General features: G+C 37.0%; 63 protein-coding genes (1 of these 63 cut by a window edge). 24 read left to right on the top strand and 39 right to left on the bottom strand.

Annotated features, from left to right (window positions below; translation table 11 throughout):
- The 4 genes in view from thiF to CYP51_RS02685 are tightly spaced (at most 1 nt apart) and all read left to right on the top strand, a layout consistent with a single transcriptional unit that may run on beyond the window.
- Nucleotides 1–637, top strand: the 3' portion of a protein-coding gene (gene thiF / locus CYP51_RS02700) for a sulfur carrier protein ThiS adenylyltransferase ThiF (RefSeq protein ID WP_103624275.1). The gene continues 215 nt to the left of window position 1, outside the view; 637 of the gene's 852 nt are visible here — the last part of the coding sequence; its start codon lies beyond the left edge, outside the window; its stop codon occupies nt 635–637.
- A gap of 1 nt (nt 638) precedes the next feature.
- Nucleotides 639–1,403, top strand: a complete 765-nt coding sequence (locus CYP51_RS02695) for a thiazole synthase (protein ID WP_103624274.1) — start codon at nt 639–641, stop codon at nt 1,401–1,403.
- Complete coding sequence (thiH, locus tag CYP51_RS02690) at nt 1,403–2,557, top strand: 2-iminoacetate synthase ThiH (protein WP_103624273.1); 1,155 nt, start codon at nt 1,403–1,405, stop codon at nt 2,555–2,557. The genes CYP51_RS02695 and thiH overlap by 1 nt, the downstream gene beginning before the upstream one ends.
- Entirely contained in the window at nt 2,544–3,158 is a 615-nt protein-coding gene (locus tag CYP51_RS02685) for a thiamine phosphate synthase (RefSeq protein WP_258032771.1), read from the top strand. The genes thiH and CYP51_RS02685 overlap by 14 nt, the downstream gene beginning before the upstream one ends.
- A gap of 36 nt (nt 3,159–3,194) precedes the next feature.
- Here the strand turns inward: CYP51_RS02685 and CYP51_RS02680 are convergent, their stop codons facing one another.
- The 11 genes from CYP51_RS02680 to CYP51_RS02630 all read right to left on the bottom strand — a co-directional run bounded on the left by CYP51_RS02680 (nt 3,195) and on the right by CYP51_RS02630 (nt 14,663).
- The gene (locus CYP51_RS02680; protein ID WP_103624271.1) at nt 3,195–3,764 is read right to left on the bottom strand and encodes a nitrogen fixation protein NifR; all 570 of its coding nucleotides are present in this window, start codon (nt 3,762–3,764) and stop codon (nt 3,195–3,197) included.
- Entirely contained in the window at nt 3,765–4,304 is a 540-nt protein-coding gene (gene mog, locus CYP51_RS02675; protein ID WP_072594196.1) for a molybdopterin adenylyltransferase, read from the bottom strand.
- 10 nt (nt 4,305–4,314) lie between these two features.
- Nucleotides 4,315–5,991: an ATP-dependent metallopeptidase FtsH/Yme1/Tma family protein gene (locus tag CYP51_RS02670; RefSeq protein WP_440588228.1), complete on the bottom strand. Its 1,677-nt coding sequence runs from the start codon at nt 5,989–5,991 to the stop codon at nt 4,315–4,317.
- Nucleotides 5,954–7,195: a tRNA (N(6)-L-threonylcarbamoyladenosine(37)-C(2))-methylthiotransferase MtaB gene (mtaB, locus tag CYP51_RS02665; protein WP_054196592.1), complete on the bottom strand. Its 1,242-nt coding sequence runs from the start codon at nt 7,193–7,195 to the stop codon at nt 5,954–5,956. The genes CYP51_RS02670 and mtaB overlap by 38 nt, the downstream gene beginning before the upstream one ends.
- The gene (locus tag CYP51_RS02660) at nt 7,192–8,781 is read right to left on the bottom strand and encodes a mechanosensitive ion channel domain-containing protein (protein WP_103624270.1); all 1,590 of its coding nucleotides are present in this window, start codon (nt 8,779–8,781) and stop codon (nt 7,192–7,194) included. Before CYP51_RS02660 ends, mtaB begins: the two co-directional genes overlap by 4 nt.
- On the bottom strand, nt 8,778–9,815 hold the full coding sequence (gene aroB, locus CYP51_RS02655; RefSeq protein ID WP_103624269.1) for a 3-dehydroquinate synthase: 1,038 nt from the start codon (nt 9,813–9,815) through the stop codon (nt 8,778–8,780). Before aroB ends, CYP51_RS02660 begins: the two co-directional genes overlap by 4 nt.
- A 2-nt stretch (nt 9,816–9,817) precedes the next feature.
- Complete coding sequence (locus CYP51_RS02650) at nt 9,818–11,236, bottom strand: COG3400 family protein (protein WP_103624268.1); 1,419 nt, start codon at nt 11,234–11,236, stop codon at nt 9,818–9,820.
- Between the two features lie 93 nt (nt 11,237–11,329).
- Entirely contained in the window at nt 11,330–11,890 is a 561-nt protein-coding gene (locus CYP51_RS02645) for an ABC-type transport auxiliary lipoprotein family protein (protein ID WP_054196588.1), read from the bottom strand.
- The gene (locus tag CYP51_RS02640) at nt 11,887–12,819 is read right to left on the bottom strand and encodes an MlaD family protein (RefSeq protein WP_103624267.1); all 933 of its coding nucleotides are present in this window, start codon (nt 12,817–12,819) and stop codon (nt 11,887–11,889) included. The genes CYP51_RS02645 and CYP51_RS02640 overlap by 4 nt, the downstream gene beginning before the upstream one ends.
- A complete protein-coding gene (locus tag CYP51_RS02635; protein ID WP_103624266.1) occupies nt 12,820–13,560 on the bottom strand; it encodes an ABC transporter ATP-binding protein in 741 nt (246 codons plus the stop codon).
- Nucleotides 13,557–14,663: an MlaE family ABC transporter permease gene (locus CYP51_RS02630; RefSeq protein WP_103624265.1), complete on the bottom strand. Its 1,107-nt coding sequence runs from the start codon at nt 14,661–14,663 to the stop codon at nt 13,557–13,559. Before CYP51_RS02630 ends, CYP51_RS02635 begins: the two co-directional genes overlap by 4 nt.
- 77 nt (nt 14,664–14,740) lie before the next feature.
- Here CYP51_RS02630 and tgt point away from each other — a divergent pair, with 77 nt between their 5' ends.
- On the top strand, nt 14,741–15,871 hold the full coding sequence (gene tgt, locus CYP51_RS02625; protein WP_103624264.1) for a tRNA guanosine(34) transglycosylase Tgt: 1,131 nt from the start codon (nt 14,741–14,743) through the stop codon (nt 15,869–15,871).
- Nucleotides 15,861–16,559: a CorA family divalent cation transporter gene (locus CYP51_RS02620; RefSeq protein ID WP_103624263.1), complete on the top strand. Its 699-nt coding sequence runs from the start codon at nt 15,861–15,863 to the stop codon at nt 16,557–16,559. Before tgt ends, CYP51_RS02620 begins: the two co-directional genes overlap by 11 nt.
- Before the next feature lie 200 nt (nt 16,560–16,759).
- Here the strand turns inward: CYP51_RS02620 and rplS are convergent, their stop codons facing one another.
- From rplS to CYP51_RS02535, 17 genes are all read right to left on the bottom strand, one after another.
- On the bottom strand, nt 16,760–17,116 hold the full coding sequence (gene rplS, locus CYP51_RS02615; RefSeq protein ID WP_021090978.1) for a 50S ribosomal protein L19: 357 nt from the start codon (nt 17,114–17,116) through the stop codon (nt 16,760–16,762).
- Between the two features lie 8 nt (nt 17,117–17,124).
- Nucleotides 17,125–17,817 (bottom strand): tRNA (guanosine(37)-N1)-methyltransferase TrmD, encoded by a 693-nt coding sequence (gene trmD / locus CYP51_RS02610; RefSeq protein WP_103624262.1) that lies wholly within the window; start codon nt 17,815–17,817, stop codon nt 17,125–17,127.
- The gene (rimM, locus tag CYP51_RS02605; protein WP_103624261.1) at nt 17,814–18,344 is read right to left on the bottom strand and encodes a ribosome maturation factor RimM; all 531 of its coding nucleotides are present in this window, start codon (nt 18,342–18,344) and stop codon (nt 17,814–17,816) included. The genes trmD and rimM overlap by 4 nt, the downstream gene beginning before the upstream one ends.
- Nucleotides 18,337–18,579, bottom strand: coding sequence for a KH domain-containing protein (locus tag CYP51_RS02600; protein WP_072594183.1), 243 nt, complete (start codon nt 18,577–18,579; stop codon nt 18,337–18,339). The genes rimM and CYP51_RS02600 overlap by 8 nt, the downstream gene beginning before the upstream one ends.
- A complete protein-coding gene (gene rpsP / locus CYP51_RS02595) occupies nt 18,579–18,806 on the bottom strand; it encodes a 30S ribosomal protein S16 (protein WP_009293992.1) in 228 nt (75 codons plus the stop codon). Before rpsP ends, CYP51_RS02600 begins: the two co-directional genes overlap by 1 nt.
- A gap of 72 nt (nt 18,807–18,878) precedes the next feature.
- A complete protein-coding gene (gene ffh / locus CYP51_RS02590; protein ID WP_103560341.1) occupies nt 18,879–20,219 on the bottom strand; it encodes a signal recognition particle protein in 1,341 nt (446 codons plus the stop codon).
- A gap of 62 nt (nt 20,220–20,281) precedes the next feature.
- On the bottom strand, nt 20,282–21,040 hold the full coding sequence (locus tag CYP51_RS02585) for an RluA family pseudouridine synthase (protein ID WP_103624260.1): 759 nt from the start codon (nt 21,038–21,040) through the stop codon (nt 20,282–20,284).
- Complete coding sequence (gene waaA / locus CYP51_RS02580; RefSeq protein WP_103624259.1) at nt 21,037–22,173, bottom strand: lipid IV(A) 3-deoxy-D-manno-octulosonic acid transferase; 1,137 nt, start codon at nt 22,171–22,173, stop codon at nt 21,037–21,039. Before waaA ends, CYP51_RS02585 begins: the two co-directional genes overlap by 4 nt.
- A gap of 8 nt (nt 22,174–22,181) precedes the next feature.
- Nucleotides 22,182–22,889: a zinc ribbon domain-containing protein gene (locus tag CYP51_RS02575; RefSeq protein ID WP_103624258.1), complete on the bottom strand. Its 708-nt coding sequence runs from the start codon at nt 22,887–22,889 to the stop codon at nt 22,182–22,184.
- Between the two features lie 17 nt (nt 22,890–22,906).
- Nucleotides 22,907–23,629, bottom strand: coding sequence for a Nif3-like dinuclear metal center hexameric protein (locus CYP51_RS02570; RefSeq protein WP_103624257.1), 723 nt, complete (start codon nt 23,627–23,629; stop codon nt 22,907–22,909).
- Between the two features lie 6 nt (nt 23,630–23,635).
- A complete protein-coding gene (gene glyQ / locus CYP51_RS02565; RefSeq protein WP_103624256.1) occupies nt 23,636–24,496 on the bottom strand; it encodes a glycine--tRNA ligase subunit alpha in 861 nt (286 codons plus the stop codon).
- Nucleotides 24,497–24,514: 18 nt separating this feature from the next.
- Nucleotides 24,515–26,053 (bottom strand): AbgT family transporter, encoded by a 1,539-nt coding sequence (locus CYP51_RS02560; RefSeq protein WP_103624255.1) that lies wholly within the window; start codon nt 26,051–26,053, stop codon nt 24,515–24,517.
- 5 nt (nt 26,054–26,058) lie between these two features.
- On the bottom strand, nt 26,059–26,478 hold the full coding sequence (locus CYP51_RS02555) for a GyrI-like domain-containing protein (RefSeq protein ID WP_103624254.1): 420 nt from the start codon (nt 26,476–26,478) through the stop codon (nt 26,059–26,061).
- 3 nt (nt 26,479–26,481) lie between these two features.
- A complete protein-coding gene (locus CYP51_RS02550) occupies nt 26,482–26,955 on the bottom strand; it encodes a DUF3972 domain-containing protein (protein WP_084108020.1) in 474 nt (157 codons plus the stop codon).
- Between the two features lie 12 nt (nt 26,956–26,967).
- Entirely contained in the window at nt 26,968–27,462 is a 495-nt protein-coding gene (purE, locus tag CYP51_RS02545) for a 5-(carboxyamino)imidazole ribonucleotide mutase (RefSeq protein WP_021084425.1), read from the bottom strand.
- Nucleotides 27,459–28,718, bottom strand: coding sequence for a peptidase U32 family protein (locus CYP51_RS02540; RefSeq protein ID WP_103624253.1), 1,260 nt, complete (start codon nt 28,716–28,718; stop codon nt 27,459–27,461). The genes purE and CYP51_RS02540 overlap by 4 nt, the downstream gene beginning before the upstream one ends.
- A complete protein-coding gene (locus tag CYP51_RS02535; RefSeq protein ID WP_103624252.1) occupies nt 28,718–29,476 on the bottom strand; it encodes a chemotaxis protein in 759 nt (252 codons plus the stop codon). Before CYP51_RS02535 ends, CYP51_RS02540 begins: the two co-directional genes overlap by 1 nt.
- Nucleotides 29,477–29,611: 135 nt before the next feature.
- Between CYP51_RS02535 and CYP51_RS02530 the strand changes: the two genes are divergently transcribed.
- The 3 genes from CYP51_RS02530 to CYP51_RS02520 all read left to right on the top strand — a co-directional run bounded on the left by CYP51_RS02530 (nt 29,612) and on the right by CYP51_RS02520 (nt 33,880).
- On the top strand, nt 29,612–30,391 hold the full coding sequence (locus CYP51_RS02530) for a histidinol-phosphatase (protein WP_103624251.1): 780 nt from the start codon (nt 29,612–29,614) through the stop codon (nt 30,389–30,391).
- Between the two features lie 88 nt (nt 30,392–30,479).
- A complete protein-coding gene (gene glnA / locus CYP51_RS02525; RefSeq protein WP_103624250.1) occupies nt 30,480–31,910 on the top strand; it encodes a type I glutamate--ammonia ligase in 1,431 nt (476 codons plus the stop codon).
- Between the two features lie 332 nt (nt 31,911–32,242).
- Nucleotides 32,243–33,880 (top strand): DNA polymerase III subunit gamma/tau, encoded by a 1,638-nt coding sequence (locus CYP51_RS02520; protein WP_103624249.1) that lies wholly within the window; start codon nt 32,243–32,245, stop codon nt 33,878–33,880.
- Here CYP51_RS02520 and ccoS read toward each other — a convergent pair.
- Nucleotides 33,877–34,107: a cbb3-type cytochrome oxidase assembly protein CcoS gene (gene ccoS / locus CYP51_RS02515; protein WP_103624248.1), complete on the bottom strand. Its 231-nt coding sequence runs from the start codon at nt 34,105–34,107 to the stop codon at nt 33,877–33,879. The two genes, CYP51_RS02520 and ccoS, sit on opposite strands and share 4 nt — an antisense overlap.
- Entirely contained in the window at nt 34,107–36,488 is a 2,382-nt protein-coding gene (locus CYP51_RS02510) for a heavy metal translocating P-type ATPase (protein ID WP_103624247.1), read from the bottom strand. The genes ccoS and CYP51_RS02510 overlap by 1 nt, the downstream gene beginning before the upstream one ends.
- A 290-nt stretch (nt 36,489–36,778) precedes the next feature.
- Here CYP51_RS02510 and rho point away from each other — a divergent pair, with 290 nt between their 5' ends.
- Nucleotides 36,779–38,119, top strand: coding sequence for a transcription termination factor Rho (rho, locus tag CYP51_RS02505; RefSeq protein ID WP_103624246.1), 1,341 nt, complete (start codon nt 36,779–36,781; stop codon nt 38,117–38,119).
- Between the two features lie 145 nt (nt 38,120–38,264).
- Here the strand turns inward: rho and CYP51_RS02500 are convergent, their stop codons facing one another.
- Nucleotides 38,265–38,477 (bottom strand): transcriptional regulator, encoded by a 213-nt coding sequence (locus CYP51_RS02500; RefSeq protein WP_009294027.1) that lies wholly within the window; start codon nt 38,475–38,477, stop codon nt 38,265–38,267.
- A gap of 159 nt (nt 38,478–38,636) precedes the next feature.
- Between CYP51_RS02500 and CYP51_RS02495 the strand changes: the two genes are divergently transcribed.
- Nucleotides 38,637–39,239 carry an outer membrane beta-barrel protein gene (locus CYP51_RS02495; protein ID WP_103624245.1) on the top strand — a complete coding sequence of 201 codons (603 nt, stop codon included), beginning with the start codon at nt 38,637–38,639 and terminating at the stop codon, nt 39,237–39,239.
- A 54-nt stretch (nt 39,240–39,293) separates the two neighbouring features.
- Here CYP51_RS02495 and CYP51_RS02490 read toward each other — a convergent pair whose 3' ends face one another.
- Both CYP51_RS02490 and nusA read right to left on the bottom strand, forming a co-directional pair.
- Nucleotides 39,294–39,773, bottom strand: a complete 480-nt coding sequence (locus CYP51_RS02490; RefSeq protein ID WP_103624244.1) for a GNAT family N-acetyltransferase — start codon at nt 39,771–39,773, stop codon at nt 39,294–39,296.
- Nucleotides 39,773–40,873: a transcription termination factor NusA gene (gene nusA / locus CYP51_RS02485; protein WP_103624243.1), complete on the bottom strand. Its 1,101-nt coding sequence runs from the start codon at nt 40,871–40,873 to the stop codon at nt 39,773–39,775. Before nusA ends, CYP51_RS02490 begins: the two co-directional genes overlap by 1 nt.
- 172 nt (nt 40,874–41,045) lie before the next feature.
- On the opposite strand from nusA, the gene CYP51_RS02480 reads away from it, so the two are divergent.
- The 9 genes from CYP51_RS02480 (at nt 41,046) to CYP51_RS09705 (ending at nt 46,758) form a co-directional block, all read left to right on the top strand.
- Nucleotides 41,046–41,288: an HP0268 family nuclease gene (locus tag CYP51_RS02480; RefSeq protein ID WP_002941786.1), complete on the top strand. Its 243-nt coding sequence runs from the start codon at nt 41,046–41,048 to the stop codon at nt 41,286–41,288.
- Complete coding sequence (gene miaB / locus CYP51_RS02475) at nt 41,288–42,589, top strand: tRNA (N6-isopentenyl adenosine(37)-C2)-methylthiotransferase MiaB (RefSeq protein ID WP_103624242.1); 1,302 nt, start codon at nt 41,288–41,290, stop codon at nt 42,587–42,589. The genes CYP51_RS02480 and miaB overlap by 1 nt, the downstream gene beginning before the upstream one ends.
- Entirely contained in the window at nt 42,570–43,349 is a 780-nt protein-coding gene (locus CYP51_RS02470; protein WP_103624241.1) for a lysophospholipid acyltransferase family protein, read from the top strand. The genes miaB and CYP51_RS02470 overlap by 20 nt, the downstream gene beginning before the upstream one ends.
- Complete coding sequence (locus tag CYP51_RS02465) at nt 43,339–43,785, top strand: hypothetical protein (protein WP_103624240.1); 447 nt, start codon at nt 43,339–43,341, stop codon at nt 43,783–43,785. The genes CYP51_RS02470 and CYP51_RS02465 overlap by 11 nt, the downstream gene beginning before the upstream one ends.
- 60 nt (nt 43,786–43,845) lie before the next feature.
- Nucleotides 43,846–44,850, top strand: a complete 1,005-nt coding sequence (locus tag CYP51_RS02460; protein ID WP_103624239.1) for a hypothetical protein — start codon at nt 43,846–43,848, stop codon at nt 44,848–44,850.
- A complete protein-coding gene (locus tag CYP51_RS02455; protein WP_103624238.1) occupies nt 44,847–45,368 on the top strand; it encodes a hypothetical protein in 522 nt (173 codons plus the stop codon). Before CYP51_RS02460 ends, CYP51_RS02455 begins: the two co-directional genes overlap by 4 nt.
- Complete coding sequence (locus CYP51_RS02450; RefSeq protein ID WP_103624237.1) at nt 45,361–45,897, top strand: hypothetical protein; 537 nt, start codon at nt 45,361–45,363, stop codon at nt 45,895–45,897. The genes CYP51_RS02455 and CYP51_RS02450 overlap by 8 nt, the downstream gene beginning before the upstream one ends.
- Nucleotides 45,898–46,320: 423 nt before the next feature.
- Nucleotides 46,321–46,626 carry a 2-hydroxyacyl-CoA dehydratase gene (locus CYP51_RS02440; RefSeq protein ID WP_141089682.1) on the top strand — a complete coding sequence of 102 codons (306 nt, stop codon included), beginning with the start codon at nt 46,321–46,323 and terminating at the stop codon, nt 46,624–46,626.
- Nucleotides 46,627–46,635: 9 nt separating this feature from the next.
- The gene (locus CYP51_RS09705; protein WP_141083682.1) at nt 46,636–46,758 is read left to right on the top strand and encodes a 2-hydroxyacyl-CoA dehydratase family protein; all 123 of its coding nucleotides are present in this window, start codon (nt 46,636–46,638) and stop codon (nt 46,756–46,758) included.
- Nucleotides 46,759–47,360: 602 nt separating this feature from the next.
- Here CYP51_RS09705 and CYP51_RS02435 read toward each other — a convergent pair.
- The 4 genes from CYP51_RS02435 to CYP51_RS02420 are packed head-to-tail and all read right to left on the bottom strand — an operon-like array spanning nt 47,361 to nt 50,312.
- Nucleotides 47,361–47,984 (bottom strand): tetratricopeptide repeat protein, encoded by a 624-nt coding sequence (locus tag CYP51_RS02435; protein WP_103624235.1) that lies wholly within the window; start codon nt 47,982–47,984, stop codon nt 47,361–47,363.
- The gene (locus tag CYP51_RS02430; RefSeq protein WP_103624234.1) at nt 47,985–48,638 is read right to left on the bottom strand and encodes a tetratricopeptide repeat protein; all 654 of its coding nucleotides are present in this window, start codon (nt 48,636–48,638) and stop codon (nt 47,985–47,987) included.
- Nucleotides 48,639–48,648: 10 nt separating this feature from the next.
- Complete coding sequence (locus CYP51_RS02425) at nt 48,649–49,989, bottom strand: dihydrolipoyl dehydrogenase family protein (RefSeq protein ID WP_103624233.1); 1,341 nt, start codon at nt 49,987–49,989, stop codon at nt 48,649–48,651.
- Between the two features lie 2 nt (nt 49,990–49,991).
- Nucleotides 49,992–50,312 (bottom strand): type II secretion system protein, encoded by a 321-nt coding sequence (locus tag CYP51_RS02420; RefSeq protein ID WP_103624232.1) that lies wholly within the window; start codon nt 50,310–50,312, stop codon nt 49,992–49,994.
- A 77-nt stretch (nt 50,313–50,389) separates the two neighbouring features.
- On the opposite strand from CYP51_RS02420, the gene CYP51_RS02410 reads away from it, so the two are divergent.
- Nucleotides 50,390–50,941, top strand: a complete 552-nt coding sequence (locus CYP51_RS02410) for a tetratricopeptide repeat protein (protein WP_103624231.1) — start codon at nt 50,390–50,392, stop codon at nt 50,939–50,941.
- Between the two features lie 24 nt (nt 50,942–50,965).
- On the opposite strand, the gene prfB is transcribed toward CYP51_RS02410, so the two are convergent.
- Entirely contained in the window at nt 50,966–52,066 is a 1,101-nt protein-coding gene (prfB, locus tag CYP51_RS02405; protein ID WP_103603890.1) for a peptide chain release factor 2, read from the bottom strand.
- 120 nt (nt 52,067–52,186) lie between these two features.
- Here prfB and panC point away from each other — a divergent pair, with 120 nt between their 5' ends.
- Genes panC through tilS form a run of 3 tightly spaced genes read left to right on the top strand, consistent with a single transcriptional unit; the run spans nt 52,187 to nt 55,298 of the window.
- Complete coding sequence (gene panC / locus CYP51_RS02400; RefSeq protein ID WP_103593230.1) at nt 52,187–53,008, top strand: pantoate--beta-alanine ligase; 822 nt, start codon at nt 52,187–52,189, stop codon at nt 53,006–53,008.
- Between the two features lie 2 nt (nt 53,009–53,010).
- Nucleotides 53,011–54,321: a 30S ribosomal protein S12 methylthiotransferase RimO gene (gene rimO / locus CYP51_RS02395; RefSeq protein WP_103624230.1), complete on the top strand. Its 1,311-nt coding sequence runs from the start codon at nt 53,011–53,013 to the stop codon at nt 54,319–54,321.
- Complete coding sequence (gene tilS / locus CYP51_RS02390) at nt 54,318–55,298, top strand: tRNA lysidine(34) synthetase TilS (protein ID WP_103624229.1); 981 nt, start codon at nt 54,318–54,320, stop codon at nt 55,296–55,298. Before rimO ends, tilS begins: the two co-directional genes overlap by 4 nt.
- Before the next feature lie 76 nt (nt 55,299–55,374).
- On the opposite strand, the gene CYP51_RS02385 is transcribed toward tilS, so the two are convergent.
- The gene (locus CYP51_RS02385; RefSeq protein ID WP_021090753.1) at nt 55,375–56,301 is read right to left on the bottom strand and encodes a ribose-phosphate pyrophosphokinase; all 927 of its coding nucleotides are present in this window, start codon (nt 56,299–56,301) and stop codon (nt 55,375–55,377) included.
- Nucleotides 56,302–56,452: the final 151 nt, after the last annotated feature.

Raw genomic sequence — 56,452 nt, 5'->3', positions numbered from 1 at the left:
TGGCGTGATGCCTGAGCGTGAAGTTTTACGCTCAATGATCGCTTCACGAAACAGTCCTGAGTTAAATTTGGCCCTAAGCAAAGCAGTTATCGGCGTGGCTGGACTTGGCGGCCTTGGCTCAAATATCGCGCTAAGCCTTGCAAGAGTTGGCGTAAAAAAGCTAGTGCTTGCTGACTTTGACGTCGTTGAGCCAAGCAATCTAAACCGTCAGCAGTATTTTGTCCGCCACATCGGTATGAAAAAGACCCAAGCGCTTAAAGAGCTGATAAATGACGTAAATCCCTTTGTCGAGGTCGAGACTCACGATACATTTTTGGACGAAAAAAACGTGGCTAACGTCTTTGGCGAGTGCGAAATTTTATGCGAAGCCTTTGACAACGTCGCTGGTAAGGCGATGATACTAAACGAAGCTGGTGCTAGTCTAAAAGATAAAAAGATCATCGGTGCCTCTGGTATGGCTGGACACTTTAGCTCAAATCTCATAAAAACCATAAAATTTGCCAAAAATGTCTATCTTTGTGGCGACCTCACAAATGAAGCAAAGATCGGTCAAGGGCTCATGGCACCGCGTGTTGCAGTCTGCGCAAACCACGAGGCAAATTTAGCCATTAGGCTACTTATGGACTTGGAGGCGTAAGTTGCAAAATAATAGCTTGATCCTTGGCGGCAAGGAGTTTCAAAGCCGCTTCATCCTTGGCTCTGGCAAGTACTCGCACGAGCTCATCGACTCAGCCATAAACGAGGCTGGAGCGCAGATCCTAACCCTTGCTCTTAGGCGCATAAACGAGAGCAAAGAGCGAAATATACTCGACTTTATCCCAAAAGGTGTGACGCTTTTGCCAAACACAAGTGGTGCTAGAAACGCTAAAGAGGCTGTTCGTATCGCCCAGCTCGCACGTGAGCTTGGGTGTGGAGAGCTTGTTAAGATAGAGATCATCACTGACTCTAAATTTCTCTTTCCAGACAACGCTGAGACGATAAAAGCCTGCGAAGCCTTGGCAAATGACGGCTTTGTGCCGATGCCATATATGTTTCCTGATCTAAATGCCGCGAGAGCGATGCTAAGCGCAGGAGCAAGCTGCATAATGCCTCTAGCTGCACCCATTGGCTCAAACCAAGGGTTAGTTTTTAAAGATATCATTGAGATTTTGATAAACGAGCTTGATACGCAGATCATAGTTGATGCAGGCATAGGCAGGCCATCACAAGCGTGCGAAGCGATGGAGATGGGAGCGGCTGCGATCATGGCAAACACAGCCATCGCCTCATCTAAAAATATCCCACTCATGGCAAGAGCCTTCAAAGAGGCTATCATCGCTGGTCGCAACGCCTATCTAGCAGGCCTTGGCGCAAAGAGCAAAAGCGCAAACGCCTCATCTCCGCTCACTGGATTTTTAGACTGATGAAATTTACAAGAACCAATCACATGGAGCTACTACCTCATATGGAGGATGTCGGCAGTGAGATAATGAATGAAATTTTAAAAGAGCGTGCTGGCTACAAGCCTGAAATTTACACCGAGGCAGACGTAAAAGCAGCTCTAAATGCAAAGCACTGCTCGCTTGAAAACCTAAAAGCCCTACTCTCGCCTGCTGCAGCACCATTTTTAGAGCAAATAGCCCAGCTAGCCCAAGCAAAAACAAGGGTAAATTTTGGCTCAAATATCACACTTTTTACCCCACTTTACATAGCAAACTATTGCGATAATCTCTGTGTTTACTGCGGATTTAACGCCAACAATAAAATAAAAAGGGCAAAACTAAGTGATGAAGAGATCACAAGGGAGCTAAAAGAAATTTCAAAAAGCGGCTTAGAGGAAATTTTAATCCTAACAGGCGAGAGCGAAACTAGCTCAAGTGTAGCCTATATCGCAAACGCTTGCGCTTTGGCAAAGAAGTTTTTTAAAGTCGTTGGGGTTGAAATTTATCCGCTAAACTCTGATGGCTACGCATTGCTTCACAAAAGTGGTGTGGACTACGTGACCGTCTTTCAAGAGACCTATAATCCCACAAAATATGAAAAAATCCACCTTGGCGGCAATAAAAGAATTTTCCCATACCGATTAAACGCGCAAGAGCGAGCGCTTCTTGGAGGCATGAGAGGGGTCGGCTTTGCAGCACTTCTTGGCATAGATGACTTTAGGCTTGATGCCTTTGCTACGGCACTACATGCGAGCCTTATTCAAAAAAAATATCCGCATGCCGAGATCGCATTTTCATGTCCAAGACTTCGCCCCATCATAAACAACGACCGCATCAATCCACGCGACGTGGGCGAGCGCGAGCTTTTGCAAGTGATCTGCGCTTATAGAATTTTTATGCCAACGGCCAGCATAACGATCTCAACTAGAGAAAAGGCGAAATTTCGCAACAACGCCGTAAAGATCGCCACAAATAAGATAAGCGCTGGCGTAAAAATAAGCATTGGCGCTCACGGCGAAGAGAAAAAGGGCGACGAGCAGTTTGAGATAAGCGACGACAGAAGCGTGGACGAGATCAAAGCTATGATAAAAGCAAACGGCTTAGAGCCCTTGATGAGTGAGTATGTCTATGTTTAAAATTCTCTGCGTGGCCGACTTTGAAAGCTATAATGGCGATGACTTTTTAAAGAGGATACAGCTACTTTGTAAGGCTGGCGTGGATGAAATTTTGCTTCGTGCAAAGGGGTTAGACGAGGCTAAATTTTACGACCTTGCTAGAGTTGTGGCTCAAATTTGTGAAAACTACCGCAAGAAATTTATCATTAATCAATTTTTTGACGTAGCATGCAAGCTAAAGAGCGACTTTTGGCTCATTTCGGCGCAGCTTGATTTTTTTAAAAATCACGGCGTTTTTTTAGATGAATTTAGAAAAACAGCAAAAATTTACGCTCCAGCTCACGACATAGAGCAAGCTAAAATTTCAGCCTCTATCGCTGACGTGCTCGTAGCTTCTCATATATTTGCTACTCCTAGTAAGGCAGGTTTAGAGCCAAAAGGGGTAAATTTTATAAGCGAGCTAAAAAGCTTTGATAAAGAAATTTATGCACTTGGTGGACTAGATGACGGGAACTACAAAGAGGCCATAGAAGCTGGTGCAAGTGGCATTTGTTTTATGAGCCTAGCAATGAACGGCGATCTGGAGCTTATAAAAAAGATAGCAGAGAGCAAAAACTGCTAAATTTAGTTTAAATTACGCAAAATAATACATAAAATTTTACTCATTTTTACTAGCGATATATGTTTTTATATCAAATATAAGTAACATCAAAAGCGATGGCAGTATATAGGAGTTTAGCACTAAAAGCAGCGACTTTGTCAAATTTGACTTTATTAAAGTCTCTATGTCAAAGCTGTTGTTGTAGTTTAAAAAATATAGCAAGGTAAACTCGCCAACAAGAGCTATACGAGAGACCTTTAGCAAGATGTCATTTCCCAGTCTTGCAAATTTATCATCTACCACAAGCGACAAAGTGATCCAGCCAAGCAGCCAAATTGCGCAGGCTAAAGCATAAACAGTAATACTTTCATCAAATTTTTCAAGTAGTAAAAATACCAAGGGTTGTAAAAATACAAGGCTAGCGATAAACCAAGGAAGTGAGCTAAAGGCTAGCAGGCAAACACAGCCAAAGATAGAAATGGCCGAGATAAAGCCAAAAACCTCTAACCCAAAATAATATGCTAGCGCATAGGATAAAAAAGAAAAAACAAGCCAAATTTTAATAACAAATCGCCACCTATTTGCAAAGGCAGTGGCTTTTAAATTTAGGCTATCTATCAAACTCATTTAAGAAATTTTCTTTTGTTTTGGACGAAATACTTTCATAACATTTTCGTCAGTTTCAATAAATGCTCCCTCAATCAAGTCAATGCAGTATGGCACCGCTGGAAATACCGGCTCCAAGCACTCTTTTATCGCCTTTGGCTGACCTGGTAAATTTATGATGAGCGCGTGCCCTCTGATACCTGCTGTTTGGCGTGACAGGATCGCTGTTGGGACGTATTGCAAGCTTGCGGCTCTCATTAGCTCACCAAAGCCTGGCATCATCTTCTCGCAAACCGCCTCAGTAGCCTCTGGCGTAACGTCTCTCACCGCTGGTCCTGTACCGCCAGTAGTTAGCACAAGGTCGCAGCCAAGCACGTCTACCATATACACAAGCCTCTCTTTTATCAGCTCAAACTCATCTGGGATCACCTCGTAAAAGTACTCACGCTCACTCACGATCCAGCTATCAAGCACCTCTTTGATCGCTGGGCCTGATTTGTCCTCATATGTGCCCTCACTTGCACGGTCAGATAGGGTTAATATACCTATTTTTGCTTTCACTTTTTCTCCTTTAATAGTTTTCGTTTAAAATTTTTGCTAGCGTTTCTTTATCTACACTCTCGTACGCTAGCAGATATGAGCTGATCTTTGTGATCTGCTCGTTTGTCCCCTTTAAAAATGACATAATCTCTTCTTTTGCTTGTTTTAAAATTTCTTCTACATCGTTTGGATTTGGCACAAAAGAGCTACCCATGCCGTACTCATAAACCATCTTTGATGCGATCTCTTTGGCTAAATTTAGATCATTGCTCGAGTTTGAAAAAATATCATTTTCGTCTATTTCAAGCTTACACATGCCAGCGATTAACACCTTTATACGAGAGATCATCTGTGATTTTGACTCGATCTCTTGCTCTGTTGCCATGAAGCGATCTTCTATAAGTGAAATCTTTTCAAATTTCACATCAAACCAGTAAGCACTAAGTGCCTTTGCACCTTGATAGACAGCTTGGATTTTTTTCTCACTTTCGCTGTAGCTTAGTACTTTTTTCTTACCAAGCAAGACCTTATTTAAAACAGCCTCAAAGTCTCTTATTTTTAGTACGCTCTCATTATTTCTTAGAGCATTTATCGCAGCTTCATTTACAAGTGTGCTAAGTGCCGCACCTGAAAAGCCAACGCTCATCCTAGCGATATCTTCGGCTGAAACATCGCATTTTTTATCTTTTAAATAGGTATTTAAAATAGCCACTCTGTCGTTAAAATCAGGCATCGAAAGAAAAATTCTCCTATCAAAACGACCCGATCTAAGTAGTGCCTCGTCGATCATTTCGATCCTATTTGTAGCAGCTATTACGATGACGCCAGAGTTGTCCTCAAAGCCATCCATCTCGGTTAGTAGCTGATTTAGAGTGGCTTCTCGCTCGTCGTTTCTAGTACCACCCCTGCTCTTTCCAACAGCATCTATCTCATCGATAAAGATAATAGACGGAGCATAAGATTTAGCTTTGCTAAAAAGCTCTCTTACTCTTTTTGCACCCATGCCAACATAAATTTGCACAAAACTAGCACCATTTTGATAGAAAAATGGTACATTTGCCTCGCCAGCAACCGCCTTTGCCACAAGCGTCTTACCAACGCCTGGAGGGCCTATCATTAGCACGCCTTTTGGCATTTTGATACCAAAATTTCTATATTTTTGTGGATTTTTTAGAAAATCAACTATCTCGCTAAGCTCGCTTTTAACCTCACTAATACCTGCCACATCGCTAAATCTCACATTTGAGATGACTGGCATAGTGTTTTCATTTAGCACGCTTTCTATCTCAAATGCACCCTCTTTTTTGCTAAGCAAGCTCTCCTCTTTTTTCCTGATACTTCTAAAGATATAAGCATACCAAAGCACAAAGCAGACAAAGATGATAAAACCCCAGATCATGCCAGGGGTGATGTATTGCTTAGTCTTTTCAACAGGCACTTTTTTAATAAGCTCTTTTAGATCGATGCCCTCTTTTATGATTAAAAAACGATTGTTTTGTGCATAAAGCACGACTTCATCATCATTGATTACAGCGCGGTCTATAAAATTTCCATCCATTAGCTGCATATATTGCGAATATGTGATATTTCGTGGCTCTTTGCTAACGGCAAATAACAGCACGCTGATTAATGCGATAGCTGCGATTATTAGGATATTTTTTTTATTAAATTTAAATTTTTGCATAATTGGCATCTGGCTTAACTTCATATTCGCTTACCTCCACCCACTCTTTTGTTATATCTTTTTGGCTTAAAATTTTAGCTTTGTTGTAAAACTGATCAAAACCTTCGTAAAATTCACCATTTTTTTGCTCGACTAAAATTTTCAAAGCTCCGTTATGTTTTTTTCTAAAATTTTCATTATTTTGCAAAGTAATGCCTTGTAAAATTTTTAGCCTATTTTTTGCCACATCGCCGCTAACATCGCTTTTTAGCGTAGCTGAGTGCGTATCACGCCTTGGTGAATATACAAAAGCGTGCAGATGTGTGATAGGAAATTTCTTAAAATTTTCCACAGCCTCTACCCAAATTTCATCACTCTCACCAGGATGACCCACGATGTAGTCCGTGCCAAGGGCAAAGCCAAGTGAGCTAAGCTCATTAAAAAGTTCCAAATCACTAAATGCGTCATTGCGTCTTCGCATGATCTTTAGCATCGCCTGACTCGTGTGCTGAAGTGCGATGTGCAAATGACGCTCCAGCCACTCTTCTTTTAAAATTTCTCTAAAGCTCTCATCTATCTGGCTTGGCTCAATACTTCCAAGTCTAATGCGCCTTATGCCAGAAATTTTACCTAAGTTTGCCAAAAGCTTACCAAGAGAGCTATTTGTATCTTTGCCATAACTGCCTATATTTGTGCCTGTTAGTACGAGCTCATTATAGCCGTTTTGAGCTAAAATTCTTGCCTCTTTTAATATCATAGCCTCATCCATGCTTCTAGCCTTACCGCGGACCGAAGGGATGATGCAGTAACTGCAACTAAAGTTGCAGCCTTCTTGAATCTTTATAAAAGCCTTTGTGTGATTTTCGTAATTTGTAACTATATTTTTATCGACTGAGTTTAAATTCCCAAGCTCAAAAAATGGCTTTTCTTGCTTTAAAAGTTCATTTAGATCGCTCTTTTTACTAGCTCCAAGTACGCCAAATATACCGCTATTAAATAGCTCTTTGCCCTTACTAACCGCGCCACATCCAGTCAGCACCACCTTTGCCCCGCGCCTTTTTACACCGTTTATGTAGTTTCTGACGCCGCTATCGGCAGAATTTGTGACTGTGCAAGAGTTTATCACGACAATATCAGCAGCATCTTCATCATTTGTGATCTCGTAGTCTTTGATGTAGCTTTTTAAAAGCTCGGTATCATAGATATTTGTACGACACCCAAATGTTTTAAAAAATATCTTTTGCATCAAATACTTTCGCTCTCTTGCTCACCATGGGCTGTATGATCGCTTGGATTTTCTTTTTTACCTACAAACATAGTTTGCGTTGGATAAGCGATCTTTATATCGTCTTGAGCCAAAAAAGCCTCGATGATCTCAGCACTTATCGTGCTTCTAAGTGCCAACGTGGCATAGGAATTTGACATAAACCAGCATGAGATATTTATGCCATAAGGCTCAAAAAACGTATAAATTCTTGGCTCGACATTTGGATTTTTGATGCTATATTGGCTTCTTAATTTATTCATTTGACGTTTTGCGATATCGGTATAGCCTTTTGAGTATTTCTTGACAACATTTCTTGCTAGATAGACGGCTTTTTTATGGTTACTATCAAAACTTATCATGATATCTATACCGTCCCAAACGGTCTTCATGCCATAGTGAGCATAGTTTGCGATTAGGTCTGTAAAAATATAGTTATTTGGTACAAAGATGATCCTACCTGCACGGCGGTTTGTCTTATATGTTGAGTAGCTGACATCCTCAAAAACAGTTAAGCGAAGTAGCGAAATATCAATGACGTCGCCTACAAATTCGCTCCCATCATGAAATACCCTAATCCTATCGCCTACATGTATAGAGCCACCAAACATGATCACCATCCAACCAAGCATGCTCATAAACATATCTTTCATCGCAATGGCGATACCAGCTGAAGCAAAACCAAGTACAGTTACGAGATAAGTGACATTTTCTATATACGAAAAAAGCAAGATTATGATGATTACGGTTATATTTAGAACGTTTAAAAATTTATTGACCGTGTAAAATCTCTCATTATCAGTAATTGTTCTTTTAACGATAAATTTAGCGATAAAGGTTAGTCCGATAGTCAAAATAATGACAATAGTCGTATAGCCCATGCTTAAAAACTGAGCTTTTATATCAGCCGTGGTTAAATTTATAGCCTCATCAGCCCTTTTCTCATAGACGTTAAAAGTCGTATCTGCGATCTGTTTTGCCGCTTTAAAGTCGCCTATTTCTTGCTTTACAAGGCTTAGGCTTGCTATATCTTGCTCATTATCATCTAATAAATTTAGCCTATTTAGTAAATTTTCCTTTGCTTCGAGCTTTTCTAAAAGCGCATCAAGCTCTTTTATATGCTTTTTATATTCGATCTTGTCGCTTTTTATCTTTTTGATGTATGAGAAGCCAGATACCAGCGCAACAGGGCTTGTTATCCTTGGTGGAGTGTCCATTTCAGGAGCTGCTAGCATATTTGAAAATGGTGTCTTCTCATACTCTTTTAGCAAATTTATCTGCTCTTTTAAGGTTTGGATCCTCTTTATAAGATCACTACCTTTTTTTGAGTTCTTATCTAGTTTTTTTAGATCATTTTCGTTTTTTTCAAGCTCGTCAAGCAGTTTTTGATAGGTGTTATAGTTAGCATATCTTGTGATCCAGATATTATTTTTTAACGAGTTGTCTAAGCTTGAAATTTCTTTTCTAAGCTCACTATTTTGTAAAATTTGTGAACTATTTGACTCAACGCTAGCATTTTCTTCTGCGTAAAGAGCAAAGCAGCAAAGCAATAAAATAAAGATCTTTTTCATTTAAATTCTCTTAAAATTTCTAAAATATCCTCTTTTTTGACGTCATTTTTAATGATCGCACCGCCTATCCTGTCTGCGATGATGAAATTTATCTTATCATCTTTTGTTTTTTTATCCATAAAAAATGCCTCATAAAATGTATTTTCGTTTTGTATTTTATAACTTACTGGAAGATCAAATTTTACTAAAGCCTGCTTGATCTCTTCGGCCTCTGCCTCGCTCATGAGTCCTAGTTTTACGCTTAAACGATTTGCCATATTCATACCTATAGCCACCGCTTCGCCGTGCAAAAACTCTTTATAATTTGTTTCGTTTTCGATGACATGAGCAAAAGTATGACCGTAGTTTAGAATGGCCCTTAAGCCTTTTTCTTTCTCATCTTGCTCAACCACTTTCGCCTTTAAATTTATCGACTTTTCAACCAGTCTGGCTAAATTTTCATCATTTAAATTTATGCTTTTTAACCAATCAAACATCTCTTTATCAAATGTTATCGCCATCTTTAAAGCCTCAGCAATACCCGCTGCAAATTCTCTCTTTGGTAGTGTTTTTAAAAAGACTATCTCACAAAAGACCACCTTTGGCTGATAAAAAGAGCCTATTAAATTTTTGCCAAATTTATTATTCACGCCGGTCTTTCCACCCACACTCGCATCAACTTGCGCCAAAAGCGTAGTTGGGATATTTATGAAATTTATCCCTCTTTCATAAATGCTCGCCGCAAAGCCAGTCATATCGCTTATGACACCACCGCCAAAGGCGATTAGTGTAGATGAGCGATCAAATTTACTAACAAAAAGCTGCTCTAAAATTTGCTCTAACGTCTTTAAATTTTTATACTCTTCGCCGTCAGGAATACTTATGATAAATTTCTCATCGCACTTTAGAACGCTAAGTAGTTTTTCGAGATGAAGGCCTGCTATCTTAGCATTTGTAACGATACCAACCTTGCCCTTTAGCTCAAGCTTTTCAAGCTCGTTTATGTAGATTTTGTAGCTTGATGCCTTTTCTTTAAGATTTAAATTTATCTGCATTTTTACTCACTTACTGGCACAAATAGCTGTGCATTTTGACTTAATTTTTTATAAAGTCTATTTAAATTTGTCGATAAAAAGGCAAAAGCTCCACCATTTGCCACACTCTTGCTAAACATCACAAAGTGAAGTAAATTTTTTGTATTTTTTAGCTTAACAAGCGGATTTTTTAGGCTGTGATTTTCTATCTTTATGCGTTTTGAAAATAGCGCACTAATACTTTCAAAATGTTCCTTTAACGCCTCTTCATCGCTATGCTTATTATCAAAATAGTAAAATTTCATCTCCAAATCAAGCTGTGCACAGCAGTCTGTTATCACAGCTGATTGATTCTCCACCTCTTGACTTTGATCGCCTAGTATAACGCCCTCTTTTATATTTGAGAGCAAAATTTTACCTGTTTTTAGCACTGGAAGTTTTAGCTCATAAAATAGCTTTTTAAATTTAAAAAAGTATTTATCATCGCTTAAGATTAGGCCAATGTCGTGCTTTAAAACATCATATTTTATAGATTTGTTATCACTATTAAAATAATCCATCAAAACAATGATATTTTTCTCTTTTATCGCTTTTAAAGTATCTAAATTTTCACCTAAAGTTGGATTTATTACTCTAAAAAAAAGGCGTTTATTATTTAGCTTTGAATGCAAATACAAGCTATCCTTTATGAGCTTGCTAACACGTTCTTTGTCCATTGAGATCATATCTATCAGCACATAGATGTTGCTACCAAATGGACTTGGAAACTGCCCACTTTCACGCTTGATCGAGCGGTAAACATTTTGAAGTACATTTGGATCACCAACGATTAGCAGTATATCACTTGGCTGTATCATTACATTTGGCTTTGGCAAGATGATCTCGCTGCCTCGATATATGAGGGCTATTCGCCATTTTTTTTGAGCTACTGAGCTGATGTGACGATACATATAAGAGCTACCTATTGGCACCTTAACTTCCATGATCTCACCCTCACTAAGCCCGATATTATCAGCTAAAACTGGCAGATCTGGTAAATAGTCCATAAGCCTTGATGCTGCAATATCTCTGATATCAACTACACTTAAGTGTTTATCGCTTGCAAATGTTTCTTTGCATTTTTCATCAAGCTCCCATGAGCTCATAAAAACAGTCTCGGTCTTTGTGCTGATCTGTCTTAAATTTTCATAAACAGCAACCGCCTCATTTTTATCATCGCAAACTATACAAAACTGACTAAAATAGCCATCGCTCACGCTTTTTAGCTTTGAGAGGCTAGTTGGATCAAACTGGTGAAATGTAAAATTTTCATAATTTGATTTTTGGCTGTAATCCTCACTTGAAACAACGATATAGTGATGTAAATTTGATTTTGTTTCAAGCAGTCTGTTTAAAAAATTTCTTGCGAAAGTTCCATCTGCGATTATTAAAATTTTCTTCATCAATTCTCCGTATTTTAAAGCTCACATTATAACAAAAGGTCTTTAAAATAAGCTATTCTGGCTATAAATTTAAAAATTTACAGCCAAGAAAATTTAAGAGATTATTTCAGAGATTAGCGTATCTATTGCTAAATTTGTAGCCTTATTTATCGTATCAAAAATAGTACTTGAGCTTGGATCTGGACAAAAAATTTCTTTTGTGATCATGCCTGATTTTAGCGAGGCGTTTGCGTTAAATAGCTCGTAAGCTAGCGAAACTTCGGCTTTGTCGCCTCTTATTTGAAGTGAGATGATACTAACTTTTAGCCTAAGATCCTTTGCATTTGGTGAAAATATAGGCTTTGCAGCGCAGTTTGAGTAAAGCCCTTTTACAAGTGATTTATAGATCATCTCGCTTGGCTCTGATACAAATTTAGCGTCACTTAGGTATCTTATCTTGTTGTTTTCAGCGACGATTAGGATCTTTCTGGTATCAACCATATCAAGGGCGCTTACGTTTTCTATGAAGACATTTTTAAGCTCTTTTTGCTTATTTTCAGCCGAGCACTCTTTGTTTGAGTAGTGAATTTCATACATAGTTGCCACTGGCACGTCGGTCTTTAGCGAGCAGCCAAAAAATAAAAACGCAGCTGCTAAAAAGATTAAATTTCTCATTTTTTATCTCCTTTGTCATTTGGCACTGGATTTGTGAAGAAAAACTCGTAAGGATTATCTTCAAGTCTTTGAAGCGCACCCCTAAACTCACGAAGCGTCTTGTCAAATCCATTTAAAAACTCGCTAGCCTCTCTAAGTAGTGGTGAGAGCGTATTTCTAAGGTCATACTCGCCGTTTTTTACCTTTTGAGTGACGATATCTTGAAGAGAGCTATAGCCACTGACGGCTGAATTTGCTGAAACAAAAACTGAATTTGCACTAGCAATTAGCTTGTTTAAATTTTTAACCAGTTCTTTTGTGTCGGTTTTGTTTAAAGTATCTGTAAAATTTTTCACATTTTTAACGATACTATCAACCTCACTTAGTCCCTCTTCGTCTGTTAAAACTTGTGTAAATTTATCAATATTTTTAAGGACTGACTCTACGTGAGCGATATTTTCAGGCGAGAAAAAGTTATCGACTTTATCAAGTGTTTGATTTATCTTTAAAGTAATGTTTTCAGCGTTGTTTCCAAGCTTTGAAAAGAGGCTCTCTTCAAGCTGTAAGATAGGCTTTTGGCCTGATGCAAAGTCTTTTGTGCCACGGCTTATATTTATACTAGCAACGCCACTAATAGCCTGAACTTCGATACTTGCAATACTGTCAGCCTTTATAGGCAGATCTTCTCTTATCTTCATCGTGATATTTATAAGAGCATTCTTGTCATCGACAAAATTTATATTACTGACCGTTCCAGCTGGTACACCGATAAATTTAACTGTTGAATCTACCTTTAGACCGCTTGGTAGCTCGGTTGTATGAATGTAGTACTCTTTAAAATCAACCTTTGTATTGTTTTTGCTAGTCATCCACCAGATAAATATCGCAAATGCTGTAAGGCAAGCCATAAAAAACATACCGACAATAGTATAAGAATTTCTATTTTCCATCTATTTTTTCCTCATTTTAAATAGCTCTTCAAGTGGGTTGTTTTCGAGATATTCAAGCTCTTTTATATTTCCCTCAAAGGCTATTTTTTTATTATCTATTATCAAAAATCTATCCAAAATATCAAAAATACTATCTGCATCATGAGTCACCATAACAACTGTAACTCCGATACTATCACGCAGTTCTTTTATAAGTGCGTCCATCTGGCGCGAGCTAACAGGATCAAGGCCGCTGTTTGGCTCATCTAAAAACAGTACCCTTGGACTCAGCACCAAAGCCCTTGCTAGCGCGGCTCTTTTTTTCATACCACCACTTAGCTCGCTTGGATAGAGCATAGAAACCTCTTTTTTAAGTCCAACTTTTTGTATCCAAAACATCGCTATCTCGTCGATCTGATGCTTGTTAAATTTAGAGTACTCATGAAGTAAAACGCCCACATTGTCAAGGATCGTCATCGAGCTATAAAGTGCGCCAAATTGAAACATCGTCCCACTTTTTAGCTTAATCTCTTGCTGCTCATCAGAGCCGCTTTTCCACATATTAACACCGTCAAAAAATATATCGCCCTCGCTTGGCTTTTTTAGATATATCATCGTCTTCATAAGCGTCGTTTTGCCAGCGCCACTGCCACCTAAAAAGCCATAAATTTCAGCCTCTTTTACGCTCCAGCTCACGTTATCGTGCATTATCTTATCGCCATAACACGTAGTTATGTTTTTTCCAACTATTATTTCATTCATATCTTTAGCCACATAAAAATTATTGCGAAAAACGCATCAAGCGCGATGACCCAAAATATCGCATTTACGACGCTAACTGTTGTCATTGCTCCAAGGCTTTGGGCATTTTGACTAACGCCAAATCCCCTCATGCAGCCAATTATTGCTATTACTGCGCCAAAAAATGGAGCCTTTATCATACCAACAGCAAAGTGTCTAAGCTCGACCATCTCGCGAAATCTATTTAGATAGTCGCTAAAGCTGATATCAAGTATCGTTTGGCAAATAATCATCTGTCCTAAGATGCTTATCGCGTCAGCTATAAAGATAATGACAGGCACGCAAAGCACCATCGCGATGATGCGCGGCAAGACCAAGAAGTTAAATGGCTCAAAGCCCATTGTCTTCATCGCATCTATTTCCTCAGTTAGCTTCATAGCGCCAATTTGAGCAGTAAAACTAGAGGCTGATCTACCCGCGATGACGATAGCAGCGATGAGTGGGGCCACCTCTCTAAGCGTTAGCATACCCATGATCTCTACTATAAATATACTTGCCCCAAAGCTTGCAAGCATCGCACTGCCAAGATAGGCAAGCACAACACCTATCAAAAAAGCGGTGAGTGAAACGATAAAAACGGCATTTACGCCGCCATCTTTTATGTAGTTACTAAATTCTCTAAATCTAAGACTGGCTGGATTAAATAAAATTTTTACACTTTTAATCAAAAATTCGCCCAAAAATGTACCAAACTCAGCTAAATTTACAAAACCTTCACAAATTTTTTCACCAAGTCGTGAGAAAAAATTTAGACTATTATGCGGTGGCATGTAATTAAAATCGATCTTTTCATCATTTAAAAGTTCGCCCATCGCCCTTATCTTCTCGTCATTTATAATAATCTCAAATTTCTTACCGTTTAGTGCATTTCTTAAAAGTATCAAAACAGCGTAATCAACACTTTTGAGCTCGCTAAAATCAAATTTAACACTACCTCTAAATCGTGAAATTTTCTTAAAAATACCTTGTAAATTTTTCGCATCTTTATAGCTAAACTCACCTATAAATTTTATAGTCTGAGTGCCATTTGCTTTGGTAAAAATGATGTCATTTCTCTTTTGCAAAAAGTTCCTTTGCCTTAAAATTAGCGGATTATACTATAAATTTGTTAAAATAGAAAATCAGAAAATAAGGGATAACAATGAAATTTGAAGTTATAAAAAAAGATGGTAACGCAAGACGTGGCATCCTAACAACTGCCCATAGTATTATACAAACGCCGGTTTTTATGCCAGTTGGCACGGTTGGCGCGGTTAAAAGCTTAGACGCCTTTGATATGAGTGAAATTTTAGACGCAAAAATAATCCTAGCAAATACCTACCACATGTATCTGCGCCCTGGTAGCAAGGTCGTGCGCGAGTTTGGCGGACTTCATGGATTTTCTAAATTTGAGCGCTCGTTTTTAACTGATAGCGGTGGATTTCAAGCATTCTCGCTTAGATCAAATACCAAAAACGACGATGGTGGGATAAAATTTAAAAGCCATATCGACGGCAGCACGCACTATTTTACGCCAAGATCCGTTCTTGATACGCAGTACGATCTAGGTAGCGACATTATGATGATACTTGATGATCTGGTCGCCTTGCCTGCTGAGCCAAAAAGAATCGATCTAAGCATAAAACGAACGATAAAATGGGCAAAAGAGGCGATTGATTATCACAAATTTATGCAAAGCAAGGGCGTTGGCTTGCAGCAAAATATCTTTGGCATCGTCCAAGGCGGCACCGACTATGAGGCACGTAAATTTTGCGCGCAGGCGCTAGACGAGATGCCATTTGACGGCCTTGCGATAGGTGGGCTAAGCGTTGGCGAGAGCAATGAGGCGATGTATGACACAGTTGAGGCGGTTATGCCATTTATGGATAAGCTAAGACCGCGTTATCTAATGGGCGTTGGCACACCTGAAGATCTCGTGGAAAACGTGGAGCGAGGCGTTGATATGTTTGACTGCGTCATGCCAACAAGAAATGCAAGAAACGGCACACTCTTTACTAGCTTTGGCAAGATAAATATAAAATCAGCCAAATTTATAAACGACCACGCGCCAATCGACCCGCAGTGTCAGTGCTACACCTGCAAACGCTACTCTAGAGGCTACCTAAACCACCTTTTTAAGGCGAGAGAGCTCACATTTTTTAGGCTAGCAAGCCTTCACAACCTGCACTACTATCTAAATTTGATGAAAGAGATGAGAGAGGCAATAGAAAGAGGCGAATTTGCCAAATTTAAGAAAAATTTTTATGCTAAAAGGGTAAAAAATGAGCTATAAAAGTTCAGTTTGTGGATATTTTTATGGCGATGAATACGACTATATTTTACTTGTTTCTTTTACACAAAAACAAAGCTATAAATTTTTATTTAAAAATGGCAAGATTTATAAAGAAGACCTTGATCACGAATGCGATAAAAACGAGTTTGAAGCGGCCCTTAAAAAACTATGTAATGAATATGCAAATAAAATTTTAGAGCATCAAGATGAGCTAAATGAGTATGAAAAAATTTATGCTAGTCGAAAAAACTTTAATCAATTTATCAAAAGACACCACTTTTTAAAATACGAGATTAGAAAATTTCAAAACAAGATATCTCACTTTTATGAGACACTTTCGATTTGTCAAAGTGAGCAACAAAATTTAAAAAAGGAGCTTAAAAATAGTACTCATGAGGCAAATGTTTTTAGAACAATGGCCAATGAGTATGCCTGCAGAATTGATGATATTTATACATTTATACAAAGTATAAAAAACGACAAAATCAATCAAAATATTTACATTTTGACAATGATCTCAGCTGTAATGCTACCACTAAATCTAATAACTGGGTTTTTTGGCATGAATACACAAGGCTTGCCATTTAATGAAACTAAAAATGCCACCATGATAGTTGTGTCAATAATGTTTGGAGTGATTCTTTGTTGTGTTGTTTTTTTATTTTGGTATACAAATAAGAAGAAGTAGAAAATAAATAAATTTAGTATATGAGGTATCTGAAACTTTATATAGAAATTTTTTATATATTTTAAATTTTTATAGACTAGTGGTAAAAACAATAAAAATAAATAGATTTTTTAATATTAAAAAACAAAAAAATATTTAAAAAAATTAAATTTAAAAAGAAGATTAAAAGTCCTGAATAGACTTCAGGACAGATAGTAAGATTATTTTCTAAGTTCGCGGATTTTAGCAGCTTTACCACGAAGGTCACGTAGATAGAATAATTTAGCTCTTCTAACACGACCTTTTCTAAGAACTTTTATCTCTTCGATTGAGTCACTAAAGATTGGAAAAATTCTCTCAACGCCAACACTATTAGCGCCAATTTTTCTAATGATAAATGTTTCGCCGGTACCACTACCACGTCTAGCTATACAAATACCTTCAAAATTTTGAATTCTAGTTTTATCGCCTTCGTGAATACGAGTAGCAACGCGTAATGTATCTCCTGCACGGAAGTCAGGAATATTTTTACTAGCAATTTGAGCATTTTCAAATGCTTCAATGTATTTATTTCTCATGTTTTTCCTTATTTATGTGGCTTAAGCTTTTGATACAAATCAGGGCGAAAGAACCTTGTTTTGCAGTGAGCCATCTTATTTTTTAAAATGTGGATTTTAGCATGGTTACCCTTTAAAAACTCTGAAACCACAAAGATTAATCTAAAATTATCAGGCTTTGTAAAAGATGGGGCTTCAAGCAAATTATCCTCAAAACTCTCAACCTCAAGGCTCATATCGTTTCCTAAAACTCCAGGTATATTTCTTGATATTGCATCACTCATACAAAGCGCAGGAAGCTCTCCGCCAGTTAAAATAAAATCACCTATACAAAAAACTTCATCTGCCCAAAGCTCAACAACTCGTTCATCAAGGCCCTCATATCTACTGCAAACAAAACAAATATGTTTTTTTTTGGAGAGCCTCTTTGCATCATTTTGATTAAATTTTTTACCAGCTGGTGTCAAAAAAATCACATGAGTATTTCTATCTTTTCTCTTTACTTCTTTTATAGTGTCATCTAAAGGTTGCGGAAACATTAAAAGCCCTGCTCCGCCTCCTATCATATAATCATCAACTTTATTATGCTTATCTTTAGTAAAATTTCTTGGATTTATAAAATCAATTTCAATAAATTTATTACTAATCGCACGTTTTAAAATAGAATCGCAAAAGTAAGGTTTAACTAAATTTTCAAAAAGTGTAATAAATGTAAATTTCATGAATTTTCCAAGATGTCTTTCGATCCTTTTACTAAAATCTCCCCACTATTCAAATTTACACTTACGATAAAATGCTCTAAATATGGAATGTAAAAATTCCTTGGCTTGCCATTATTAATAAGTCTTTCATCTGTTTTTATATATAAAAGCGAATTAGCAAAATTATCCTGAATATCTTCTACAATACCCAAAATTTCTCCATTTTCTACAACCCTTAAACCTATGATATCAAATTGAAAAAATTCATCTTTTTTTAATTCGCAGTTTTTTCTAGTTAGTTCTTTTGTGGTGTAGATAGTTTTATTTACAAGTGTCTTAGCAAGGTCTAAGTCATCAAAATTTTCAAACAAAACCAGCTCTTTTTGTCTGTTATAGTCTTTTATGGTGAGCTGATAATTGTTTTTATCAAAAAAGGTTGCGCCTTTTTTAAACTGTTCTGGGAAGTCGCTCTTATTGTGAAGCTTTAAGTAGCCCTTTAAACCAACACATCTTCCGATGGTAGCGACTTCAATAATATCACTATTCAATAGCTTTTACCGTTACTCTATAGCTTGTATTATCTTTAGCTTTACAACCAATAATAACGGTCTTTATAGCGTTTATCATTTTGCCATCTTTACCGATAAGTTTTCCTGTATCAACCTTGTCGGCACTTATAATTATCTCAGCAAAATTTTCACCAAGTTCCTGACGATCAACACTTACTTTATCAGGAAAATCAGCAATCAACTTGGCATATTCGTATAAAAAATTTTTAACCATTATTTTGTAATTTGTGCAACTCTATCGCTAAGTTTAGCACCAACACTTTTCCAGTAATCTAATCTCTCTTTGTTGAAATTTATAACATTTGGCTCAACCATAGGATTGTAATAGCCAATACTTTCTATCCAGCCACTATCACGCCTTTTTCTACTATCTGTAACAACTATACGATAAAAAGGTCTTTTTTTGCGTCCCATTCTTGTTAGTCTTACTACTGTTGCCATATTATATTTCTCCTCTTGTTTTTAAATAAAGCTTAAATTTAGATAACAAATATCCAAATTTAAACCCTTTTATCAAACAGGTCTTTTTAAATTTACTTGAGAAAGCATATTTGCAAGTCCTTTTGCTCCACCTTTTCCTGAAAATTTCTTAGCAAGTTTTGAGGCATTTTCAAACTGCTTTAAAAATCGATTTACCTCTATCTGAGAAAGTCCAGAACCAGCCGCTAAACGTCTTTTTCTACTATTGTTTAAAAGTTCAGGATTTTCACGCTCCTTTTGCGTCATAGAGTTTATCATGGCTTTAATATGTAAAATTTCTTTTGAATTATCAAGGTCTATATCTTTTATTTGATTTGCAATACTTGAAAGTCCAGGTATCATCCCCATCAAAGACTTCATACTACCAAGCTTTTTAACGCTTTCCATTTGATCCAAAAAGTCATTAAAGTTAAACTGACCTTTTTTTATCTTTTGATTTAGGCGTTTTGCCTCTTTTTCATCGATAATAGTCGATGTTTTCTCTACCAAAGTGGCCAAGTCACCCTCGCCCATTATACGGCTTACAATGCGATCTGGTATAAAACTCTCGATATCAGCTATTTTCTCGCCAGTACCGACAAATCTAAGTGGAATATTTAGCTGTTTTGCGATGCTGATAGCTACGCCACCTTTTGAGTCAGAGTCAAATTTAGAAAGGATAACTCCAGAAATTCCCAAAATTTCATTAAAACTTGTAGCTGTTTTTACTGCGTCTTGACCACTCATAGCGTCAGCCACGTAGAAAATTTCATGTGGATTTATTGCATTTTTTACATCTTTTATCTCTTGCATCAACTTCTCATCAATTGCAAGACGACCAGCAGTATCCACTAAAAGCACATCATAAAGACCACTTTTTGCTTTTTCTAGTGCTTCTTTTGCTACTTCTATAGGATTATTTTCATTTTCTATATAAAAAAGATCGATATCATTTGCAACACAAAGCTGTCTTAGCTGCTCAACTGCCGCTAATCTTTGCAAGTCACAAGCCGCAACTAAAACTTTTTTCTTTCTTAGTTTTAGATAGTTTGCAAGCTTGATAGTTGTCGTTGTTTTACCGCTACCTTGCAAACCAGCCATCAAAACAATGGTCGGTGCAACTGGCGCATAGACAAAGCCTTGGTTGCCAGGAGCTGTTAAAATAGTTGTCAAATTTGATTTGATCGCATCTAAGAAATTCTTTTGACCAACGCCAGTTTGTTTTAGCTCGCTTTCGATAGATGTGAGCAGATCTTTGGTGACTTTATGGTGAACATCAGCTTTTAAAAGAGCTTTTTTGAGCACGTCAAGTGCGTTTTTTAGAGCTTTTTCGTCATCTACAAAACGTATCTTGCTAACGGCTAATCTAAAAGACTCGCTAATTTGTTCGAACACTAATCACCTTTCTAAGTTATTATTAAAGGGCGTATATTACTAAATAATTTCTTTATTGCTCTTTAAATTTCAAATTTATTAGACAGCTCAAATCCAAGAGAGTTAAATTCTTTTGGGATCGGCGCTTTAAATTTATAGTTTAAAAGAGCGATAAAATAGGCATGCAAAAACATTCTATTTGCCCTATTTTTGCCGTATTTCTCATCGCCAACGATAGGTAAATTTAAACTAGCCAAATGCACTCTTATCTGGTGGGTTCTGCCTGTTTTTATGGCAACTTTTACCAGCGTTTTTTTACCTGCGACCATAAGCGGTGAAATTTCACTGATCGCCTCTTTGCCTTCTTTTGAGATCTTTGAAAAGGCGCCATTTTTATTTTTTATCGTTAAGATCGGCTCATTTACGACCACTTCCTCGCTCATGATGCCCCTAACTGCAGCCACGTAAATTTTCTCAACCTTCATCTTTTTAAACTCATTTATGGCAAGTGTTGCAAACTCGTCATTTTTCACAAGAAGCAGCACGCCGCTTGTGTCTTTATCGAGCCTGTGAAGGAGTGGAAATTTATACATTTGACTGATTTTTTCGCTAGTTATGGCAGCAGGCTTATTAATGGCTATTAAATTTTCATCTTCAAAGATGACACTTGGTTTTGGCATCTCTTCGACGCTAAATTTAGTATTTTCGCTCATCAGTGCACGAGCGATCATCACCTTTTGCCCCTTGGCATAGACTAGCCCGCTGTCGATTAGCTCCTTTGCCTCGTTGTTTGAAATGTTTTTTTGTTTGGCTAAAATTTTATACGCTTTTTCTTCACTCATAAAGTGCTCCTTATATCTTCTATGATCACATCAGCGCTGGCCTGTACGGCAATATTGCTCTTTTTAGCGCCACTATCTATTATGCCGCCTATTTCGCTAGCCTTTGCGATATAAATGTTTTCAACTAAGCTAAATAACGCCTTTTGGTTAAATATAAACTCGCCACTTATTATCACTGGGTTAAATTGTGCGCACTCGATTGGATTATGCCCGCCGATATTTGGCACAAAACTGCCTCCAAGCACTACTATATCGCTAATGACATAGACATTTACAAGCTCACCTAAAGTGTCAAGCAAATTTATCTTTGCTTTAAAATTATGTGTTTGACTAAATTTTGCAAAGCTAAAATCATGCTTTTTAGCGTAGTCACCTGCTATCTTCTCAACCTCTGCGAACCTCTCAGGATGGCGTGGTGCGATAATTAAAAGATCGTTTTCTTGTAAATTTAAATTTTCTAAAATCATCTCTTCTTCGCCCGCATGCGTACTTGCCAGCACGATCACTCTAGCTTTTGGTTTTTCATAAACTCTACTCACACTTGGCAAAAACGCAGCTTTTATGTTGCCAACGACCTCTATTTTACCTGCTCCAAGCGACTTTAGCCTCTCTTTATCAAGCTCACTTTGGGCATAAATTTTGTCTATAAATTTAAAAAGATACCTATAAAAAAAGCCAAATTTTAAATAACTTTTATAGCTTCTATCTGAAATTCTAGCGTTTATCAGTATCACACGGCTGCCTTTTAGCTTTGCCATGAAAACTAGCATAAGCCAAAGCTCAGCCTCAAAAATAACTAAAATTTTGCTCTTTTTTAGCCAAAATGGCAAAAAAATTTCAAATGGCAAAAATCTCGTGTTAGAACAAATTTTACTTGCCGCTTCAAAGCCCGTATTAGTCACAACGCTTATGGCTTTGCTGTTAAATTTTTGCATCAAAGGCTTAAGAGCTTGTACCTCGCCAAACGAACAAGCGTGAAAATGCACATCTGCATCTTGAAATTTAGGATTATTAAAGAGGAAAAAACGTGCTGGAATCGACTTATGATACTTTTTTTTAAAACTTAAAATAAATAGTAGGATAGCCCCAAATAGATAGAGTATTGAGGCTAGAAAGTAATATATTATTATCACGAAATGTGTTATTGCTCTTGTTTGTATAAAATTCTACCACAATGCGGACATGTAACGATATCTTCGCCCTTGATAACAGCAGAGAAAGTTTTGTCGTTTATCTGCATAAAGCAACCATAACAAGCTTGTTTTTTTACAGGAACAACGGCTGTGTTATGAGCCCATTTTCTAATTTTTTCATAAAATGCGAGAATTTTTTGATTCATAGTGGCGATAAGTTTGTCTTTTTTAGCATAAACTTCTTTACGTTCTTTTTCGATATTTTCAAGCTCAGATGAAGTTTTGCTTTTTATATTTTTTAAATTCTCTTCAAGTTCAACTTTTTTTGAACCAAGCTCATCTTTTTGACTGTTTTTACTATCTATTAGCTTCTCAAGTCTAGCAATCTCTTCATTTGCAGCCTCAAGTTGCTCTTTTGCAATATCTTCTTCAAGACTTAGAGCTTTTATCTCCTTTTCGCTTTTTGCACTTGAACTTTTTTTAGCTACATCTTTTATCTTAGCACTAAATTCTGCGATATGAGCATTTGTACCTGATTTTTGAGATTTTAAGTCATTTACCTCTTCATCTAGTCTTTCTATATTAACCGTTATAGTTTCGCACTCTTCTTCTATATTTTTATAAGCCTTTTCTATGTCTTGAATGCGTGGTATAAAGCCATCTATTTGTTTATCAAGATCAGATAATTCAACTAATTGTTGTAAGTATTTATTCATAATGTTTCCTTTTTTTGTTAGCAATATGTAAATGGATTTTTAGAATTGCGTATTATAACTTCAATTTTCAGATTTTGCAAATATTTTGCTAAAAAATCACCAAAATAACGTTCACTTTCATAATGATTTATATCGATTAAATTTAGCCCATTTTCCTTTGCATAAAGAGCTTGATGATACTTTAGATCACCAGTCAAAAAGGCATCTGCTTTGGCATCTTGGATAAGATCTCCACCACTTCCGGTGCAGATACAAATTTTAGAAATTTCATCTTTTGCATGAACCACTCTTAAATTTTCTAGCCCAAGCTTCTCTTTTACAAATTTGCAAAGCTCATTAAATTTCATCTTCACATCAGCGTAGATCAAAAACCCCTCTTTGCTTGAAATTTCAAGCCCCAAAATCTGCGTTACAAATTTTTCACTTAAAAATGCAAGGTCAGCATTTGTATGAAGCGAGATGAGCGAGATATTTTTTATCATCATCTCCCTTATGAGTGAGCTTGGATAAAGGCTGTAGTCTAGGTTTTTTAGCCCCTTAAAAATAAGCGGATGATGAGTGATAATAAGCGAATTTGGCAATACACTTTGCAAAAGTTCGCTATCCAAATCAAGGCTTAGATAAATTCGCTCAAATTCGCTATCAAATGAGCCAACTTGAAGGCCACTATTATCCCAAGACTCTTGGCTCGCAAACGGGCAAATTTCATCTAGAATTTTATAAATTTCAGCTATTTTCATAAAATTTTACTTTTGCTCTAGGCTCTCTTTATAAGTTAGCGCACACTCTTTGGCCAGCTCGCGGATTTTTAGGATGTAGTCTTGCCTTTGCGTTACACTAATCGCTCCGCGCGCGTCAAGGACGTTAAATGTGTGAGCCGCAAGCATGCAGTAGTCATAAGCTGGCAGTGAAATTTTAGCCTCTAAGCAGCGTTTGCACTCGTTAAATGCGTTTTCAAACTGGTTAAAAAGCATATCAACATTTGCTACTTCGAAGTTGTATTTGCTCCACTCATACTCGCCTTGTTTATGCACGTCGGCGTAGGTTACGATGTTGCCATTAGAGTCGTCCCAAACGATGTCATAGACGCTATTTACATCTTGGAGATACATGGCCAAACGTTCAAGGCCATATGTTATCTCACCAGAGATCAGCTCGCATGCGATGCCACCCACTTGCTGAAAATAGGTAAACTGCGTTACTTCCATACCGTCCAGCCAAACCTCCCAGCCAAGTCCCCAAGCGCCTAGCGTCGGGCTCTCCCAGTTATCCTCGATGAAGCGGATGTCGTGATCTTTTAAATTTAACCCAAGCTTTTCAAGGCTTTTTAGATAAAGCTCTTGGATATTTTCTGGGCTTGGTTTTATAAGCACCTGAAACTGATAATAAGCACCCAGGCGGTTTGGGTTTTCGCCGTATCTGCCATCAGTCGGACGGCGGCTTGGAGCTACGTATGCAGTCGCCCACGGCTTTGGTCCGAGGCTTCTTAAAAATGTCGCTTGGTGATATGTTCCAGCACCAGCAGGCATGTCGTATGGCTGAAGTATAACGCAACCTTGCTCTTGCCAATAGTTTTGAAGGGTTAATATTATTTGTGAAAATGTCATTGCTTTCCTTTTAAAATTTTACTTTACATAGTGTATAACTGCACCAGGTCCTAGCGGTAGATCAAAAATGTACCAAAATGACATTAGTGCTGTCCAAGAAATTAAAAATGCAACCGTATAAGGAAGCATAATAGAAACTACTGATCCGATTTTTAACTCTTTATTGTATTTTTGCATAAAAGCTACTATCAAAACAAAAAACGGCATCAAAGGCGTTATGATATTTGTAGTAGAGTCGCCTATTCTAAAAGCAGCCTGTGTAAGCTCTGGTGAAAGTCCAAGATTCATAAACATTGGTACAAAAATTGGAGCCATCATCGCCCACTTTGCAGAATCAACAGCTATAAATAAATTTATAAAAGCGATCAAGAAAATAAAAACTATAATAAGGCTAAGTCCAGTTAATCCGATCTCTTTTAGAAAAATGGAACCTTTGATAGAAAGCACTAGCCCAATATTTGAGGTATTAAAAAGATATGTAAATTGGGCTGCAAAAAATATCAAAACCAAAAATCCTGATAGCTCAGAGATAGATTGTTCCATAAATTTTATGGCGTCATTACTACTTTTTATACTCCTGGCGCCTACACCGTAAGCTACACCTACCACTATAAAAAGCAACATCATAAAAACAACAATAGAATGCATAAAAGTAGATTTCATAAAGCTTTCATTACCTTTTGCTCCGAATAAAGAGCCTGAAGGCAAAATAGTCACAAGCAATAAAATCACAAAAACAATCAACGCTATAAGTGAAAATTTTAAGCCACGTTTTTGCTCTGCGCTTATCTCGCTATGCTCTTTCAGGCTAAAATCACCCAAAAAATCAAATTTACCAAGCCTAGGCTCTACGATTTTATCTGTCACAAACCAGCCAACAAATACGATCAAAAATGTCGAAGCGATCATAAAGTACCAATTTGCAGTTGCTAATACTACATAATCTGGATTTAACACGCTAGCTGCTTGCATAGAAAATGCCGCAAACATAGGGTCATTTGTACCGATTAATAAATTTGCCGACCAGCCACCGCTAACACCAGCAAAAGCAGCAGCTAGTCCAGCAATTGGATGGCGACCAAATCCAGCAAATAAAATAGCTCCAAGCGGGATTAGCACAACATAGCCAACCGAGGAAGCAACATTTGACATTACACCAAGGAAAATAACGATTGGAGTTACCCATATTTTGGAAGATTTTAAGGCAATCTTTGTTATAAGTGCTGACAAAAGCCCGGACTTGTCTGCAATACCAATGCCTAGAATAATCGCAAAAACTACTCCCAAAGGATAAAAATTAGTAAAATTTTTAAGCACAGATGAAACAAAAGATCTAAGACTGTCAGCAGAAAGCAAATTTATAACATTTGCATTAAGCTGTGATATTTGTCCGTCTTTGATAGCCTGATAGCTTACGCCAACACCCATCTTTTCTAACACAAACGATATTATTATCGTAATAATCGAAAGATATATAAAAAGCATAGTTGGATTTGGCAATTTGTTACCAAAATTTTCGATAAAACTTAAGATTGAACTATTATTTTTTTTATTCATTTTACCTAACCTAAAATAGATATAAAAATTTTTATCTCGTCGCTACCGTAAAGCTCAAAGTCCGTTTCATAGGCTCTTTTTAGCTCACTACTTTCAAAATATTTCCAAATTTCACCCCAAAATTTTGCAACATTTTGCGGCTCTCTTGCAAAACTAAAAACGGCGTATTTGCCACTTTTTATCTCTAGAATTTCATCACTTTTGTGGCTTGATCTTGTGCCGATGAAGTTATCGTAATGTCCATTAAGATCGCTTTCATAGTTGCAGTAAACGCTATAAATTTCACTCTTGCCATCATAGTGCTCACTCATAAATTTAGACCATAGAGCTGGAATTTTACCCTTGCCACCTATCTCATCTTCATTTTTAGTGCGAGTTTTTACTCCGTAAATTTCAAAGCTATCATCTAAATTTATAATCTTCATAAACTACTTTTGTCCGTTAAAATTTTCAACCGCTTGGTTCCACATTAGCTTGTATTTTCGTTTTAGAAATTCAACTTCATCTTGTGAAATTTTAAGCTGTTTTGTAAGCGTCTCGACCGTTTTTCTATCTTCATCATAGAGCTCTTGCATCGAAATGAGCGCCTCTTTTAAAAATTTATTCTCATTTCTTAAGGTTTCAAGCGTCTCATCCTTTGCGTCAAGCACCTTTTCGTGTAAATTTAATATCGTTCCGATCGTCTTTTCAACAAAGCTGATACCATCTTGGCTTTGCGGCTGCAAAGATAAATTTTGCGAAACACTAGGCACAACACTCATTGTTCCTTCGCTCGCTTCTATCAAAATTTCTCCATTTTCCTCTTTGGTTTTCAAAACGCCACGATTTATCATATCTTCGATAACTTCACGCTCCAAGTGCACAAGTTTGCAAAATTCATCAACACCAAGATAGGTCTGCACCGCTTCTCCTTTTTACAGTATCACTTCAACCTTTGAAGAATCTTCCTCTAAAGCCTTTATCTTCGCCTCTCTGTCAGCTTTTAGAGCACTTGCTAACCCCTCATCTTCAAGGGCTAAAATTTGCACCGCAAGATAGGCTGCATTTATCGCACCAGCCTTGCCGATAGCCAAGGTCGCCACTGGCATGCCACTTGGCATTTGCACAGTTGAGTAAAGTGCATCAACGCCGCTAAGAGCTGAGCCCGCCATTGGTATGCCGATCACTGGTTTTGTAGTATTTGCAGCGATCGCTCCAGCTAGGTGAGCTGCCATACCAGCAGCTGCGATAAAGACTTTTGCGCCCTTTTTCTCAGCATTTGCAACGTACTCACTAGTTCTTTTTGGACTTCTGTGGGCTGAGCTGATTATCAGTTCATATTTTACGCCAAATTTCTCCAGAGTCTTTGCCGCCTCGCTAACGATCTCATAGTCACTTTTACTTCCCATTATAATAGAAACAAATTTCATATTTTCTCCCTTAAAAAGCTAAATTTTGGTAGCTTAACACCAAGGCTTATCTCATTTTCATTGCCGCTATGAATTTCACTCATAATCTTGCCTTTTTTGGTGATGAGCTGCTTAAATTTGATAAATTTCTTGCCCTCTTGTGAATAAACCTTTGAGATTTCATTTTCACTATCTTCTATAACCGATCCAGTAGGAGCCACGATCTCGTAGCTATTGCCTGGAAAAATTTTATATTTACACTTAAAAAACTCGCCATCTTCGCTTATTGCATTTACCTGATGTGTGCCCTCTTCTAGACTGCTAACGTGATTTTGTGTATCGGTTCGTTCATAAGGTCTATGCACTAAGTATCCATCCGTAAAGCCACGATTTTTTAGTGTATTTATTTCGTTTTCATAAATTTGTGCGTCAAATTTATCATCCATAGCATCATCTATCGCCATTTTATAGGCTCTTGCTGTGCAAGCTGCGTAGTACTCGCTCTTTGTGCGACCTTCTATTTTTAGGCTATCTATTACACCACTATCAACGATCTCTTTGATGTGCGATATTAGGCAAAGATCTTTTGAGTTCATAATATGAGTGCCGTGCTCGTCTTCCTCTAGGCGGAAAAGCACACCACTCTCTTCGTTTTTAGCGTAGAGTTCGTATTTAAACCTACAATCATTTGCGCAGCTACCGCGATTTGACATACGTCCGCTTTGCACTGAGCTCACCAAACACCTACCAGAGTAAGCAAAGCACATCGAGCCATGGACAAAAATTTCAATATCAAGAGTTGGAATTTCTTCTTTTATCTTTATGACATCTTTTAAGTTCATCTCGCGTGCTACGACGATACGTTTTGCACCCATATCGTGATAAATTTTTGCATCAAGCACGTTCATAACGTTTGCCTGAGTTGAGAGATGTATCTCGATATCAGGAGCGATGGCTTTTGCTAAACTCATAACGCCTGGAGTTGCGATGATAAAGGCATCTGGCTTCATAGCCGAGATAGTCTGCAAGTGCCTTTTTAGTGGCTCTATCTGAGAGTTAAAAGGAAAGGCATTTATGGTCGCATAAAATTTCTTTCCCTTTGCATGTGTGTAGTCTATCGCCTCCTTGAATGTTTCAAGGTTAAACTCCCTTGCTGATCTAGTCCTTAGTGAAAAGCTAGCCACAGAGCCATAAACTGCGTCGGCTCCATACTCAAGGGCGATTTTAAGTTTTGTTAAATTTCCAGCTGGAGATAAAAGCTCAGGCCTTTTTAGCACTATTTTTTACCCAAACTTTCTATCAAGGCTTCGATATCGTCGTTGCTCACAAGATTTTCAGTCGTTGTATCACCAGCGATGTGAACAGCAGAGCTAACACGCTTATCATCCTCAATTTTACCTTCAAACAAGGTATTCATATATTTACTTAGCGCTCTCATAACATTGATAACACGCTCGATCTTTTGTCTATGAATGTCTTGATACTGCATCATATCCATAGCCATCATTATCTCATCTTGTCCCATTTGTAAATTTCCGATGATATTATCGATCGTGCCAAGAAGTGAGTTATTTTTCTCCAAAGCCTCGCTAAATGCGGCGATATTTGGAAATTTCTCACTTAGCGTCGTAAATAGCTCAATATTTGAGCTTATTGTGTCTTTTAGGCTATTTGAGTCACTCTCAGCGTCCATAAAAAAGTTATTTATTGTCTCAAGCTTGTCAAACATCTGAGTAGCTTTTTCTTCGCTATCTCTTGTTACGTCATCAAGCTGATGCACCATTTTATGGTCTTCAGTCGGTGGTGGTGGTGGCCAAACACCATCTGCACTTACTCTATAATTTTCTGCATTCTTTGAATTACTTTCTGATTTTGACTGTGGCTCATCTTTAGTATCGATTGCTTCTGCAACTTCTGTTACCTCGTCTGTTTCCTCTTTGACGTCCGCAACCTCTTGGCCAGCATCTTCTTTAGCATTATCTAACTCATCATCTAGTCCACCTGCCATAAGTGCGTCAAGTTCCTCTTGGGTCATAAAAGCTCCTAATAAAATTTGGCTTGATTATATAGGATTTAAATAAAAAGTAAGTTTAAAGGCAATGCTTTTATCTTTAAATTTATAAATTTTTAGATAGCATTTTTAAAAATAAACGACCTTAAAAGGCTAAAAATGACCGTCGATCTTCACAACCACACGCCACTTTGCAAACACGCAGTTGGCGAGCCAAGAGAGTATGTACAAAACGCAATAAAAGCTGGTACAAAATACTTTGGTTTTAGCGATCACGCACCGATGAACTACGATGAAGCTTACAGAATGAGCTTTGATGAAATGCAAGACTATGAAGATGAAATTTTACATTTAAGAGATGAATTTAGCGGTGAGATAGAAATTTTGCTTGGCTATGAGATGGATTTTTTAGATGGATTTATGGATGAGCGAGTTTTTGCTAGAAAGGTCGATTATCTGATAGGCTCTGTGCATTTTTTTAATGGCTGGGCATTTGACAATCCAGAATTTATCGGTGGCTACGAGGGCAAAGACTTGGATCAAATTTGGCAAGAGTATTTTGATCATGTAGAAAGATCGGCTAAGCTTGGCAAATTTGACATTATGGGGCACATTGATCTTTTAAAACTTTTTAAATTTTTACCAAAAAAGGATGTTAGAATTTTGGCTAAAAATGCAGTAAATGCGATAAAAGAAGCAAATTTAGTTGTTGAGATAAATGCCGCTGGCTTTAGAAAACCTATCGGCGAGCAATATCCAAGCGTAAATTTACTTGAACTAATAGCCGAAAAAGATATAACCATCACCTTTGGCTCAGACGCTCACGCAAAAGAAGATATCGGTAAAAATGGTGAAATTTGCGAGCAAATAGCTAGAGATTTAGGTTATTCAAAATGTGCTATTTTTAAAAATAGAGATAGAGAATTAGTAAAATTTTAGATTGGGTTCAAATAAAATATAAATTTAATCTTAAATATTAGGTTTTATGATAGAATACGAAAAATTTAAAAATTAAAAGGAGAAAAAAGTGGGAAAATTCGTCCAAAATATAGATCATTTTTTTGATTTTTGTAAAGAAAATGAAGTCAAATTTGTAGATTTTAGATTTACTGATTTAGGTGGTGCTTGGCATAGTATTAGCTACAACATAAAAGCTGTTACAAAAGAAAATTTTATAAATGGCATCCCGATGGACGCTAGCTCTATGCATGGCTGGCAACCAATTGATAAGAGCGACATGATAATGAAACCAGAAGCTACAACTGCATTTTTAGACCCATTTACTTCTGATATTACAGTCGTTGTTTTTTGCGATATTTACGACATTTATAAGGGTCAAATTTATGAAAAATGCCCTCGCTCAATAGCCAAAAGAGCAATGCAATATGTAAAAGATAGTGGTCTTGGCGATGAGGCGTATTTTGGCCCTGAGAATGAATTTTTTGTCTTTGACAACGTCAAAATCATCGATAGCCCAAACTGCGCGATGTATCAAGTAGATAGCGAAGAAGGCGAGTGGAACGATGATACTGACTTTAAAGATAGCTACAACACAGGTCATCGCCCACGCAGAAAAGGCGGCTACTTGATGACTCAACCAATCGACAGCATGGTAGATCTAAGAGCCGAGATGATGCAAGTTCTAGAGCAAGTTGGTCTTGAAGTCTTTTTAGGACACCACGAAGTTGCTCAAGGACAAGGTGAGATCGGCGTGAAATTTGGTAACTTAGTCGAAGCCGCCGATAATGTCCAAATTTATAAATACGTCGTTCGCATGGTCGCTCACCTAAACGGCAAGACAGTTACATTTATGCCAAAACCACTTTATGGCGATAACGGAAGCGGCATGCACGTTCATCAATCAGTCTGGAAAGATGGTAAAAATTTATTCTATAAAGAGGGCAACTACGCAAATTTAAGTGATTTCGCAAGATACTACATTGGTGGCGTTTTAAAGCACGCAAGAAGCGTTGCAGCCTTCACAAACCCAAGCACAAACAGCTACAAACGCCTAATCCCAGGCTTTGAAGCGCCATCTATCCTCACCTACTCTAGCCAAAACCGCTCAGCAAGTATCCGCATACCTTATGGTTCAGGCGAAAAGTCAGTTAGGGCCGAGATGAGATTTCCAGATAGCACAGCAAACCCTTATCTAGCCTTCTCGGCAATGTTAATGGCAGGACTTGACGGCGTCAAAAACAAATACGAGCCAGTTGGTCCGATGGATGAAAATTTATTTAAACTTCACCTAGATGAGATCAGAGAGCGTGGCATAGAGCAGCTTCCACACACACTTCGTGGTAGCCTTGAAGCGCTAATTCGCGATAATGAATACTTAAAACCAATAATGACCGATCTTTTCATAGATACCTATCAACACTTCAAATTTGAAACTCAAGTTTGGCCTTACGAAGCGCGCCCAACCGCTTATGAGTTTAAAACCTGCTTCTCTTGCTAAAAGAAGTTTACTTTATGATGCCTTGATTTCTCAGGGCATCTTTTACTTTAAAATATTTTTCAACAAATACATATAAATATACTAAATATTTAACATAAAATTTTATGTATTTTTATTATAAATTTTAAATCTATACAGCTATGGATCATTATAAAAAGGGATATTTTTTATATTTTTTGCAAATACACTAGAAATTTTATGCAAATCTATAAAAATTTATCCGCCATTACTAAACTAAAATAAAAAATTTTAAAGCCAATTAAATATATAAATAATCATAAATTTATGCCTTTTTTTATAAAATCCTTGAACTTTATAAAAAGGATACCGCATTGCAAGCACTAGCTTTAAAATATCGCCCTAAAAATTTTGATGAACTTATTGGTCAAGAAGCAGTTAGTAAAAGTCTTATACACGCACTTGACAAGGGTCGTATAAGCCACGCATATCTATTTTCTGGACTTAGAGGCAGTGGTAAAACTTCAAGTGCCAGGATATTTTCAAAAGCTCTAGTATGCGAAAAAGGACCTACTTCAAAGCCATGTGAAGTATGCCCACAATGCATAATGGCAAATGAGTCAAGACATATGGACATCATCGAAATGGACGCAGCTAGCCACAGAAAGATAGATGACATAAGAGAGCTAATAGAGCAAACAAAATATGCTCCAGCAATGGCAAGATATAAAATTTTTATAATCGATGAAGTGCATATGCTAACCAAAGAGGCATTTAATGCTCTTTTAAAAACGCTTGAAGAGCCGCCAAGCTATGTAAAATTTATCCTGGCGACGACTGATCCATTAAAACTCCCAACAACGGTGCTTTCAAGAACACAGCATTTTAGGTTTAAGCAAATAAGCAGATACAGCATCATTAAACATCTTGAGTTTATTTTAAGCAAAGAAGGCATTAGCTACGAAAAAGAGGCACTTGAAATTTTAGCAAGAAGTGGCGGAGGATCGCTAAGAGATACTTTGACACTTCTTGATCAAGCTATCATTTACGGGGCAAATAATGTCACGGCAAATGGCGTAGCATCGATGTTAGGACTTCTTGATCCAGAAAAGATCGAAGAGATAATAGCTCATGTTTTAAATCATGATAAAAATGCTATCAGAGTGCTTGTAAGCGAACTTGAAAGCTATGATCCAGAGATGATAATAGATGAAATTTTGGCAAATTTAAAGCAAAAATTTATAGAAAATGACTCAAAAATTTCACTACTTGTTTATGAGAGATTTTTTAGGATTTTGGCACAAGCTAAAGGTATGTTAAACGTAAGTAGCGACAATGGCTTTGTACTAATGCTAATGCTTTTTATGATGATAGAAGCTCTAAATTTACAAGATATCGATGACGCTATAAATGAAGTGATCTCAAAAAATAGCGAAAATTCCACTCAAATCACAGAAGTCATCACTCAAAAAAGCCAAGCAGCTCCTGCTAAAATGCAAGGTCCATACGAACTTTTCTTAACAAAAATTTATGATAGAAATTACGATCTTGGCGAGTTTTTTAAAGAATTTGTAGAATTTAGCTTCTTTAATAATAATGAGCTTGGACTGATAGTAAATGCAAAAGATGAAAATCTTGAATATTTTAAGAAAAATTGGAAAATTTTAAATGAGATATTGCGTACGCTTTTTGGACAAAATGCAAAGATAGTAAATGCAAAGAGCGATGAACAAAAAGCACAAACTAATACGCCTAAAGCCTCTTTAGAAAACAATGAAAAAAGCGAACTAGACGAGCTTGATGAGGAAATTTCAAGACTAAATGCAAATAACGTTGAAACTAAAAATGAGCCAAAAACCGAAATAAAAAGCGAACTGCAAAACGAGAAAAATAACTTTACTTTGATACTAAATAAAGAGCCAAAAACGCCAGAAGAGCTTCAAAGACAAAGAGAACAAGGGGCTCTAAAAGAGGCCAATAGACTTTTTGGCGAGCCAACGATTGAGAGCTAAATTTTATCTTTATTAGACCCTGCTCTTTTTTTTAGAGCTTCTTTTTTGCGAAGCTCTAACTTATAAGCTTCATTTAGCGAATCTTCATCGTCCAAATTTGCTCCGTCTAAAAATTTTCGGTAGTCCTCAAATTGCTTATTTTTTATCCCCCAAAGCACGCCAAAAAGCAAAAATGCCCCTATCAAAACTGAGATAAAAACTAGCATCGCAAGTGTTGCACTATCCATTATTTTTCCTTAAATTTCCTAACAATATAAAGCGAGTTTAAGATAACACTTAGTGAGCTAAGCGACATAAAAAGTGCAGCAAATAGCGGAATGACATAGCCACACACAGCAAATGGCACAGCAAGAACATTATAAAGAAGACAAAAGAGCAAATTTTGCTTTATCGTTTTGTAAGTAAATTTTGAGATTTTTATGGCCTTTGCTAGACTTTTTAAACTATCATCAAGTAGCACTACATCGCTTCTTTCTAAGCTTATTACCGCCCCGCTTCCCATACAAATGGCAACATGAGCAAGGCTAAGTGCTGCTGCGTCGTTTATGCCGTCCCCTACCATTAGCACCTTTTTGCCCTGCTCTTTTAGTTTGCTTATAAATTTAGCTTTCATTTCAGGCAACATCTCTGCTCTAAACTCACTCACGCCAAGCTCATCTGCCACATTTTTTACCACTTTTTGCACATCTCCACTTAAGATACACACTTTCATGCCAGCGCTCTTTAGCTCGTCTATCAAGGTCTTTGCCTCGGGTTTTACGCTATCTTTTAGGTAAAATTTCGCCACTAGCTCACCATTAAGCCCCACAAAAAAGCTCACATTTTCTTCAGCTTCATCAAAACTAATACCATTTTCAACTAAAAATCGTTTGCTTCCTGCATAAAATTTTTTACCTGAAATTTCAGCCTCAACACCCTTTGCCACGCTTAAATTTGTATTTTTAAGCTCTATTTTCCTTGCACCTTTTTGCTTTAGAAATTTAGCCACTGCCACGCTTATTTGATGATTTGATATAAGAGCTAGCGAATAAATTTCATCTAAGCTTATGCTCTCTTTTATGAAAAAATCACTAACTTCAAATTCTGCCTTTGTGAGCGTACCAGTCTTATCAAATACCGCTACATCGCACTTTGCAAGGCTTTCAAAAAATTTAGCCTCCTTAAAAAGCACTCTATTTTTAAAAGCTACACCAAGAGCGCAAACACTACTAACTGGCGTGGCAAGCGCAAGCGCACAAGGGCAAGCGATCACGATGACGCTAACAGCCGTGACGATAGCTTCTGAAAAGCCAAATTTAAAGTACCAAAACCAAAATGTAAAAAATGCCAAAGTCAGCACGCTAAGAGAAAATTTAGAAGCGATTTTATTGACTACTAGCTCGATATTTGGCTTTTTTAGCTCTGCATTTTGGAGCAAATTTATGAGCTGATTTAGATAAGAATTTTTAAAAATTTTCTTTGCTTCGTAGATGATTTGTCCATTTTGGCAAATAACACCACTTTTCACCTCTTGCCCTACTCCCAAGGTCACAGGCAGGCTCTCTCCAGTTAGACTTGAGCTATCCACACTTGCCTCACCACTAAGCACCGCTCCATCAAGTAGCGCCCTCTCGCCTGATCTAAGCACGATCTTTTCGCCCAAATTTACATCTCTTGGCTCTTTTAAAATATCCTTACCATCTTCTAAAACGCACACCTTTGCAAGCAGCATATCATTTAAGAAATTTGAAATCTCAAGCGCCTTTTTCTTACCCAAAATTTCTAAAAATTTACCGATAAAAACAAAGGTGATGATCATCGCAACTGAGTCAAAATAGCTCTCACCACTCCTCGTAAACATCGCAAAAATGGAGTAGATATAGGTTATGCTAGCTCCGGTGATAACAAGCAGATCCATATTTGGTGAAGCATTTTTAATGGCTATCTTTGCCCCTTTGAAAAACTCGCTACCAGTATAAAAAAGTACAGGCGTTGCTAATACAAACTGCGCAAAGCTTAAAATATCTTTTATATCACCTCTTATACCACTAAAATACCCACTATACTGAGCAATAGCTAGCCACATAATATTCATCGTAGCAAAGATACCAACTAGCGCTTTTGTGTAAAATTTTCTTCTTTTCTTAGCTAGTTCATCCTCTTTTTGACTCGTAGCATAGGGCTTTGGGACATAACCAACGGCATAAATTTTTTCAATTATCTGCTCTACCAAAAGCTCCTGCTCATCAAAAACAATAACCGCTTTTTGATTAAGCGAGTTAATATTTACCTCCAAGACGCCAGGCAAGCTAAAAAGTGCCTTTTCAAGTAGCCAGATGCAAGCTGAGCAAGTGATACCATCGATTAAAAATGAAATTTGACTAAAGTCGCCCTCTTTTGTCACAAGCTCACTAAAATTTGCCGCTAAATTTTTGATATTTGCACCGTTGCTCGCCGGTGTAAGTGTATTTTTACCAAGACGTTCATAAAACTCACTAAGCCCATTTTCATTTAAAATTTCATAAACACCTTTGCAACCAGCGCAGCAAAATTTAAGTCCGCTTTCATTTGAGATCATCACGCTTTCATCAAATTTTAATCTACAATGAGCACATCTACTTTGTGGCATTTTTACTTTCTTTTATCTAAAATTTTTTACCAATATTATTGCATCACATGCCTATTACACACCATATAAATTTATGGTAGGTAAACTGCAAAAATAGGCACAAATTTCTTCTTTTGTTACCGTTATAAAATGGCGAGATTATAGCAAATCAACCATTTTTGAGCAAAAATTTCATTTTATACCATTTCTTGACAACAAAGTTTTATTTTTATAAAATGCCAAAACTTTCAAAAACTTCTTTTTGAAACTTAGAAATTCTGCAAAATTATCCCCGCATTTAAAGAGGAAATATGGAAAATAACCAAACCGAGCAAAGTGCTGCTCAAAGCACAAAAACTACAAAAAAACATCAAGCATCAAGAACACACATACCAGTAGACGGACACAAGATCGAAGAGCTAAGAACGCTTAGCTTAGATGAGCTAGTACAGATCGCAAATAGCGTTGGTGTCGAAAATCCACGAGAATTTCGTAGGCAGGATTTGATATTTGAGATACTAAAAACCCAGACAAAACAAGGCGGCTTTATACTATTTACTGGAATTTTAGAGATCACAAACGAGGGCTACGGCTTTTTAAGAGCTGTTGATGCAAATTTAAGCGACAGCTCAAACGACGCTTATGTTTCAAACTCACAGATCCGTAAATTTGCACTTCGTGTAGGCGACATCATCACCGGCCAAGTAAGAGAGCCAAAAGATCAGGAAAAATACTACGCCCTTTTAAAGATCGAAGCGGTAAATTACATGCCTCTAGCAGACGCAAAAGAGAGGCCACTCTTTGACAACCTAACCCCACTTTTCCCAACTGAAAAGCTAAATTTAGAATATGATCCGATGAAGCTAACGGGCCGTGTGCTTGACCTTTTCACACCTATCGGTAAAGGTCAGCGTGGTCTAATCGTCGCACCTCCAAGAAGTGGTAAAACTGAACTTATGAAAGAGCTAGCTCACGGCATCGCTAAAAATCACCCAGAAGCCCAGCTAATGGTGCTTTTGGTTGACGAGAGACCAGAAGAAGTTACCGACATGCAGCGCTGCGTAAAAGGCGAGGTATTTAGCTCGACATTTGACCTGCCAGCGCTTAACCACGTCCGCGTAGCAGAGCTAGTCATCGAAAAGGCAAAACGTCTAGTTGAGATGGGCAAAGATGTCATCATCTTGCTTGATAGCATAACCCGTCTAGCGCGTGCCTACAACACAGTGACCCCACCAAGCGGCAAGGTGCTAACAGGCGGCGTGGACGCAAACGCACTTCACAAGCCAAAACGCTTCTTTGGCGCAGCTAGAAACATCGAGCACGGCGGCTCTCTAACCATCATCGCAACAGCACTTATCGACACTGGCTCACGTATGGACGAAGTGATATTTGAAGAGTTTAAAGGCACTGGAAACAGCGAGATTGTGCTTGACCGCAACATCTCAGACCGCAGAATTTACCCAGCTATCAACGTACTAAAATCAGGCACCAGAAAAGAAGAGCTACTTCAAAAGCCCGATGAGCTTCAAAAAATTTGGGCTATCCGCTCTGCGATCGCTACAATGGACGACGTCGAAGCGCTTAAATTCTTATACGCAAAAATGCTAAAAACAAAAGACAATAAAGAGCTTCTCTCTATCCTAAACGAGTAAATTTAACCGAGCTTGAAGCGCCTGCTTTGAGCTCAAATTTCTTCACTTAAAATAGACAACTACGGCTTTTCTAGCCAAAAATATCTTAGAAATTTTGAATTTTCTAGCACTTTCGATTATAAAAAAGATTACGATTTTTAAACGATTATTTACTAAATTTTTCTATATCTTGATTGATTAAATTTTCATATTCGCAAAGCTCGTTGCAAGTCTTTTTACTCTGCTCGATAAGCTCATCAAATTTAAATCCAAGCATCACAATACGATAAAGGTTTGGCTTGTATTTTCGCCAGTTGTAAAGCGTAGCAACATCAACGTCTAGATGATAAGCCATATCACGTTTTGTCATCTTAGCCACTTTACACTCCTTTTTTCGAGTGATTTTATAAATTTTATTCTGATAAGAAAACAATTGAATTATTTTATGTTTTTTATATATTTAATTGAATATTTAGACTTTATTTAATATAAGAAAACCTAAAATAGCCGCGTAACATTTTTTAAATAAGGAGTAAAAATGAAAAATGTAGTTTTAAAGGTTGCTTTAGGTTTAAGCCTAGCTAGTGCCGCTGCTCTAGCGCAAGGAGCCTTTGTGGGAGTTGAAGGAGACTACTCTTTTGGATCAAAATTAAAAGTAAAAAGAGGTGATGGATCAAAAGATAGTATTAAAAAAGCACAACCAGGTCTTGGCATAAAAGCTGGTTATGACTTTGATGTAGCTAGAGTTTATGGTGCTTACATATATGACTTTCAAGCCAAAAAGTCACTTGGTGATGAAGATGGCACAGTAGTAAAATGGAATACACATAAATTTATAGTTGGAGCTGACTATACTCCGAGCGTAGCAAAAGATCTTAAACTAATTCTTGGTGGCTACACTGGTTTTTCAAAACTTAAATTTGATGTATTTGACACACATGATGGCTCGGAAAAAGCTAATACAAAAGGCTGGATACTAGGTGCAAGAATTGGTGCTGAATACTCTATCAACGAAAATAATGCAGTTGAGTTTGGTCTAAAAGCTGATAGAACAAAATATCGCTCTATAGCAAAATATGACAATGCAAAAACAAAAGAGACAAATGTAGGTCTTTATTTGGGATATACATATAAATTTTAATCGCTCACAAGCTCAAATTTAAGAGTAAATTTGAGCTTTCTATTTAAAAACGAACTATAAATTTAAAAGTTTTTCTAAATTTTCGTCGTCCAAGCGATAGTTTCTCCACTCAAGAGATTGATTTTTAGCTCCCATACTTTCATAAAATTTAATGCTTGGTTCATTCCAGTTTAGGCAGCACCACTCAAGCCTCTTTAAATTTTCATCCTTGCAAATTTGAGCTAAGAATTTAAAAAATGCTTTTCCGATGCCTTGATTTCTAAACTCTTTTTTGACATAAATATCCTCAAGATACATCCCACCAAGCCCTAAGAATGTGGAGAATGTATAAAAGTAGATAGCATAACCAATAGCCCTACCCTCACTCTCGCAGATAAGGGCTTTTGCATGGTTTTTATTAAAGATGGAGTCTGTAAAAATTTCATTTGTAAAAGTGACTTGATCGCCTAGCTTTTCATAGCGTGCAAGCTCTCTTACGAGCTCGCAGATCACGTCTATGTCGCCCTCAGTCGCTTTTCTTATTTGAAATTTCATTAGTTATCGCCAAAGAGTGCTTTTAAGTCCTTGACCATTCCGCCGTCACTATCACTGCTAGTTTTTGAGCCAAGCTCGTTTAGCTCGATCTCATAGCCCGTTAGCATGCTTGCAAGGCGGATATTTATGCCGTTTTTACCGATCGCCTTGCTTTTTTGCTCACTTGCAAGTGTAACAATCGCCTTGTTTTCTTCTATCTTAACCGATGTGATGATAGCTGGTCCCATCGCACGAGCGACAAATATCGCTGGCTCTGTGGCATACTCGATCGCGTCTATGCTTTCGTTATGAAGCTCTTTGCTTACGGCATTGATCCTAACGCCCTTTGTACCAACTGTTGCACCGACTGGATCGATATTTGGAGTGGTTGAGATGAGTGCTACTTTGGCTCTTTCACCAGGGATCCTCGCACTTCCTTGAATGATGATACCGCCATCTTTTATCTCGGGCACTTCCGAAGTCAGTAGTGCTTCAAGAAATTTTGGTGAAGTTCTTGAGAGTTCTACTTTTATGCCTAAATTTTTATCTGTAAATACTTTTCTAATGACAGCTTTTACGACGTCGCCCACTTTAAATTTCTCGCCTTTTATACGGTTTTTACGTGGTAAAACAGCGCGAAGCTCGTCAATTTCAATAAATGTATTTTCGTCATTGTCAACTCTCACAACTGGCCCAAAGACCATGTGACCGCTCATCTCATTATATTTTTGTAAAATTTTCTCTTCGACTAGACGCTGGATGTGATACTCAAGCTCTTTGTGAAGCGTTTGTGCGGCAGTTCTACCAAGATTGTCAAGGCTTAGCTCGTATGTTAGTTCATCGCCGATTTCAACACCGCTATCTATTTTCTTTGCCTCTTTTAAGCTCAAAAAGTGCTCGTTGTCCTCTTCAAGCCTCTCGTCATCGTTTGCTACAATTAAAATTTTTTGATAAAGCTTTAAATTTTTATTTGCGTCAATATTTACATCATACTCATAATTCTCACCATAAACTCTTTTTGCAGTATTTATCAAGGCTCTTATAACACGCTCTTTTACATCTTCAATTTCTAAATTTTTCTCATTTGCAATTGACTCAATAATATCTGAAATTCTTTCCATTTTTTCTCCATTATAACGATAAATTTTGGGGATTTTTCGTGAAGTTCTGGAATTATACATAAGCCATACTTTTAATAAGTTTAAGCTTATTATTAACTTTTATTTAATCCTTTTTTTATGATGTTTTGGATATATTGACCGATTAAAATTTAAGATTTTGAAAGGATTAAAAATGGAGCTAAAACTTGCAAGAGCTGAATTAGACGCAAAACCAAAAACGATTTCACTAGAAAAAATAGAGGCAGCTGTCGAAAAAGAGGGTCAGAAAATTTTCTATTTTGATAAAGAAAACACACACAAACAATTAATCGCCTTAGTCGAGCATTTTGAAGAAAAAGGGCTAAGCGTTTATCACAGAACCGTAAAATACGGACTTGATGATAGCGACTACATGTATGAAGTGCATATACTTTAATGAGTAAAAAACTCTTTATCCAAACTTTAGGCTGTGCTATGAATGTTCGTGACAGCGAGCATATCATAGCCGAGCTCTCACAAAAAGAAGACTACTTCTTAACACAAAACATAGAAGAAGCTGATTTAATCCTTATAAATACTTGCTCGGTTCGCGAAAAGCCAGTTCATAAGCTCTTTAGCGAAGTCGGCGCGTTTGAAAAAGCCAAAAAAAGAGGAGCTAAAATAGGTGTTTGCGGCTGCACTGCAAGCCATTTGGGTAGCGAAATTTTTAAGCGCGCTCCTTATGTTGATTTTGTTCTTGGCGCAAGAAATGTTAGCAAGATCACAAAAGCTGTAAATACGCCTAAATTTATCTCAACCGATATTAATCACGACGAGAGCGAATACGCATTTGGCGAATTTAGAGGCTCGCCATATAAAAGCCACATCAACATCTCGATCGGCTGCGATAAAAAATGCACCTACTGCATCGTCCCACACACCAGAGGAGATGAAATTTCTATTCCTTCAAGCCTTATCTTAAAAGAGGTAGAAAAGGCCGCAAAAAGCGGTGCAAAAGAGATATTTTTACTAGGACAAAATGTCAATAACTACGGTAAAAGATTTTCAGGCGTGCAAGAGAATATCGATTTTAGCGATCTTTTAGTAAAGATAAGCGAGATAGAGGGCGTTGAGAGGATAAGATTTACAAGTCCGCACCCACTTCATATGGATGATAAATTTCTTGAAATTTTCACTAATAATCCTAAAATTTGTAAGTCTATGCACATGCCACTTCAAAGCGGAAACACCAAAGTTTTACGTGAAATGAAGCGCGGATACACAAAAGAGTGGTTTTTAGACCGTGCACTAAGACTTAGAAAGATGTGCCCAGATGTGAGCATCTCAACTGATATCATCGTCGCATTTCCGGGCGAAAGTGATAGCGAATTTGAAGATACTATGGACGTACTTGAGCAAGTTAGATTTGAGCAAATTTTTAGCTTTAAGTATTCGCCTCGTCCGCTTACAAAAGCAGCTACTTTTACAAATCAAATAGATGATAAAACCGCTTCAGAAAGGCTAACACGCCTGCAAAATCGCCACAGCGAAATTTTAGACGAGATCGTGGCTGCACAAAAAGATAAAATTTTTGATGTATATTTTGAAGAGCTAAGGGCAAATGGCGGCGTTGCTGGGCGAAGTTTTAACAACTTTTTAGTTCAAGTTGATGGCAGCGAAGAGCTTCTTGGCACTACGCAAAAAGTAAAGATCACAAATCCAAAACGAATGGTTTTGTATGGCGAGCTGCAAATTTAAAAACACCCTTGAAAAGCTCGCCCTAAATGTTGGCATCTTTTTCATATACATTTTGATGTGGCTCATTTTTCTAACCTGCAAAAAGAGCTACACTCCAAATTTCTTACCACAAAATGGCTGCGTCGTCGTCTTTTGGCACGGGCGCCTTAGCTTTATGAGCTTTGCTTATAGACACTGGTGGAGCAGTCAAAATAGAAAGCAAGGCAAGGTGATAATTAGCGACCACAAAGATGGCGAGCTAATCACTAGAATAATCAAATTTTTTGGCATCGGCACCATTAGAGGCAGCAGCTCAAAAGGCGGCGCAAGAGCACTTATAGAAGCCTTAAGAGAGATAAAGCAAGGCCACGACGTCATCATCACGCCAGATGGCCCACGCGGTCCAAGACACAGCGTGGCAGACGGAGCTGCTGTGATCGCACAAAAATCATCTTGCGAAATTTATGCTCTAAATTTCGAAGCAAACTCGTTTTGGGAATTTAAAAGCTGGGATAAGATGATACTTCCAAAGCCATTTTCAACTATAAATTTTAGCCTCTCAGCTCCTTTTAATGTGGAAAATTTGGAGCAAAAAGATGCAAAAGAGAAGATACAAAACGAACTTTGGCAAGCCTCACAAAATGATGGCGGAAAGAGCGTTTTGCAAAATAAAGAGGACTTTAGGTCAAATTTAAAAATTTGGTGGAAAAAATATGCGCATAAAAATCCACAAATAAGCGATGAGATAAAAGAAATTTTGGACGAAATTTATGAAAAATAAACTATCTATCTTTATAGCCATCTTTATAATTATTTTATTTGGGCTATTTTTTTATAGCGACAACTCCTATAAGCTCGCTCTTGAAGCAAAATTTTTATACGAAAACAAAGAATACGAAAAGGCCTTAAATTTAAGCCAAAAAGCACTTGATATAGATATTTATAACAAAATGGCAAATACTATACTAAACCAAAGCAAGGCTGCTATCAAATTTAGCTCATACATAAAAAATGGCAAAGAGTATCTTGAGCGTATCAAAAAAATGAGCCAAAATAGCGTCAACAAGGCTGATAGTGAACGTATTAAGATGATGTGTGATGTGATGATAGAGGATTTTGACGACCTTAAAAACTCGGCCCTACTTGATAATGAGCTAAAAAATGAAGCTTTAAATACAAAAGAGATTTTCGTTAAGCTTAAAAACGAGCTGTTTTAAACTTATTTAATCCCTTTTTAGCTACCATAACGAAAATTATGCACTAAATTTAGGAGATTTATGTCTTTTAGCGTCAAAAAGCTTTTTTCTAACCTTTTTTTAAGCGTCGTGTTGGAGGGTAATGAGTGCATATTCTTCGGTCAGGTCTTTAGAAATGGCAAACTTTTAAAAACCATAAACGCTAAATTTACAGATATAAATATCGATAATATCGATGAAAAAATCATAAAATACATAGAAGAGCAAGAAAAAGCATATTTTGGTGTATATGTTTCAGTTTTTTTTAACGACGACTCGCAAGGCGCGCTTCCTAGTGTTAGCTTCGATGAATACAAAAAATTTAATATAAATACTAAAAATCTTACAAGCCTTATCATGCAGGATAGCTGGAGTATTTATGCAAATTTAAATGCTATAAAAAAATATAAAAATTTATTTGGACAAGATAGTGTAGATCTCATCTACTCACCTATCGCTCTACTCTTTCACGAGCTTTTAAAACGCGGAATTTCTCCAAAAACTACACTTTATCTTTATATCCATGCATATTCGTTTACACTTGCGATCTTTAAAGATAAACAAATGAAGTTATCCACTTTTTTAAATATGTCTGGCATTGAAGAAACCAACCAGGAAGCCGAAAGCCTAAAAGAAGAAGATATAACAGATATTGACAACTTGATAATTAAAGAAGAAAATGACGCAACATCTCTTGATGATTTTAAAAGTTTAGATGATTTTTTAAGTGATGATAAGCCAAAAGAATTTGAAGATCTAAATTATGAACTAAATATGCCAGTTTCTACAAATGTAGAAAAGTCGGTTGCTATTTTTGGGTATGACATGAAGATGTTTGATTACATAGTAAAGGCTGTAAAAGAATTTTACGAAAATCCTCTCTACGGCGGCGATTTTATTGAGCAAATCATTGTTTTTGAAAATACAAAAACAAGTGCAACCTTTTTACAATATCTGCAATCCGAGCTTTTAGTGGAGACTTCGGTGTATCCAGTGAATACAAATCATATTATGAATGAAATCATGCAAGAAGAGATAATATTATGAGATTTAGCTTTATTGCTCCAGAACCAAGACCACTTATATCTATCTTTAGTAAAATTTGGCTAAGCCTTATAAGCTTTATTTTTGTAGCTCTTTTGGCAACAAATTTTTTTATACTCTATAAAAACTATTCAATTGAAAAAAATATAAATTTTTTATCAAATGAGCAAAAAGAACTTAGTCAAAAAATAGTCACAACAGATGAAATTTCAGCTAAACTGGCCGTACAAATAGAATCTGCAAATGATATTTTCACTTCAAATTCTATTCTCAAGCAAAGTTTGCACAATCTTTTTGATCTAGTGCCTGACAGCATAACGCTTGAAGAGGTTTTTATGGATAAAAACTCACTCATCATTCGCGGTATAACGCCGACAAAAGATGTATTTAACCAGCTTCTAGCTTCACCTTTAAGATCTATTTTTACAACTTCAAATACCAGCTTTTATCAAAGCAAAAACGGCTGGTATGGCTTTATAAGCACAAATAAAATTGATAATTCTGAGGGATATAATGAGTAAAAAAGATACGAGCTTAGAAAAAATAGATCCTGTCAAGCTTTTACTTTTTATATTTGCTTTTATCGTAGTTTGTTTCATTATGATATTTGGTTTTATCGTGCCAAATATAAAAGAATTTAAAAGCCTAACTAGACAAAATTATTCACAGACCTCATCTTATACAAAAGTAAAAAATGAATTTGAAGCCAAATTTAAAAACCTTGAAGCAACTAAACAAAAAGATGGAGCTATCATTTCAGCTTTTGATACTAAATTTGATAAAGATAAATTTATAGAATTTGCCTCTAAATTTTTCAGTGAAGTAAGCCTTAGTAAAATAGAAGAAAGTGATAATAACGCTAGTGAGAAGTTTTTCAGATTTCGCCTAAATGTAACTAGCTCTCTACGAACACCACAAAAATTTTATGACTTTTTAGATGCGCTTAGCAGCTATGGCAGTATCGTAAAGACCGAATTTCCTATCGTCATGAAAGGCGAAAAGGATAAAATCCATACTACTTTTAATATAAAAGTTTTTGGGTTGAAGTAAAATTTTAGATTTCATTTAATAAAAAGCTACAAATAGATAACATTTCTCTCAAGTTCTTAATTATAGAAATCATATTTTTATAGACATAAATTTATGTATTTCATCGGTATTGATATAAGCTCAACATCTACAAAAGTAGCGATACTAGATAATCAAGATAATTTTTGTAATCTATTTTGTTATCAAGTAGTTTTAGTGCCATAAAAATAGTACGCGATATAAAAGAAATTTTAGAATAAAAAGGCTATCAATATGCCTCAATCGTAGCTACTGGGTATGGAAGAGCAAGTGTAGAATACGCAAATATTGGTGCAAGCGAAATACTTTGTCAGGGGTTTGAAGCTTACCATTTATTTAAACCAGACTGCATAGTTATAGATGTCGGCGGATAAGATACAAAAGCCATTAAAATAGAAAAACGTAATTGGCATATTTTGTATATACTCTCCAAAGGAGTTGATTTATGTTACTGGTGCTGTGCTAATTAGCCTTTGTACCTATGGTGAAAGTCCTATAAATACTACTCACGCTGAGTTTCCACGAAATCTTTTCCCGCTTATAAAAGCAAGCTACGGATATACTGTAACCAAAAAATATCCATATATGAATGCTAGTGATATTATCATAGGTAAGATAACCTGTTATGGCAAGAACAAGATATATAAGCTTCTTAGAAGTGCATGCCCTAGAACTTCCAAATATGACAAAAAGCGTAGTTTGGAGTTTTGAATAGATGAGATGAGTAATTTTAAAGACTATCTTGAGAAATGTCTTGGTGTAAAAAATACAGACGAAAAGCTAAAAGAGACAATAGAAATTTTTAATAAAGAAAGAGATGCACCAAGTGCTATTTGCAAGTGATTTTATATATGATAAAAAAGAAAAGATAAAAATGCTTCACTCATACATATAAGCTTTAAAACAAAAAAGATATGTGTCTAAAGCAAACCATAAAAAGCACATTATCATTAAAGAATGCCCAGGACATATAAAAAAATCGATAAAACAAATAGAAGAACCTGGCAAGGATGTAGTAGTTTTTGAAAACTGTACAGGAACTAAAAAATTAAAAATAATATGAGTACACAAGGTAACCTTGTAGAAAATATCGCCAAACGTTACTTAAAGACACCCCTCTTCTGTAATGTACAAAAACGACGCAATATCTGATGCTATTAAAAATTTGTAGATGAATATAAAGCAGATGGTGCAACAGATATCGTTTTAAGTGGCTGTCACACTTATGCAATAGAAACAAACAAGATAAAAGAAGCAGCAAAGAAGCTGGTGTAAGCTATATGAGTCTTGAAACTGACTACTCCAAACAAAATGTATGTTGGCCAGATCCGCACACATTTGAAGGCATTTTTAGAATTTCTCGAATAAAACATCAAATTTTAAAAGGCTCAAAAAGAGCCTTTGTTGATTTATTACGAATTTTTAGAATAGTATTTTGACTAGTATTACTTTTTATCCACACATTTGCCAAGTTGGCAGGCTCTTTTGTAAAGTGCGTCTGCCTTTGTTTCATCGCCGCTTAGCTTTGCAAGCAAAAAGCACGACTGAGCATACTCAAGCTCGCAGCTCTTTGCCAAAAGCTTTAAAACTCTAGCCTCGGCCTTAGTTCTATCTATCTTATGAGTTTTTAAATTTTCGCTTTCGATGTAGGATTTTAGCCCCATGGCCTCGTTGTAGCAGCCAACGCCATCGCCACTATCGCAAGCTAGTTTATAAAGCTTTAGAGCTTTTTCGATATCTTTTTGCTCATCAACCAGCCCTTGCTCATAAATTTGACCCAAATTTGAACAAGCCGTCGCAAGCCCAGCGCCGCAAGCCTTTTCATAGTAGCCTTTTGCCTTTACAAAGTCCTTTTCATTGCTAAAATTTACAGCTAAATTGTTGCAGTCGATACTATTTCCACCCTCGCAGTTTTGTATCATCTTCTCTTTTTCAAGCTCAAGATGCTCTGCCCTAGCCTCTTCATCACTTTGCCAAAAGCCAAAGCTTACCATCTTTTGCCAAGACCAGCAACCACTAAGCATAAAGCCTATGGCCAAAATAAGACCAAAATTTAAGACCTTTTTCACTTACATTCCCAGCTTTGTGCCTAGTCTTTTCATCTGCGGGCATGCCTTGCTTAGCCCACGAAAGCAAGCAACTTTATAAATTCCATAAGCCCTTTTTTCATCTTTATTGACACCAAGACCAAGCTCATACATCGCTCCGATATTGGCACAACTTGGCAAATCGCCAGCATTGCAAGCGTTTGTATATGCCTCCATCGCTAGATAGTAGTCTTGTTTTACGATCTCGCCCTTGCGGTAGGCGTTGCCTAGATGATAGCAAGCTTGCACGCCGCCGCTATTGCAGCTATCTTTGTAAATTTGAACAGCTTTTTTTGGATTTTTTTTAACTCCGAGTCCAAGCTCATAAAGAGTGGCCAAATTTGCACAACCGACTTGCACCTTAGCATCGCAAGCTTTTTTATAATTTGTTAAAGCATTTTCATATTCTTTTAAAAGCTCGTAATTTACGCCCAAATCGTTGCAAGCTTCCGCATCACCTTCTTCGCATTTTGGTATTAAAATTTCAATCGCATTTCTTGAAATTTGCTCTTTATTTTGCACTATTTTTTCATCCTTTGGTTGCTGCCACGAATCATCTTGTTTTTGTCCTACACCAATCACGTTTAAGCAGCCAGTGAAAAATAAAGCCGATAAAAGCAATAAATATTTTTTCATTCTTTTCCTTTTAAAATTGTCCAAATAAGTCATTTAATGCTTCACTGATACTTGGGTGAGTGAAAATTTGATTTTTAAAGAAATTTGCGTTTGCTTTTAAATTCATCGCAATTGCAATTTCATTTATCAGCTCATTTGCATAGATGCAGTGAAAGCTAGCACCCAAAATTTCTCCACTTTGTGCATCAACGATAGCTTTTAGCATGCCTACATCGTGATTTAGTACTTTTGCACCTGGCACTGTTGCCATGCTAAGCTTTAGCTCTTTAAAATTTAGCCCAAATTTACTAGCCTCTTTTGCATTTACTCCAACTCTTGCTAGCGGAGTATCAGTAAATAGCACATTTGCGTGAATGCTTCTATTTTTAGTATTTCTCTTTTTATCACCAAAAATTTGTGAATAAACTATCCTAAAATCATCCAAGCTCGTATAAGTAAAAAGCTCTCCGCCGCGCACATCGCCTACCGCATAGATGTTTGGTACATTCGTTTGAAGGTTTTCATTTGTCTTTATAAAGCCTTTTTCATTTAGATCAACTCCAGCAGCTTTTAAATTTAAATCATCCACATTTGCTACTCTGCCAAGTGCGATCAAAAATGCATCAGCCCTAAGGCATCTTTGCTCGCCATTTTGCTTGAAATTTAATATATTTTCTTTAATGCACTCTATCTCGCAACCCTCTAAAATTTCAACGCCTTGGACTCTAAGAGCTTCTTTTACGCTATTAGCTATATCATCATCTTCGTTTTTAAGTAGTTTTGAACGTCCTACGATAGTCACTTTTGAGCCAAAATTTGCAAACATCGATGCAAACTCTATACCGATAAAACCGCTACCGATAATGACAAAATGCTTTGGTAAATTTTTTAGATCAAGCAAAGTTTGGCTTGAAAATACATTTGAGCTTACAACTTCAAAAGGAGTATCTGCCTCTTTTGAGCCGCTATTTATGATGATAAAGTCGCCCTCTATTATCTTTTTCTCGCCGCTTGGCGTTGTCACAAGGACACTATTTTCACTAGTAAATGAGCCAACACCGTCGATCACATCGATATTTTCTTTATCATTTAGCATTGCGTAGTTTTTAGCATTCAAAGCTGAGATTAGTTTATTTTTATTTTCAACGCTAAGCGTGTAATATTCGCTTTCGACACTATTATTTACAAATTTTGCCTCTTTAGCGGCTGTTATTAGACGTTTGGTTGGTATGCAGCCAACATTTATGCAAGTGCCTCCATACATCTTTGGTGATCTTTCTACAAGAGCCACTTTTTTGCCAAGTGCGGCAGCTTTAACCGCTAGCGTTTTACCAGCTTTTCCAAAACCAATAATTACAATATCATATTTCATTTTCAGTCCCTTATCTTTCCCATTACATAGTAAGTTGTTTCATTTATCTTTTTTAGCTCCATTTTATATTTATTAGCCCAGTTTTTTATGATCTCATCAACTCGCTCTTTTATTTCATTAACGGTAGCTACATTTTTTATCTTTAGTCTATCTTCACTTCCACTCATCGCCACAAAACAAAGGTGTAGCTTTAAATGATCGTTTAGTTCAATTATGCTCTTTGGCAAAAGACCATCAGTATTGTTTAAAATTCTACACATTTGAGCAGTGGTCGTTTCATTGACGTTATAGCCAAGCTGAATTAAAAGTGCATTATGATCCATATCGTTCCTTTTGCTTAAAATTTGCGGGCATTATAAGATAAAATTGGATAAAATCGCCTAAATTTTTAAGGACAAATATGAAAAAATTTATCATTTTTGTGTTTAGTGTTTTGCTATTTTGGGGATGTTCGTTAGATCAAATTTCGCAAAATTTTGGCCTTAGTGAGCCACCACTTGATCCAGAGGTCGAGCAGATCGCAGACGCCATCTATCTATACAATGAAGGCAACTATTCAAAAGCTTGTAAAAGATTTTATGATTATGCAAAAGATGGCAATGTTCTAGCCATGCAGCAAACTGGAGTTTGCTTTCGTGACGGCAAAGGCTTTAGCAAGGATATCTTAAGAGCACTTTTTTGGTTTGAAACAGCTGGCAGATACGGAAACATAGACGGACTAAGAAGCGCTGGATATATCTACGAGTACGGCCTTGGGGTCAATAAAAATTTAGAAAAAGCGATATATTTTTACGAAAAAGCCACAAGCCTTGGCTCAAGCGAGGCTAGCTACGATCTAGGGCTTATCTATCTAGGCAAAAATGACTATAAAAAAGCAAGAATTTATCTTGATGAAGCTTGCTTTAAAGGTAAAGAAGAAGCTTGCACAAAGCTAAAAGAGATGAAATTTTAGCTCTCATCTCTTTTTATAAATTTATTACGCCTCAGCCTTTTGAGCGATCAAAACACCTTCTATCATCTTTTTGATGTCCCCATCAAGTATCGCATCAGTTTGTGAGTATGCTTCGCCGCTACGGTTGTCTTTTACTTGCTGATACGGGAAAAGTACGTATGATCTTATCTGATGTCCCCAGCCGATCTCGCTCTTTTCTACGCTGTTGCTCGCTTCTTGTTGTTTCATTAGCTCAAGCTCGTAAAGGCGTGATTTTAGCATTTTCATCGCTGTGGCTCTATTTTTGTGCTGACTGCGGTCATTTTGGCACTGCACGACGATACCAGTTGGTATATGCGTGATGCGGATGGCTGATTCAGTTTTATTTACATGCTGACCGCCTGCACCACTAGCTCTATAAGTATCTATCTTTAGATCTTTCTCTTCGATCTCGATCTCTATATCATCATCTATTTCAGGGCTTACCATGACACTTGAAAAGCTTGTATGACGGCGCCCTGCGCTATCAAATGGACTTGTGCGAACTAGTCTGTGGATACCATTTTCTGCTTTAAAGTAACCATAAGCATTTTCGCCTTTTACGATAAAACTCACGTCTTTTAGCCCTGCCTCATCGCCCTCTTGAAAGTCAAGAGTCTCGACCTTAAAGCCTTCTCTCTCACAAAATCTAAGATACATCCTATAAAGCATGCTGGCCCAGTCGTTACTCTCAGTGCCACCAGCTCCAGGATGGATCGATACGATCGCATTTTTGCCGTCATCTTCGCCGCTTAAAAGCATAGAAATTTCAAGATTTACTATCTTTTCATCTAAATTTTTAGCGTCGTCAAAAAGAGAATTTATAGTCTCTTCGTCATTTTCAGAATTTGCTAGCTCAAAAAGCTCCTTTGCATCACTTACTGCCTGATTAGCGTCATTAAATTTTGCAAGCATATTTGAAATTTTAGTTTTTTCTTTATTTAGCGCCCCTGCTTTAGCGATATCTTGCCAAAAATCAGGATCTTGTTCGGTGGCCTCGATCTCTTTTAGTCTAGCCTTGATCTCTTCAGGCTTTACGATAGAGCCTATATTTTCAACTTTTGTTTGTAGCTTCTTTAAAAGCTCGTTGTATTCGTAACTATCCAAGTTTTTCTCCAAAAATTTTTGCCGATTTTAGCCAAAAGTTGCTTACATTTTTAAATTTACGCCCTTTTAATCCTTTTTTGTTACAATGCCAAGTTAAAATTTCAAACAAAAAGAGTCAAAATGCAAATCATAAGAACTATAAAAGAACTTGAAAATTTCGTCTCTAGCACAAGCGCAAAGATCGGTTTTGTGCCGACCATGGGCGCACTTCATGACGGACACGTTAGCCTTATTAAAAAATGCGTGAGCGAAAATGAGATAAGTATCGTCTCAACATTCGTTAATCCAACTCAATTTTTACCAGGCGAAGATCTGGACAAATACCCAAGAAACGAACAAAACGACATTAAAATTTGTGAGCAAAATGGCGTTAGCGCTATTTTTATCCCAGATGCCAATGAACTTTACTTTGAAGATGAACCTCTAATCGTCGCTCCAAAGAAATTTTCAGCCATCTTAGAGGGCAAAACTAGACCTGGACACTTTGACGGCGTCTTAAGGGTGCTAAACAAGCTATTTCGCCTAACTCGTGCAAATAGCGTTTACATGGGCAAAAAAGATACACAACAATTAATCATCGTGCAAAACATGATAAAGACATTTTTTCTTAATACCAGCCTAGTGGCTTGCGATATCGTTAGAGAGCCAGACGGCTTAGCGCTTTCAAGCAGAAATGTCTATATCTGCGACGAAGATAAATGTAATGCTCTAAGACTTTCAAGATCGCTAAATAAAGCACAAAATTTGATCCAAAACGGCGAGGAAGACGCAAGTGAGATCAAAACAAAGATGCTTGAAGTGCTAGAGCCGTTAAAGGTTGATTATGTCGCTATTACGGATAGAAATTTAAATGAAATTTCCAAAATAGAAAAAAATAATACCATCATTTTAGTGGCAGCTTATGTTGGCAAAACTAGGCTAATAGATAATATCTGGATATAAAAATGCCAAAACTTCACTTAATTTCACTTGGCTGTAACAAAAATTTAGTTGATTCGGAAATAATGCTTGGTAGATTGCAAAACTACGATATTACCGATGACATCAGCGATGCCGACGTCATCATTGTAAATACCTGCGGCTTTATCAAATCCGCCAAAGAAGAGAGCATCCAAACCATACTTGAGATGCACGAAGCTCGTAAAAATGGCTCTTTACTGGTGGTAACTGGCTGTCTTATGCAGCGTTACAAAGACGAACTCATGAAAGAGCTACCAGAGGTTGATCTCTTTACCGGTGTGGCTGACTATGACAAGATCGATGAGATCATCTTGAAAAAGCAAAATTTATTTAGCCCGCAAACTTATCTGCAAGCAAATGAAGAGCGTGTGATAACTGGCTCAAACTACCATGCCTACATCAAAATTTCAGAGGGCTGTAACCAAAAATGTAGTTTTTGTGCCATTCCAACTTTTAAAGGCAAGCTAAAATCACGCTCGCTTGAAAACATCGTAAACGAGGTCAGAAATTTAGTCAAAAAAGGCTACTACGACTTTAGCTTTTTATCTCAGGACTCAAGCTCATATATGCGCGATCAAGGCGTTAGCGACGGGCTTATAAATTTAATAGACGAGATAGAAAAGATAAAGGGAGTAAGGAGTGCCAGGATACTTTATCTCTATCCAAGCACGACTAGTAAGGAGCTAATTGAGCGTATCATCGCCTCGCCTGTCTTTCACAACTACTTTGACATGCCGATCCAACACATTAGCGAAGACATGCTAAAGATAATGAAGCGTGGAAGTGGCGCTAAAAAGATAAAAGAGCTTTTAAATTTAATGAGAAATGCCGAGAATTCATTCTTACGAACTGGTGTCATCGTGGGTCATCCAGGAGAGAGCGAGGAGGATTTTGAGGAGCTTTGCGAATTTTTAGAAGAGTTTAAATTTGATAGAATTTCAGCCTTTGCCTACTCAAAAGAAGAAGACACAGCATCTTTTGAAATGGAGCAAATCCCAGCCAAGATCATTTCAAAAAGACTAAACAAGATAGAAAAGATCACCAAAAAATCGATAAATGAGAGCTTGCAAAAAGAGATTGGCAAGCAAATTTATGCTTCTCTTGAGGGCGAAAGTAGCGAGGGTGAGATGTTTTACGCAGCCAAAAAAGATATCTGGGACAAAGATATAGACGGCGAAATTCTAATAAACGAGAGCGATGTAAAAGAGCTTGAGATCGGCTTACTCTACCTTTGCGAGGCCACTGACGTGGTTGATCAAAAACTAGTCGCTAAAATCATCAAAAAAGCAAAATGATAAGCCAAAATGTGCGAGAAAAGCTAAGCTCAGGTGCAAATCTACTAGCCTTCTCGCACGGTATAGATAGCACCGCACTTTTTTACATTTTAGAAGAGGTTGGGATCAAATTTGATCTAGCGATGGTTGATTACAATGTTCGAGAGCAAAGTAAAAGCGAGATAAAAAGTGCAAAAGAGCTCGCAGATAAATTTGGTAAAAGAATTTATACTAAAAGCGTTTTTTTAGATAAGTCAAATTTTGAAAAAAACGCGCGCGAGGCAAGATATGAGTTTTTTGGTGAGATTTGTCAAAAATTTGGTTATAAAAATTTGATCCTAGCGCATCAGTTTGACGATAAATTTGAGTGGTTTTTGATGCAGCTTAGTAAGGGTGCTGGACTAAAAGAGCTCTTTGGCATGAGCGAGCTTGAAAAGAGAAAGCACTTCTGGCTAGTTAGGCCGCTTTTAAATTTACGCAAAAAAGAGCTTCAAAGCTATCTTGACGAGAGAAATTTACACTATTTTATCGATGATACAAATTTAAAAGGCGAGTTTAAAAGAAGCTTCATGAGGCTAAATTTTAGTGAGCCATTTTTGGATAGATATTTTAGTGGCGTACGAAAGAGCTTTGAGTTTTTAGAAGCTGATAGACAAATTTTAATGCCAAATATCACAAAAATAAGTGATGAAATTTTTATCATAAAAAATGATAGTAATGCGATACGAGGCGTTGATATGGCGGCAAAAGAGCTAAATGTGCTTCTAAGCAAAGCGCAAAAAGAAGAGCTAAGTGCAAATTTAGCAAAGCAAACAAGCGTGGTGCTAAGCTGCAAGATCGCTGTCGGATACGCAGATACTTACCTTCTAGTAACTCCATTTTGCAAAGCCATAATGCCAAAAATTTTTAAAGAGAAGGCTAGAATTTTAAAAATTCCAGCTATAAATAGAGGCTATCTTTTTGCTATAAATTTTGATTTATCAGAGTTAAAATTTTAATCAAGTAATTCTAAAAACAATAGATAAAGAAAGTTTTGGCTTTTGCTTAAAATAAGTCTAAAGCCAAAAAATTTAATTAAAATAAGCTATTTACGCTTTCATTGTGATATACACGGCGTATCACTTCGCCAAACAATGAAGCGGCACTTAGCACTTTTATACAAGGAAGCTCCTCTGCTAAAGGTATCGTATCTGTTACCACTAGCTCATCTAAAAAGCCTAGTTTTAGCCTATCGTAAGCTGGCCCACTAAGGACTGGATGCGTACAAAATGCCATAACGCTAGTTGCACCACGCTCTTTAAAAATTTCAGCTGCTTTTACGATCGTGCCAGCTGTATCGATCATATCATCAACTAAAATCACATCTTTACCATTTACGTCACCGATTATATTCATCACTTCGCTCTCGTTTGCTTTTTCGCGGCGCTTATCTACGATAACCATGTCAAGATTTAGATTTTTAGCCAAAGCTCTAGCACGAGCAACGCCACCTACATCAGGGCTTGCAACGATTGGATTTGGTAAATTTTTAGCTCTTACGTAGTCATTAAAAATAATACTTCCATAAAGGTTATCAACCGGAATATCAAAAAATCCTTGAATTTGTCCTGCGTGAAGATCCATAGTGACGACTCTATCGATACCTGCTGTTTGCATCATGTTTGCCACTAGCTTTGCAGTGATCGGTACTCTAGGAGCTGCTTTTCTATCTTGTCTAGCGTAGCCAAAATACGGCACAATCGCTGTTATAGAGCTTGCACTACTGCGTCTTAAAGCGTCAGTTAAGATAAGTAGCTCCATTAAATTTGTATTTGTCGGTGCACATGTTGGCTGAATGACAAAAACATCTTTTCCGCGCACGCTCTCGCCGATTTGCACGCTGATCTCTCCATCGCTAAATCTTTTTATACTTGCCTCGCTAAGAGGAAGTGAAAGATATTGCGAAATTTTCTTTGAAAGCTCAATATTAGCCGTTCCTGAGAAAATTTTATAGCCTCTCATAATGATAACCTTTTTAGTGATTTTTATGTTGGGATTTTATCAAAACGAGCTTTAATTTAAATTTATTCTTTTTAGGACCATTTTCTAGTCCTAGTTTAATTCTTATCGTCACAATCAAAAATTTTAGCTTTGATTTTACAAACCTTAAAAT

Source organism: Campylobacter concisus (assembly GCF_002912895.1).
In the GTDB taxonomy this organism is placed as follows: domain Bacteria; phylum Campylobacterota; class Campylobacteria; order Campylobacterales; family Campylobacteraceae; genus Campylobacter_A; species Campylobacter_A concisus_G.
Note: the sequence above shows the minus strand (reverse complement) of the source record. Positions and strands in the feature narration are given on the sequence as shown.

What these genes read in the sequence shown, in the direction of transcription:
- aroB (WP_103624269.1), bottom strand. Translation starts at nt 9,815, where the DNA reads ATGCAGATAAATTTAAATCTTAAAGAAAAGGCATCAAGCTACAAAATC.
- CYP51_RS02670 (WP_440588228.1), bottom strand. Translation starts at nt 5,991, where the DNA reads ATGAAGTTAAGCCAGATGCCAATTATGCAAAAATTTAAATTTAATAAA.
- CYP51_RS02635 (WP_103624266.1), bottom strand. Translation starts at nt 13,560, where the DNA reads ATGAATGAAATAATAGTTGGAAAAAACATAACTACGTGTTATGGCGAT.
- CYP51_RS02645 (WP_054196588.1), bottom strand. Translation starts at nt 11,890, where the DNA reads ATGAGAAATTTAATCTTTTTAGCAGCTGCGTTTTTATTTTTTGGCTGC.
- rimO (WP_103624230.1), top strand. Translation starts at nt 53,011, where the DNA reads ATGCCAAAACTTCACTTAATTTCACTTGGCTGTAACAAAAATTTAGTT.
- CYP51_RS02470 (WP_103624241.1), top strand. Translation starts at nt 42,570, where the DNA reads ATGGCGAGCTGCAAATTTAAAAACACCCTTGAAAAGCTCGCCCTAAAT.
- rpsP (WP_009293992.1), bottom strand. Translation starts at nt 18,806, where the DNA reads ATGGCAACAGTAGTAAGACTAACAAGAATGGGACGCAAAAAAAGACCT.
- CYP51_RS02410 (WP_103624231.1), top strand. Translation starts at nt 50,390, where the DNA reads ATGAAAAAATTTATCATTTTTGTGTTTAGTGTTTTGCTATTTTGGGGA.
- purE (WP_021084425.1), bottom strand. Translation starts at nt 27,462, where the DNA reads ATGAAATTTGTTTCTATTATAATGGGAAGTAAAAGTGACTATGAGATC.
- CYP51_RS02455 (WP_103624238.1), top strand. Translation starts at nt 44,847, where the DNA reads ATGAGATTTAGCTTTATTGCTCCAGAACCAAGACCACTTATATCTATC.
- CYP51_RS02460 (WP_103624239.1), top strand. Translation starts at nt 43,846, where the DNA reads ATGTCTTTTAGCGTCAAAAAGCTTTTTTCTAACCTTTTTTTAAGCGTC.
- thiH (WP_103624273.1), top strand. Translation starts at nt 1,403, where the DNA reads ATGAAATTTACAAGAACCAATCACATGGAGCTACTACCTCATATGGAG.
- CYP51_RS02450 (WP_103624237.1), top strand. Translation starts at nt 45,361, where the DNA reads ATGAGTAAAAAAGATACGAGCTTAGAAAAAATAGATCCTGTCAAGCTT.
- ccoS (WP_103624248.1), bottom strand. Translation starts at nt 34,107, where the DNA reads ATGGATAGTGCAACACTTGCGATGCTAGTTTTTATCTCAGTTTTGATA.
- CYP51_RS02640 (WP_103624267.1), bottom strand. Translation starts at nt 12,819, where the DNA reads ATGGAAAATAGAAATTCTTATACTATTGTCGGTATGTTTTTTATGGCT.
- CYP51_RS02490 (WP_103624244.1), bottom strand. Translation starts at nt 39,773, where the DNA reads ATGAAATTTCAAATAAGAAAAGCGACTGAGGGCGACATAGACGTGATC.
- CYP51_RS02465 (WP_103624240.1), top strand. Translation starts at nt 43,339, where the DNA reads ATGAAAAATAAACTATCTATCTTTATAGCCATCTTTATAATTATTTTA.
- CYP51_RS02600 (WP_072594183.1), bottom strand. Translation starts at nt 18,579, where the DNA reads ATGGTTAAAAATTTTTTATACGAATATGCCAAGTTGATTGCTGATTTT.
- CYP51_RS02560 (WP_103624255.1), bottom strand. Translation starts at nt 26,053, where the DNA reads ATGAATAAAAAAAATAATAGTTCAATCTTAAGTTTTATCGAAAATTTT.
- CYP51_RS02585 (WP_103624260.1), bottom strand. Translation starts at nt 21,040, where the DNA reads ATGAGTGAAGAAAAAGCGTATAAAATTTTAGCCAAACAAAAAAACATT.
- CYP51_RS02575 (WP_103624258.1), bottom strand. Translation starts at nt 22,889, where the DNA reads ATGAATAAATACTTACAACAATTAGTTGAATTATCTGATCTTGATAAA.
- CYP51_RS02430 (WP_103624234.1), bottom strand. Translation starts at nt 48,638, where the DNA reads ATGAAAAAATATTTATTGCTTTTATCGGCTTTATTTTTCACTGGCTGC.
- CYP51_RS02385 (WP_021090753.1), bottom strand. Translation starts at nt 56,301, where the DNA reads ATGAGAGGCTATAAAATTTTCTCAGGAACGGCTAATATTGAGCTTTCA.
- nusA (WP_103624243.1), bottom strand. Translation starts at nt 40,873, where the DNA reads ATGGAAAGAATTTCAGATATTATTGAGTCAATTGCAAATGAGAAAAAT.
- glyQ (WP_103624256.1), bottom strand. Translation starts at nt 24,496, where the DNA reads ATGACATTTTCACAAATAATATTAACCCTTCAAAACTATTGGCAAGAG.
- CYP51_RS02480 (WP_002941786.1), top strand. Translation starts at nt 41,046, where the DNA reads ATGGAGCTAAAACTTGCAAGAGCTGAATTAGACGCAAAACCAAAAACG.
- CYP51_RS02495 (WP_103624245.1), top strand. Translation starts at nt 38,637, where the DNA reads ATGAAAAATGTAGTTTTAAAGGTTGCTTTAGGTTTAAGCCTAGCTAGT.
- CYP51_RS02570 (WP_103624257.1), bottom strand. Translation starts at nt 23,629, where the DNA reads ATGAAAATAGCTGAAATTTATAAAATTCTAGATGAAATTTGCCCGTTT.
- rplS (WP_021090978.1), bottom strand. Translation starts at nt 17,116, where the DNA reads ATGAGAAATAAATACATTGAAGCATTTGAAAATGCTCAAATTGCTAGT.
- CYP51_RS02530 (WP_103624251.1), top strand. Translation starts at nt 29,612, where the DNA reads ATGACCGTCGATCTTCACAACCACACGCCACTTTGCAAACACGCAGTT.
- CYP51_RS02620 (WP_103624263.1), top strand. Translation starts at nt 15,861, where the DNA reads ATGAGCTATAAAAGTTCAGTTTGTGGATATTTTTATGGCGATGAATAC.
- miaB (WP_103624242.1), top strand. Translation starts at nt 41,288, where the DNA reads ATGAGTAAAAAACTCTTTATCCAAACTTTAGGCTGTGCTATGAATGTT.
- CYP51_RS02420 (WP_103624232.1), bottom strand. Translation starts at nt 50,312, where the DNA reads ATGGATCATAATGCACTTTTAATTCAGCTTGGCTATAACGTCAATGAA.
- rho (WP_103624246.1), top strand. Translation starts at nt 36,779, where the DNA reads ATGGAAAATAACCAAACCGAGCAAAGTGCTGCTCAAAGCACAAAAACT.
- panC (WP_103593230.1), top strand. Translation starts at nt 52,187, where the DNA reads ATGCAAATCATAAGAACTATAAAAGAACTTGAAAATTTCGTCTCTAGC.
- CYP51_RS02510 (WP_103624247.1), bottom strand. Translation starts at nt 36,488, where the DNA reads ATGCCACAAAGTAGATGTGCTCATTGTAGATTAAAATTTGATGAAAGC.
- CYP51_RS02425 (WP_103624233.1), bottom strand. Translation starts at nt 49,989, where the DNA reads ATGAAATATGATATTGTAATTATTGGTTTTGGAAAAGCTGGTAAAACG.
- CYP51_RS09705 (WP_141083682.1), top strand. Translation starts at nt 46,636, where the DNA reads ATGAGTAATTTTAAAGACTATCTTGAGAAATGTCTTGGTGTAAAAAAT.
- CYP51_RS02535 (WP_103624252.1), bottom strand. Translation starts at nt 29,476, where the DNA reads ATGACCCAAGAGGAACTTGACGCACTTATGGCAGGTGGACTAGATGAT.
- CYP51_RS02660 (WP_103624270.1), bottom strand. Translation starts at nt 8,781, where the DNA reads ATGAAAAAGATCTTTATTTTATTGCTTTGCTGCTTTGCTCTTTACGCA.
- CYP51_RS02555 (WP_103624254.1), bottom strand. Translation starts at nt 26,478, where the DNA reads ATGAAGATTATAAATTTAGATGATAGCTTTGAAATTTACGGAGTAAAA.
- trmD (WP_103624262.1), bottom strand. Translation starts at nt 17,817, where the DNA reads ATGAAATTTACATTTATTACACTTTTTGAAAATTTAGTTAAACCTTAC.
- CYP51_RS02680 (WP_103624271.1), bottom strand. Translation starts at nt 3,764, where the DNA reads ATGAGTTTGATAGATAGCCTAAATTTAAAAGCCACTGCCTTTGCAAAT.
- CYP51_RS02685 (WP_258032771.1), top strand. Translation starts at nt 2,544, where the DNA reads ATGTCTATGTTTAAAATTCTCTGCGTGGCCGACTTTGAAAGCTATAAT.
- CYP51_RS02650 (WP_103624268.1), bottom strand. Translation starts at nt 11,236, where the DNA reads ATGAAGAAAATTTTAATAATCGCAGATGGAACTTTCGCAAGAAATTTT.
- tilS (WP_103624229.1), top strand. Translation starts at nt 54,318, where the DNA reads ATGATAAGCCAAAATGTGCGAGAAAAGCTAAGCTCAGGTGCAAATCTA.
- tgt (WP_103624264.1), top strand. Translation starts at nt 14,741, where the DNA reads ATGAAATTTGAAGTTATAAAAAAAGATGGTAACGCAAGACGTGGCATC.